Origin of the sequence: Nitrososphaera sp. (assembly GCF_037447015.1) — an archaeon.
Lineage (GTDB): Archaea > Thermoproteota > Nitrososphaeria > Nitrososphaerales > Nitrososphaeraceae > Nitrososphaera.
In genome coordinates this window covers 1-40502 of the sequence record NZ_JBBIHK010000017.1, presented here as the reverse complement: position 1 = coordinate 40502, position 40502 = coordinate 1, and the positions used below count along the sequence as shown (strand labels likewise).

Sequence of the window (40502 nt, the reverse complement as noted above, 5' to 3'; positions counted from 1 at the left end):
TTTGACCGCTAGCGCGCGTTTCCAGTGGAAAACGGCGAAAATAATTAATTAATTATTGTTCTTTTATGCAACCTCCAGCCGCGGCTGGAAGCGGTGCTGCGGGAAAAGAGCTTGCGCCACTTTTGCTGCTGCAAAGCCAACTCTGCTCTCTCTCTCGCTCTCTGCCATCGTCAGGGAAACGACCGTCGCGCTCTTGCGTGCCCCGCCAAAGAAAAAAGCTCCCTCTTTTTGCAAGGCAATTCTTATATCCGCCGGAAGCCCCTTTGCCGTATGCCCATCTTTCTAGATGTCCACAAAGTGCCGTTTGGCGAGGCGCACCTCAAAGAGCTGTGCGAGTCGCCCGTAGACGAGTTTGGGGTCAGCCACGTCAACCTGTTCTACAACAAGGAGGCTGGGGTCTGCTTCTGCCTCCTCGAGGGCCCGGACGTGGCTGCAATCGAAAAGCACCACGCCAAGGTGAACATCAAGTGCGAGTGGATAACCGAAGTCAGCCTGGCCCGGCCGTTTATGCCTCCTCCCGGCTTTGCGTCCGCTTCGCCCTCCTCCGGCCAGCAGCAGCCGATGCGTTAGCAGCAATTGCATATGCAGCCCGCTGCGCTCCCGCGGCAGCAGCGGCGGCGGCAGCCAGGGCGCTAGAGCCTGCGGCAGTGCGACTTTATATCCTGTTTTGCTGTCTATAACTGCTAGTTGGTCAGCGAAGGAGCGCCGAGCAGTGGCAGTAGCAGCATTAGCCAGCGTGATGGCAATTATTACGCCGGCGACGACGGCGACGACGGCGGCACCATCGCCATCCGGGAAGCCGGCCCGGCTGCCACCAGCCTTGCCGAGCTTGCTGCCAGGGCCGGCCGCAGCGTGGACTGCTTTGTGGACGCCGGGCACCTGCAGGCGGTGGCAGCGGCCATGGCGTCGGACAAGAGGCTGATCGCCCTGAAGGGCAGGGGCGCAAAGCTGCGGTGCATCACCGAGATAACCAGAGACAACATGCACCACTGCAAGGAGGTGACGAGGGCGTTTGACCTTTACCACCTCGATTCGCTGCAGGGGAACTTTGTGGTAATCGACGGCGCCGAGTACGCCGGCCTGGTCGAAGTACATGTTGGTGATGATGATGATGATGATGATGGTGACAACGGCAGCGGCGCCGCTGGCGCAAAAAAAGAAAAGAAAAGCCTGCTGCTGCGCGCCACGGCACCGTCGTTTGTGCGGGGGCAGCAGTTCCTCTTTAACAGCGCAATGGGCAGGGCGGTCCCTGCGCAGCAGCGGCTGCACGAAATAGCAAGGGGCGCCGCGGCTAGCGAGTTCATGGAGGCCATCCGCGACCCGCGCAGGATCCGGGAAGTGATATTCGAGGCGATAGGCTTGGCAAATTTCGAGATACGCATCCTCTTTTCCACCCGCAACTCGTTCTTTATGGCCGAGCGCGAAGGCATGCTCGACGCGCTTGCGGCCATGTCCGGGAAGGGGGTCGCGATAAAGGTACTGGTGATGAAGGACGACGCAGTCAGGGAAATGTCGGAGGCCAAGCTAAAGAAGGGACCCCAGTACGGGGACATCCAGATCAACTATTTGCAGCAGTTCCTGCCCACCCGGATAACGACCTTCATAATCGACCAGGCCCGGAGCCTAGTGGTGGAGGTGAACGACGACACAAAGGAGTCTTTCACCGATGCCGTCGGGCTTGCCACCTACTCCAACAGCGAGTCGACGGTCTTTTCCAACACGTCCATGTTCGAGTCGCTCTGGATCCAGTCCGAGCTTGACAAGCAGAGCCAGGTCAAGCAGGCGTACTTCAAGATGTTCAAGGGTTTCAAGCTGAAAGACGAGGTGTACAGCCGGCGCTGGTCGTTTGCGCGGGGCGAGGAGGACGGCAACAGCAGCGGCTCCGGCGGCAAGGCGGCCAGCGAGGACAAAGAAGAAGGCGGGCCAAAACAGTAGCGATCCGTCAGCCTTTAGTATCTGCCGTCTTCTATATCAGCCCGATATACTGAATATGTCCTTCCCTCTCCCGCAGCCCTCGCAGCCGCCGGCGCACCGGCAGGAGGTGTGCGCCATGTGCGGCAAGGCCGCCGGGAGCAGCCCCATCGTGGAAAAGCTCGACGGGGAGGACTATGCGTTCGACTCGGAAAGCTGCGCCCTCCTGTTCAAGAGGTTCCGCAGCGTCTACGGCAAGGGCTTTTTCCCCTAGCGCTGCTGCTCAACGGCGGCCAGCCTCGAAGGCGTGGCGGGGTTGCCATAGTCGCTTGCAAACGCCGAGTAGACCTTGATGGACTGGCCGTGCTTGATCCTGAAATCCGCACTCACCAGCTTTATCGCCGCCCTGTACTCGTCCTTCAGGTTGATGAGCGCCTCGGCCAGCCCGCCGGCGATGAGTATGTGCCTGTCGTCGCCGATGTCCATCACCCTGCGGGCCAGTATTATGCCCGGCCCCCAGACGTTCTGGTTGTTGTTCACGTCGCTCACCACAAAGACGGGGCCGGAGCTCAGCCCGATCCTCACGCCTATGGCCTCGTCCCTGCTGCCTGCGTTGCGGTTGAACGCGGCCAGCTTGCGGTGCAGCTGGATGCTCAGCTGCAGCGGCAGCTCGGGGTTGAGCAGAAAGCCTATCGCCATCCCGTCGCCGGTGGGCAGGACGATCCTCTTGTCCCTAGGCGTGCCGGCCATGGCCTCGGTTGCCATGATGAGCGAGTTGAGGACCTCTATCTTTTTGATCTGCTTCTCCACCGACATGGCGGGGTCGGAGAGCCCCACTATGTCTATGAAAAAGAAATTCGCGTTTATCACGCCGGCAGGCACCACCGCATAGATGACGCTTGCGCCATAGATGTCGCTCAGCTTCCTGTACGTCTCCAGGCAGTGGGGGTGAAAGGCCGACGAGTCGCTGTCGTACGCCGCCTTGCCTGCCGCGATGGGCTTGTCGCACAGCTTGCACTTTTTCACCTCCGCCTCGGGCGGGTCAAATCCAAACGCCAGCCTGCCGTCTTCCAGTATCCGAAACTGCGCCCAGACCGGCGAGTGGTAAGCGCCCTTTAGCGACAAGAGCCGGATGCTCCTCACAAGCTCGTTGCCCTGGTCTTCAAACTTTAGCTGGATCACACCGTCAAAGATGGAAGCAACGGCGTCGGAAAATTCGCCGGCCGGCACGATGGTGGTTATGGAGGTGGCGCCCGGCACGGACCTGAGCGCGTCGTAGAGGCCGGCGGCAAACTTTAGCGTTTCGTGCTGGCCCATGCGGGGGAGCAGGTAGGTGAGCGAGTCCACCGCGATCCGCGTGCCGGGGCTCGCTGCGCGGATCCTTTCAAAAAGCTCGCCTGCGCCTGCCGGCGACGGGTCTTTCAGGACGACAAGCTCTGCTGTCATTGTGCTGCCATCATTGCCGCCGAGCAGCAGCTGCTGCTGCTGCCCGCCGAGCCTTTCCCTGCCGTGCGAGGGGTCGAGGCTCACGAACATGCCTCGTCGGCAGCTGCCGCCGCTGCCACCGTCTGCCATGCCTTCCCGGAGGAACTGGGCGCAATAGGGCGTCTTGCCAGAGCCCGTGGGGCCGGTCAGCAGGTACGCGGCACCAGCGGGGAACGAGCCTTTGCTGCGAATGTGGCGCAGGCCCGGCAGCGCGTCGTGCCTGCTGGCAATATTACCACTGCTACTGCTGCTATTACTGCTACTATTGCTATCGTTGTTGCCGCCGCTACTGCTCAATCAGGAGATATGGTGGCCGGCAAAAACTCTTAAACTTTGAGGCGCATGGCCTCGATCAGGTTTTCAATCTGCCTTGCAAACGGGTGCCCGGGCTGCACCAGCGCCGTCAGGAACTCTTTGCTGCTGAACTGTATGTCGCAGTAGCAGGGGATCGACGTTATGACCTGCATGCCCGTCTTGCCCGAGATGAGCCCGGCCGGGTCATAGCCGGCTCCTCCTCTTCCGGCCGCATCATCGTTGTGATGTTGGTGATGATGATGATGAGCGTTGTCGTTGCTGTCGTGCTGTTGCTGTTTGCCGCCGGCGAACGCGGCATCAGGGACGCAATAGCCGGCGACCCTGTTGAGGAGCAGGAACGACTTGGCGCCGTACTTGGTGAGCGAGCTGTAAATCTCTGACGCCAGCCTGTTGGTGCCGTCGATGTCTATCTCGCCCACCTTTAGCGTGAGCAAGAGCGCGTCTGCCACTGCCAGCGCGTTTATCGACCAGTACCTGATGCCGGGGCTCGTGTCTATCATGATATAGTCTGGGCTGTAATTCGAGATGAGCTGCTCCCTCAGCAGTATGAACCGGCGCAGCTGCGAACGCGAGCCTTCAAGCGAGTTGCTCTCCATCTTGTAGACCTCCTCCTTTTTCATGCTGCACATGCCTATCCACAGCCTGCCATCGCCTCCGGCCATGTCGCCTTTTGCGTACTCTCTGACCGTGTCGGTGGCGTCCACCATCACGTCCTCCACGTCGGCGTCGCCCTGCAAATAGTCGTTGAGCCACTTTCTGGGCTCTTTGCCAAAATAGGCGTACAGGCTCGGCGCGTACACGTCGAGGTCGAGCAGCGCCACCTTGTAGCCCCTCTTTGTCAGGACTGCTGCGCAGTTGGACGCTATGGTGGTCTTGCCCGTCCCGCCCTTGTACGAGTGGAATGCTATGCACTTGGCCATGGTATTATCACCGTCATCTTACAGCGCAACCGCCGGTCTAATAGTGTATGGTGGTTGGATATAGCGATTTGCTACCTATCTCCCGTCTTCCGTCGTCTGTCTTCCGTCTGGCTGGCTGTTCAAGTTTAAATCTCTTATCCTGGTACGCCATGGCATGGCCGCCGCCGACCCGGACGCCAAGCGCCTGCTGTGGTTCCTCTTTGCGGGCTCCCGGGGCGGCGAGAACAGGATACGGATAATCGACCTTCTGAAGGGCCAGCCGTACAACACCAACCAGCTGGCCGAGGCCATGGGCCTCGACTACAAGGCCATACAGCACCACATGGGAGTGCTGGAGAAAAACAACATGGTCACACGGCAGGGCGAAAAGTACGGCGTGCTCTATTTCATTTCAAACTACCTTGAGCACAACATCGCCGCCTTTGAGGAGGTCAGGGCGGCCATCGAGAAAAAAGCTGCTACTGCAGCTGGAAACAAGAAGGACAGGAAAGGAAAGGGAATGTGAATGGATCTGGAAAAAAGTATTAAAGCCAAAACAGGGAGGTTGCAGCTGTAGCCCGATGGCAATGCTGATGGACGTTAGCGCAATCGTGAGCCTGATAAACATCGGCGTGCTGGCCGTGCTGCTGGCCGTGTACGGCCGGATCTACAAGAACACCCGGGCCAGCTTTACACTCGGGCTGATGTTCTTTGCGGCGATGCTCGGGCTGCACAACGCGATCGCAGTCTATGCCTATTTTGCGATGGCGCCGCTGTACGCTGACGCGCTGCTGCCGTATTTCCTGGGCGTGCACGTTGCCGAGCTTGCCGGCATAAGCGCGCTGCTGAAGGTGACTGTCCGGCCGTTCTAGTTCCTTTTCTCTTCTGCCTGCATATGTGTGCGAGCATTTTTTATCCCGGCGATCTGGTTCTAATCTGGAAAAAAGTATAAGTGCAAAAACGGCCAAGTGCGCCCTGATCGGCAGTGGCAGCGGCAGAGACGAGCGTGCTGGTGTCCGCCCTTGCGGGGGCAGGGTCGTTCTTTTCACCGTGCATACTGCCAATAGTGCCGGCCTTTGTCTCCTACCTGTCGGGCACCGCCCTTGGCGAGGTCCGGAACCAGGGAGGCGACAGCGGCGGCGCGCAGGTCTCTGTCAAGCGCATGACCCGGCTCAACATCTTCCTCAACACGGTCTATTTCGTGCTCGGCTTTTCGCTCGTCTTTGCGGTGCTGGGCGTCATATTCAACAGCGTGCTTGCCAACATCGGCACGGGCTTTCAGGGCACGCTCCAGTCGGTAGGCGGCGCGGCGATAATCGCGTTTGGCGCCTACCTTATCCTGTCGATAAAATTCCGCCGGCTCAACTTTGAGCGCCGGATGACTAGGAACATGCCGAGGTTCAAGACCAGCTACCTCACCTCGTTTGTGTTCGGCGCGGCGTTTGCGTCGGGCTGGACGCCGTGCGTCGGCCCTATACTTGGAAGCACGCTCACACTTGCCGCCACGTCGCCGGGCGCCGCCTACAACTCTCTGCTGGCCTACGCGCTTGGCCTCGGCGTCCCGTTCCTGGTCGCGGGCGCCTTTTTCTCGCAGGCGACAGGCGTGATCCGCAGGATGGCCCGTCACCTGAAATATTTCAACCCCGCGATGGGCGGGATACTGGTGGTGCTGGGAATCCTGGTCTTTACCAACCAGCTTTCAGTCGTGGGCAGTTTCCCGCTCGCCGGCCAGATAATCAACCTTGAGAGGGGGCTATAGCAAATGAACACGGACAACCTCAGCGCCCTTGCAGTGGGGATTGCAGTCGTGGCCCTCATAGCCGGCTTTGGCGTCTATTTCAACAGCCCGGGGCTGAACAGGGCCTCTGCCGGCGACGGAATAGTAGGGGGAGAAGGGGAAACAGGAGGGTTCGTGCCGGCAGTCGTCGCCGGAGGCAGTGACGGCAGCAGCAATAATGCCACCGCTGCTGCAACAGTAACGCTAAAAGAGATAGACAAGTCGCAGTTCCGCCGGGCGCCCGAGCTTGCCGGCATAAGCAACTACATCAACTCTGAAAAAGGCCCGTTCAGGCTGGCCGACCTGAAGGGCAAGGTGGTGCTGGTCGATTTCTGGACCTACTCGTGCATAAACTGCATACGCACCATCCCATACCTGAACGCCTGGCATGAGAAATACGCCGGCGACGGGCTGGTCATAGTCGGCGTCCACACGCCCGAGTTTGACTTTGAGAAAGACCCGGGCAACGTCAGGGCCGCAGTAGACAAGTTTGGGATAAAATATCCGGTGGTGCAGGACAACGACCGGCAGACGTGGGACAGCTACCAGAACCGCTACTGGCCGCGCAAGTACCTGATAGACGACGAGGGGTACATCCGGTACGACCACATCGGCGAGGGCGGGTACGCCGCCACCGAGAAAGTGATCAAGTCGCTCCTGCAAGAGCGCGCCGCGCGCCTCGGGCAGAGCGTCAGCATCGACCCGTCAACGGTAAAGCCGGACGCCCAGAGCGTCGACTTTGGGCGGATAAACACGCCCGAGCTGTACTTTGGCTACCAGTACGCCCGCCAGCCGCTCGGCAACCCGGAGGGGTTCAGGCCCGGCCAGGTGGTGGAATACAGCATATCTGACAAGGCGTCGGTGGCGCCAAACACCATCTACCTGTCGGGCAAATGGCTCAACAACGCAGACAGCATGGAGCTAAAGAGCGGGACAGGCAGGATAGTGCTGGAATACTCGGCCAGGTCGGTCAACATCGTGGCCGGCGGGAGCGGGGAGCTGCGCGTCTCTGTAGACGGCAAGCCGCTCGGCTCAGTGGCAAGGGGCGCCGATGTCGGCGGCGAGGAGGGCGTGGCAAGGGTGGACGGCCAGCGCCTGTACAATTTGGTGTCGCACAAGAGCTATGGCGACCACCGGCTGGTTATAGACATCCTGGGAGGCGAGGGTAAAGGGTTCCAGGTCTACACCTTTACCTTCGGTTAAGCTTTTCCCGCCCGCCTCTATTTCTGAAAAATCTTCTATCTCTCTTTTGTTACCATTAAACGGCAACCATTGCCATTATCAGGCAGATAGAGCCAAAGAGGAGCGCGTTCCTTATTTGCAATCCAGCTTGATAGAGGCGCAAAGGGGAGAGAATGGTAGCTTCCCGAGCATCCCGTTCTCCCTCCGCGGCGTCGAGTTGTGTTGCCGACGCCGCGACTCTCCCCTTTGAAAAATTAATCCTCTTTTGTATTGCGCCGGCGACCTTTTGCTCAACTAAATGGCGGCGCCATCCCGGCGTCGTCTTTCTTATGCTGCGCTATTTCTGCTTGTTAAACCCAAAGTAGCACGAGTGGCAATAGTCCTTGCCGTAAATGACGCCAGTGGTGCCGCACTTTATGCAGGTCTTGTCGTGGTCGATGGTCGAGTCCAGAGACTTGGCCTTTTGCAGGCAGGAAGGGCAGATCGGGGCCTCTAGGTTGTAGCTGGACAGAAAGCCTGCGCCGCACTGGCTGCATTTCTGGCTGTACATCTTGCCCTTTGGCTTCCAGCGGTTGAAAAGTCCCACGATTCAGTATCTGCATTACGGAATAATCAATCTTGCTGCCCAATGTTACGTAGTGTTCGCAATCACCGCTGCTGCCTATTATTTTGGCGGCATGGCTGCCGGCGTTTGCCGCCGCCTCCCACAGGGCAAACACGCGAGCTGGTCAATCCCGTAGTAAAGGATCCTAGCTGCTGGATCAAGCAAGTAAATCGACTACAGAATTGTTTTATTCTTAAACAACCCTCTTTAGGATACGAACAGGCTAAAAGCCAATGCCATAGCATCTTTAGCTTTTTCACTTTTAGCTATAGATGTGACTCTGGCAACGTACGTATTTCAACAAGCAGACCGCGAACAATATTTTCGTAATAATTGCTGGGATCCTCGTTCCTTTTGTAGAGCGCATTCCTTCTGGTTAATGGATAAAGAAATAGTAATTTTCGCGGTTACCAGTGCTGCCTTTGCAGGAATAGGAATTGTTTCGTTGATATTAAATAAGGGCAGGGCTAAAAAAACAGGGCTGCCAATGGTAGGAGCGACTATAGCCGCAGTTGTATCTATTGTGGTGTACTACTTTGTTTTTTCGCAATTACAATTCATGGTCCCACCATTATGGTTTCTTTGGATTTCCTAGTTCTTTTTACATGATATTTCACCTCGCGACTTGAGCAGAAATTCCCTTGAAGCACTTGTTTGAAGCGACAGCCCTTACTGAATTATGCCGCCCTACTTTGGGTACGGAAGAAGACAGCAAATCTGGCAGGCAGATCGCCCTCCTTTCGACAAAATCGCCCACTCATCGACAATCTGCAAAAATGGGAGGGGCCGCCCTTGATCTCGACAGCGCTCTGTATCGATATGCTGATATATCATCTCGGCCACAGCTTGACCATGTCCGAGGCAAGCCAGCTGCTTGTGCGCAGGATAAAGGACGGCACCGTCATAGACCACATAGAGGCCGGCAAGGCGCTCCTTGTGCTGCGGGCACTTGCGATAACCGGCAAGGAGGGCAACGTCATCACGGTCGCGCTCAACGTCCCTTCCAGCAAGCACGGCAAAAAGGACATCATCAAGGTGGAGAACAGGTTCCTCGAGACCAACGAGACGAACAAGCTTGCGCTCATTGCGCCCCGGGCCACGATAAACATCATCAAGGATTACAAGCTGGTGGAAAAGCGCAAGATCCAGCTGCCTGATTCCATCACGGGGATATTCCGCTGCCCCAACCTGAAATGCATAACAAACGGCGGCGAGGACATACGCTCGGTGATAGACGTGATAGACAAAGAGAAAATGACTCTGAAATGCCGCTACTGCGCCCGCGTCATTTCAGTCGACGAGCTGGTGTTCTGATAGCCGCATCCCGGTCCGCCCGGAGCAGCAGCCCGCCAACGACCTGATCTTTACTACTATTGTCCTTCCGTTATTTTCTTTCTCCTTCTTCTCCTTCTCATCCTTCTTCCAGCCACCGCCGTCCCTGCCCGGCTTGATCCTGTCGATGGCAAAGTGGAACCCTATGAGCGGGCCAAACGCCGCCACCGTTACTGCGGCAAGCGTATAGTTCTGCATCGAGAGCAGGTACAGCGTGATGCCTGCGCCGGTCATTATCTCTATCCACGTGCAGGTGCACAGCTGCATCGCGACGTGTTTCAGGCTGATGGCCATTTGCAAAAGTCACTTTGCAGTCCTGCTATTTGACGATTTTTCCAGATCCGTGCCGGATCGCTCTTTTGCCCTACGAGGATGAAGATGAGCTGGGCGCCCTGGCAAACCTTTTCGCAAGGCGTATGCCAAAGCCCATCGCGATAAACAGCGTTATCAGCGAGGCGGCAAGCGTGACTACGATCTCCTGCCTGAAAACAAAGTGCGTCAGGACGGCGACTGCGACTGCCGGCACGGCTATGATGACTGCCAGGAGCGTGCTCACCGCATAAACGCGGCCGATGATGTTTGCAGGGTTCTTGCTATCGTCGTCGTCGTTATTGTCTTTGCTGCTGCGGCCGCCGGCGGACACATGGACACCACGGCGTGAATTAATTTAAGCCTTGCCACGGCCCGGCAGCAGAGCCATGCAGCCTTGTGGTGGCGCGCCTAGCCCTGGCTCTTCTGGCCCTCTTCCATCTTCCTGGCAAGCCTGAACATTTTGAAAATCGCGTAAAAGAAAAATGCAATGAGCGTCCATGCGCCCGTGCTTATCAGGACCAGCATTGCCGACTGGACTATGGGCGATGCAATGCCAGACATTGCGCTGCTGTTCATAAGAAGCAGTATGACAATTGTTGGATAATTAAAGATCAGGGCGGCGTTTGCAATGTTGTTGCTACTGCTGCCTCCGCCAGACGAGCTTGAAGAAGCAACAACAAATACAATGCCTGCTGCAAGTCCGTATACCGCGGCGAAAAACAGAATCCGCTCATCGCCAAAAATTAGCCTCCGTATGACCGGATGCAGCCTTTTCAAACTTTTGCCATTCTCGTTGTTAACTGGAGGAGCCATTGCAGATGCTGGTGTGTCCTATTATTGGGATCGCCGTCTGCCTCTTTAACGTTATTCAGGCAGATTCTGCTGCTGACTAACCCGATCTCTTAGCATCCTGACGATGCCATACGCCGCAAAACCGATGAGTAGCCACAAGATGGCATAGAGGGGCATCAACGCAACTGGAAAAGAGGCCAGGAAGCCGAGAGGATCACCAAATGATACTTCGATAAACGCCAGTATCAGCATCACAGGCAGGTTCATATAAAAATAAAGAGGAGAAAACGACTCTGCTGAGGATAGCTTCCAAACATAGGCCACACTCCCGGCAGCCAAACCATATACTGCAAACAATATCAGAATCACCTTGTCATTAGAAAATACCCTGCGGCTCAAGAGATACGCGGTCATCCTTTATTCCGTATGCCTTCCATCCAATTTAAAGATAAAACAAAAAACACATGCACACACAAGGCACGAGGAAAGAGAGAGACGCATGCACAAGTAAAGTATTCTTGCGCTTTGGCCGGCGCCATAATTACGCTACTGCCTCTACGCTTTCACTCCATCGCAAGTCTAATGCTGCATTTTAGGCCGTGCAAAAAAGAACAAGCAAGCCACGCGATTCCAAGCATAGAGGAGGATTCCCTTTTTATTGTCGTTCTATACCCAAAAGGCGTATGGAGCTGTCCGGCGTAGAGCTGCGCTACCTCGTGAACGAGATATCGGCCAGGGTGACCTCCGGCTATTACGTCTCTGGCGTCAACGCCGTGACAGCCGGCTCCCTTTTGATAAAGCTCCACCACCCGACGCAGGAGGACATCATGCTCATGCTCTCAGTCAGGGGCATCTGGATAACGAAACTGAAATTCAAGCCCGTTGAAGAAAACAGGCTGGAGCGCTTTGCGCAGGCAGAGCTGGAGCGGGCCAAGATCGAGTCCGTCGAGCAGGCGGGCAGCGAGCGCATAGCCATCGTCAAGTTCAGAAAGCTGGACGGGCAGGCCCGGGTGGCCGTATGCGAGTTCTTTGGCGACGGCAACATCGCCATCTGCGACGAGAGCATGCAGATACTTGCCATACTCAACCCCATAGAGGTGAGGCACAGGACGCTCAAAGTAGGATTACGCTACGCGTTCCCGCCTGCAAGGGGCGTGGACGTGTTTGGCCTGACGCTCCCCCAGCTTTTAGCATTACGCAACGAAGCCCGGAACCTGGACGTGCTGCGCTGGATAGGGCGCAGCGTGTCGATGCCCAGAAAATTCGTCGAGGAGGTTGCCAAGAGGGCCGGCATCGCCCCTGCCCGCCAGGCAGGCTCGCTTTCAGACGACGAGGTAAAGAAAATCTTTGACGCCGTGACAGGTCTCGTGCAGGACATCAGCCTCGGCAGGAACCACGAGCCGGTGATGGTAATGCGGGAAGACGGCCGGCCTGTAGACGCACTACCCATCGTGACAGACGAGGCAAGGAAACTGGAGATAAAACGCGTGCCGACGTTCATGGAAGCGCTGGATGAAGTGTTGAGCGCCGAGATGCTGGACGCAGGCAAGAGCTCCCGGACAGTCGAGATAGACAGGCAGATAGCCGTCCTGGAACACGACCTGGAGGAGCAGAACAAGGCCAAGGAGGCCGTGCTGCAAAAAGCGGCTGCAATCCGACAGCTGGCAGGCGCGCTCATGGCCGCGGCGCCGTACGGCAGCGAGTCTGCCCTCCAAGAGGCCCTTGCGGCAAACTCGGCCCAGATCGTGTCTGACAAGGGCGCAAAATACGTCGTGGTGGCAGGCGAGCGGGTCGAGATGCAGCAAAACCCTGCCAAACTGAGCTCGATGCTCTTTGCTCGCGCAAAAGAGATGGAGCGGGGCAACGCCTCGATAGAGGAGGCCCGGGCCAGGCTGCTGGCGCAGATTGAAAAATTGCGGGGCCAGACCGCTGCAATACACAAGAAAATAGTCGTGCAAAAGCAGTCGGCAAGGGAATGGTACGAGCGCTACAGGTGGTTCGTCACCACGGACGGCCTGCTTGCGATAGGGGGCCGCGACGCGTCTTCCAACTCGGCGCTTGTGCGCAAGCACCTGACCGAGGACGACATCGTCTTCCACGCCGAGGTGCACGGCTCGCCGTTTTTCATCGTGAAAAACGCCGCCGCCCCGGCGCAGGCCGGCGCCATAGAGCCGAGCCTGCAGCAGGTGGCGCAGGCCACGGTGGGATTCAGCAGGGCGTGGAAGGACGGGCTGTCAAGCGCCGACGCCTACTGGGTCATGCCGGACCAGATAAAGAAGGGGGCGCCCACCGGCCAGTTCCTGCCCAAGGGCTCTTTCGTTATAGAGGGCAGGCGCAACTACATCAAGGGCGTCGTGGTGAGGCTCGCCATCGGGGTGACGGACATTGACGGCCGCTGGTCGCTAGTCTGCGGGCCGGAGGAGGCCATAAAAAAGAGGTCGCTTGTCTACGCGGTGTTGCAGCAGGGTGGGATGGACCCGATGACTGCGGCGAAAAAGGCCAAGTCGTCGCTGGTGGCAGCCGCCGCCGGCGGCGACGCAGAGATACTGGCCGAGTCGATAAAGGGCATGAGCCTCGACGACTTTGTGCGCGCGCTCCCCACGGGCCAGTCGCGCATCGCCTTTGCGGCAAGGGGCCAGCAAGCCGCTGCCAGCAACAACAATAGCAATAATAATAGTGGTGGAAGCAGCAACGGCGGCGATGATGATGCTGCTGGTGGCAGTGGTGATGGTGATGGTGATGGCGGCGGCAATAGTAGGTAGTAGTAAAGGTAATTAAAAGCCAGCCCGAATGAGGCGTGTGGTAAAAAAGCCAGCAAGGGAGCACGCCGACGCAAGCATGACTGCACGCGTTATAGTGCGCGACATTATGAACAGCCCTGCGATAACGGCGTCCCCTTCCGACAGCGTCTCAGACGTTGCTAAAAAGATGAAGGAAGAAGGCGTCGGCAGCATACTGATAATGGACAAGGACAGGCCGCTTGGCCTTGTCACGGACTATGACATCGTTACAGGAGCCGTGGCCCGCGACGCGCAGGCAAGCAAGGTGAAGGCAAAGGACGTGATGCAAGAGCTCCACACAATAGAGAGCGAGGAGAGCATCACCGAGGCCGCAAGGCTGCTGCGCAAGCACAAGATCAAGCGCCTCGGCGTCGTGTACAAGAACCGCCTCGTCGGGGTGATATCGGCGTCCGACGTCATCGCAGTCATGCCGGCGCTGGTGGACGTCGTCTCTGAAAAGGCCGCAATAGTGAGGGGCGAGCTTGGCCGCCCTGCCAGCAAGTCGTCTGGCTACTGCGACGAGTGCGGCGAATATTCGGACATGCTACAATATGTCGAGTCGGAAGAGCAGTTCATCTGCGAAGTCTGCCGGGGCGAAGTCAGGGAAGAGCCGCCGTCTGACTAGCAGCAGCGGCGACAGCATCGGCAGCGGCAGGAAAAAGCTCCTTGCAGACGCGATGCTCGGGAGCGTCGCGCGCAAGCTGCGCATATTCGGCTTTGACACCGCCTACGTCGCTCACACGGACGACGATTACGTGCTAAAGATGGCGACGGAGCAGGGCAGGATAATCCTGACTGCCGACAAAGAGTTCTTCAAGCGCCTGGTAAGCAGGGGGGCTGACGGCATACTCGTCGAGGGTGCAAGCGAGCTTGCCGACCTGGAGCACATCCTTGCAAGGCTGGGGGTAAAGCACGTGGATGTCGACCTCGGGTCGAGGTGCGCCGCGTGCAACGGCCTTCTTGAACAAAGGGCGCCGGCGCAGGTGTCCGTCCCGGAGGCGGTGGCAGGCAGCAAGGAGGAGTTTTACCAGTGCGCCGACTGTGGCAAGGTGTACTGGGACGGGGGCCACGTGAAGAGGCTGCGCGCCCTGGCGGCGACGCTTGAGAGGCGCCTGGCCGCCCGTCCAGCGGCATCAAAAGGTTAAAATCACGACGGGCGGGCACTGACTGGCAGCATATGAGTTCGAATTCTGCTCTGGAGCGAACCATAAACAAGGTTTTATCACAAAAAGAGGCGGATTTGATTTCGCAAATTGATTCTGCTTACCAGGAGTCGCTCAAAAACCTGGAATCCTCAAAGAGCAAGCTGGAGGCCGAGCGCGCAAGGATAATCGAGTCTGCCAAGAAACAGGCCGAGAACCTGAAGCGCCAGATAGTTGGCTCAAGCAGGCTTGCAGCCCGCAACAAAGAGCTTGTCATGATAGAGACGGACGTCAACGAGGCTTTTGAAAAGGCCCGCGCCAGGCTCGCAGGGGCCGGCAAGGACGAGGCATACCGCTCCCTCATGGCCAGGATGGTGGAGGAGAGCCTCCCGTCGGTGGGCTCTGACGAAGTGATTGTAGAGTGCAACAAGAACGACGCTGAATTGGTAAAGAAAATAGTGGCAGACCTTGCCAAAAAGAACACGAAAATAAAGGCCCGGGTGTCCGACCAGCCGATAAACGCGCTCGGCGGCATACGCGTCAAGTCGGCAGACGGCGCCATGACGTTTGACAACACGCTTGATTCTCGAATCGAGCGACTCAAACCTTTAATAAGGAAAAATATTGCAAAAATGCTGAGAGGAGAGGCAGGCGATCAATAGACATGGTAGCTAAAGGACGCATTGTGTGGGTTAGCGGCCCTGCGGTCAAGGCCGACGGCATGGCTGCGGCAAAGATGTATGAAACAGTGGAGGTGGGCGACTCAAAGCTCATCGGAGAGGTGATCAGGCTGACAGGCGACGTCGCGTTCATCCAGGTATACGAGTCGACGTCCGGCCTAAAGCCGGGCGAGCCGGTGGTCGGGACAGGCCAGCCGCTGTCCGTGCTGCTGGGCCCGGGCGTAATCGGAAAGATTTACGACGGAATCCAGAGGCCGCTTGACGAGATTGCCGAAAAGTCGGGCGCCTTCATCGGCAGGGGCATCCAGACGACGCCGGTGGACATGAAGAAAAAGTATCATTTCAAGCCGGCGATGAAAAAGGGCGACGAGGTCGGCCCCGGCAGCGTGCTTGGCACCGTCGAGGAGACGCAACTTTTGACGCACAGCATCCTCGTCCCGCCGAACCACGCGACGGGCGCCAAGCTGGTGGACATTGCGCCGGAGGGCGACTATGACATCGAGCACGTGGTCGCCACGACGGAAAAGGGCGGCAACAAAGTTCAGCTGAAAATGTATCACAGGTGGCCGGTGCGCAAGCCACGCCCCTACGCAGAGCGCTACGACCCGACGGTCCCGCTCGTGACGGGCCAGCGCGTCATCGACACCTACTTCCCGATTGCCAAGGGCGGGACGGGCGCTATCCCGGGCGGCTTTGGCACAGGCAAGACCGTCACGCTGCACCAGATTGCCAAGTGGGCCGACTCGAAGGTGGTCGTCTATATCGGCTGCGGCGAGCGCGGAAACGAGATGACCGAGGTGCTCGTCGAGTTCCCGCACCTGATAGACCCGAGGTCGGGAAGGCCGCTGATGGAAAGGACCGTCCTGGTGGCAAACACAAGCAACATGCCGGTCGCAGCGAGGGAGGCTTCCATTTACACTGGCGTGACCATGGCAGAATATTACAGGGACATGGGCTTTGACGTGGTGCTCGTGGCAGACTCGACCTCCAGGTGGGCCGAGGCGCTGCGCGAAATGTCCGGCCGTCTCGAAGAGATGCCGGCAGAAGAGGGCTACCCGTCGTACCTGGCGTCGAGGCTGGCCGAGTTCTACGAGAGGGCCGGCCGCGTGCGCGCGCTGGGCTCTCCAGACCGCACCGGCTCTGTGACGCTTGTGGGCGCAGTGTCGCCGTCCGGCGCGGACTTTACCGAGCCGGTCACAACACATACGATCAGGTTCATCAAGACCTTCTGGGCGCTGGACGCACGCCTTGCATATTCGAGGCACTACCCGTCCATCAACTGGATGCAGTCGTACTCTGGCTACCTGGAGGACGTTGCCAAGTGGTGGAAGGAGAACGTGTCAAGCGAGTGGTACGATCTCCGCGGCGAGTCCTACCACATCCTGCAGAGGGAGGACACGCTGAAAGAGATCGTGAGGCTGCTAGGCCCCGAGGCCCTTCCGGACGAGGAAAAGCTCGTGCTCGAAGTGGCAAGGATGATCAAGATAGGCATCCTGCAGCAGAACTCGTTTGACAAGATAGACACCTACTGCAGCCCTGTAAAGCAGGTCAAGCTGGTCAAGATGATGGTCAAGTTCTTCAAGGAGGCGCAAAAGGCGCTCAAGGCAGAAGTCCAGCTTGCAGACATTCGCGCCATGTCCATCATACCGCAGCTCTTGAAGGCCAAGTTCGACATACCCGAGGACCAGCTGGCGCGGCTTGACGACCTGGACAGGCAGCTTGACGATGAATTCCGTAAACTTACTAGCGGCGGTAGCGGCAGCAGCAAAGCTACAACAACAGAGGAGGTAAAGGTAGTTGCCTGAAACAGCCTCCGGGATTGAATACACAAAGGTGGCAGAGATCAAGGGCCCGCTGATGGTCATCGACGGCATAACCAAGGCGTCGTTTGACGAGCTGGTCGAGATAGAGACGGCTGACGGCGAGCGCAGGCTCGGCAAGGTGCTCGAGGTGGGCTTTGGCAAGGCCATCGTCCAGGTCTTTGAAGGCACCACGGGCCTGACCATAACGGGGACAAAGGCCAAGTTCCTGGGCAAGACGATGGAGATGCCAGTCTCGCAGGAGCTGCTCGGCAGGGTGTTTGACGGCCTCGGCAGGCCAAACGACGGCCTCCCAGACCCTATCGCTGACAAGTTCCTCGACGTGAACGGCGAGCCCATGAACCCTGAGCGCAGGGAATACCCGACATCGTTCATCCAGACAGGCGTGTCAGTCATCGACGGCATGCTCACCCTGGTGAGGGGCCAGAAACTCCCGATATTTTCCGGCTCTGGCATGCCACACAACATACTGGCGGCGCAGATCGCGCGCCAGGCGTCAGTAGTGGGGACAAAGGAGGACTTTGCCGTCGTCTTTGCTGCAATAGGCGTGCAGTATTCAGAGGCGCAGTACTTCAAGCGGTCGCTTGAAGAGTCGGGCGCGCTCAGGCGCTCCGTGCTGTTCCTGAACCTTGCAGACGACCCTGCAATCGAGCGCATCATCACTCCGCGTGTGGCCCTCACAGTAGCGGAATACCTCGCCTTCGACCTCGGGATGCACGTGCTTGCTATTCTGACAGACATGACCAATTACGCAGAGGCGCTCCGCGAAATCTCTGCGGCGAGGGAAGAGGTGCCCGGCAGGAAGGGGTATCCCGGCTATTTGTACACGGACCTGGCAAACAACTACGAGCGGGCGGGCAGGATCAAGGGCAAGAACGGCTCTGTCACGCAGGTGCCCATCCTCTCGATGCCGGCCGACGACATCACCCACCCCATACCCGACCTTACGGGCTACATCACAGAGGGGCAGATCGTGCTCGGGCGCGACCTGTTCAGGAAGGGCATCTACCCGCCTGTCAACGTGCTGATGTCGCTGTCGAGGCTGATGAAGGACGGAGTCGGCGAGGGCAAGACGCGCTCTGACCACCCGGAGGTGGGGAACCAGATGTACGACCTCTACTCTAGGGCGCAGGAAGTGCGCGCACTCGCAGAGATCGTGGGCAGGGCCGGCCTCACCGGCACGGACCTGAAGTACCTGGACGCAGGCGACCTGTTTGAGAACTATTTCTTAAAGCAGGCCCCCGACGAGAACAGGAACCTCGACGAGACGCTTGCCCGCGCGTGGGAGGTGCTCTCGACGCTGCCTGAAAGCGAGCTGACCAAGATAAAGGAAAAGCACATCAAGGCGTACTACAACAAGCAGGGTAGCAAGTAGCGACATGTCTTCCCGCCGGGTAACTGCCACCAAGATCGAGCTTATCAAGATCCGGCGCTCGATGCAGGTGGCCAAGATGGTCCACAAGATCCTCGACGACAAGCGCGAGGTGCTCCTGAAAAAGATAGACGAGATGATAGAGGAGGCCAACAAGGCCCGCGAGGACATTTGGTCGCCGCTTGGCGAGATCTACTCTGCCGTCTACACCGCCTACATGACGCTTGGCACCACCACGCTCGAGTCCATTTCAGATTCGACGCCGAGCGTGATGGAGACGGACGTCAACGTGCGCAGAATAGTGGACGTCAAGATACCGACCCTCACCGTCAAGACGAGGGAGGGCGGCCAGCACCTTTCCTACGGCTTTATCGAGACAAACGCGTCGGTGGACAAGGCGTCCAAGCTCATCAAGAACATGCTCCCCGCAGTGTGCAAGGCGGCCGAGTACGAGAACGCGATATTCAGCCTCGCAAAAGAGCTTGAGCGCACCCAGAAGCTGATCAACGCGCTGGAGTTCATAATCATCCCGCAGTACCAGGAAGCCATAGCTTTCATCAAGTCGACGCTTGAAGAGCGCGAGCGCGAGGAGTTTGTCAGGATCAAGAAGGTTAAAGTAGTCCTTGACAAGAAAAAGCTGGCAGAAGCGGAGGCAATGTCGAAATAACAATGAGCAACGATATATCCAGCCACTTTGAAAAGGCCAAGGCCGAGATCAAGGCCGAGCGCGACTCGATGGTCCAGCAGGTGAAGGAAGAGATGGCCCAGAGCAAGCGCAGGGCCCTTGCAAAGGCCTGACTGTCGCCCCGCCACCGTCGCCGCCACCGCCGTCACGCCACCGACAGCCACACAGCAGCAGCCGCCGCATTTTTTCTAACTCTTTTTCCAATATTTCCAGTCAATAGCCTGCTTTAGTTATAATTAAATAGGGCTGTTCATTTCGTTGCCATAATGAAGATGCAACTTAGGCAGAGAGGAGCACTTTCAATTTTGACACTTCTCGCAGCAGCCGTGTTCGCGGGCATCGCCTTTGCGACGCCGGCTGCCTATGCACAGGAAGGAGGCGCAACGGAAACTGCAGCACCCAGTTCAAGCGCGTTCAAGTTCTTGGCTGCGGGTATCGCGTTCGGTCTGGCAGCTCTTGGCGCAGGTTTCGGTCTCGGCTTTGTGGGCGCAGCAGGTCTTGCGGCCATCAGCGAGAACCCCAAGATGCAGTCCAGCGTGTTCATTATCGTGGGTATGGTCGAGTCGATCGCCATCTACGGTATAGTCATGATGTTCATCATCCTCGGCCAGAGCTAAGCTAAGGAAAAAGGACATCATATCCATACACGCACGTTCCCCCTTTTCCTCTTTTTCATTTCTCCTTCCTCCTTCTTCTGTATTCGCCTTCCCTCCCTCGCACGAAGGAAAGGATTTTAAAGAGATTGCCGTTTCAACTACTCAACAACATGGGGCTAGCCAAACTAAAGAAGGCAACCTTGATCCTGCCAAGGATGGAAACGCAGGCGGCCGTCAGCAAGCTTGCAGAGCTTGAATGGTTCCACCCCATACAGAACGCTTCGACTTCTGAACACGTCAACCCGTATTACGACGACCTGCTGCTCAAGGCGCAAAAGCTGTACCAGGACATCGACGAGGTTGTCAAGGCGCTGGGCATCCCTGCAGAGACCGGCGTGCTCGTCACTATGTTCAAGGGGGCGCCCAAGGGCAAGACCGACTACCGCATCGACGACATACAGGGCTTTATCGCCGACCTGGAAGACAGGGCCGCAAAGGAGCTGGCCGAGCCGCGCAGGGTGATAGAGGAGCGCGCCAGGCTGCAAAAGCAGCTTGAGGAGTACTCGAACCTCGCAGCGATCACAGAAAACGCCGGCAGCCTCAGCATGGACCTCACCACGCTTGGCAGGCTGTCCAAGTTCTACGCCGGCATTTACGTTATCGACGCGTCAGACGAGGCCGAGATACGAAAGAGCCTCGGCGACAATACCGCCGTTTACTCCACCAGCCTGGGCGAGAAGAAGGTGGCGCTGACAGTCATAGGCGCTGCGGAAGACGCAGAGCGCATAGGCAAGGTGATGCGCAGCTTTGGCGTCAACCCGCTTCAGATACCGCCAAACATGCCCCAGAACCCGAGCGTCGCATTTTCGCAGGCGACTGCCAGGGTGAAGGAGCTTGAGGCCAAGCTGGAGCAGGTGGACAAGGAAGTCCTGAAGCTAAAGCAGTCCCTCATAACAAAAGTGCTGTCCCTGCGGGAGGCCGCGGGGCTGGCCAAGGACGTGCTCGAAACGACCCGAAAGCCAGGCGGCACGCGCAACTTTGCCGTGATAGAGGGCTACATCCCGGCAGAGATGGAGGGCAAGTTCAAGAAACTGGCAGGCGACTATGTTTCAGTCGTCGAGGACACGGGCGTCACAATCGACCTGCAGGACGCCGGCAAGCCCACAATGCCCACGCTTCTCACTAACAAGGGATATTCCAAGAACTTTGAAGTCGTGACCGAGACGCAGGGCCTCCCGCGCTACGGGGAGACCGACCCGACCCGCATCATCTCGTTCGTCTGGCCAGTGTTCTACGGCCTGATGTTTGGAGACTTTGGCCACGGCATACTGCTCGTGGGCCTGGGCGCTTTGTTCCGGATCCGGGGCAACGGTCGACTGAAAATGTGGGGAACCTTGATTATGGCAAGCGGTGTAGGCGCCGCCATTGCAGGCCTCGGCACGGGAGAGATGTTCGGGTTCCATTTCGCCGAGCTCGTCGTGCTCAAAGACCTCGCCAGTGCACTGCCGTTCGTGGGCCTGCTGTCGGTGGCAGAGCTGACGTTTGAACAGGTCGTCAAGATACTGGCCATCTCAGTCGCAGTCGGCATAGTGCACCTGCTGCTGGCGTTCTTCCTCCGCCTCAGGGCGGACTGGCGCCTGGGCAACAAGCTGATGGTGTTCACGCACGACATACCTGCCATCATACAGTACCTCGCAGTCGTGGCGCTCATACTGGCAGCAATCGGGGCCAAGTACGACATCATCGGCATGTTCCTGTCTGACAAGACGTACGGCCCGGTCCCCTGGCTGACCTATGCGTTTGGCGACTGGGTCACGGTGAACCTGGTGGCCAAGGCCGGCCCGCCAATAATCATCGCCTGCATCGCCGTGTCCATAATCGGCGGCATGAAGGAGGAGAAGCACCTGAAGGCGCACGGCAAAGAGTCGCCGCACGGCGGCATGGTGGGCATCATAGTCGAGACCGTGATGGTCAGGACGATAGAGATGCTGGCAAACACCATCTCGTACTCGCGGCTTGGCATCATGCTCCTGGTGCACTCGGCGCTGCTCGTGACTGTCAACAACTCGTTTGAGCACGGCGGCGGGCTTGCTATCCTGATAGGCGGCAACATCGGCATCATGATGATCGAGGGCCTGATAGTGTACATCCAGACCATCAGGCTCCACCTGTACGAGTGGTTCCCCAAGTGGTACAAGTCGGACGGCATCCACTTCAAAAAGCTGGTGCCGCCGATGCTCTACACCAACCTGGTGTGGAAAGAGCAGCAACAAGGCGGCGACAAGGGCAAAAAGTAGACCCGGACTGCCGGCGGCATGACCCGTAGTAGCAGCGGCATGTCCATACCTCCCCCCCCCACCGTGGCGGCCGGGCTTGCCGCCGGGGTTGCGCCCGTCACCCTCTTTTCAATATTTTTTAGCCTGCCGCACAGCGAGCTCTTGAAAATAGCCCGGTCGCTTGCCTGATCTGATGAATCTCTATTGCTGGTCCGGCTTGACAAGCGACGCCATTATCTTGTCGACCGGTATCTTTTGCTCGACTCCTGCCGCAATCGCAGACAGGTTGCGTATTTCAAACGACATCAGCTTGAGCGAGGCCAGCATGTTGCCAAGCGTGAACACCGTGCGGTAGGAGGCCATTATCCTGCGAAGCGACTGGCGCTCAAACCCTGCCTCCAGCTGCATGATGGCGTCGATGTCATTTGCCGCGTTCTTGGGTATCAGGTCGCGGTAGGCGGTGTTGGCAAGCTCGCCTATCGCCTCCTGGATCTTTTCGACGTTGATCATCTTTTGCAGCGTGTCCTTTGTTATCTTGGTCGTTGTAGTCACGATAAGGTCGTTGGTCTCTGCCGCAGACAGGCCCCAGTATTTTGCGCGCAGGACGGCAAGCACGTTGTAGGTGTCGATGTCTACCGTGACCAGCTTTTGCACGTCCTGCAGCTTGGACTCGGAAAACATGGACTTGTCCAATGATTTGTAGAAGGCGTGGTCGAGGTAAGTGTCAAAGACCCTCACGTCGCCTTTTTCCTTGAACGCGGCTGCCGCTTTCCTTGCGTCCTCGCCAAACTCGCTCCCCTGCAGCGAGGCCACCGCCTCGTCAAAGTCTTTTGCAACAAGGGCCTTGACAACGAGGTCGCGCCTGCCGACAAGCTCCTCTGCGCGCAAATTTACTTTCGGCAGCAGCTCGTCGTAGGTCCTGCCAAGCGCCTTGCCCTTGAGCACAATCTTCAGGTTCCACGTAATGTATTTTACGAAATAGGCGTTGAGCACCCCTGCACCCGATGCGAGCGTGACCATCTTGGCGTGCGTGTTCACAAGGTGCTCGCGCAGAGCGCCTTCCACCTTTTCCGCGGTAAAAGGCTTGGTCAGCTTGGCCAGCGCGTCCAGGTAGATGGTGTTCTTCATCCTCGTGACCAGCTCCTCGATGTCCCTCGACTCGGCAAGCGTCTGGAGCTCGCTCCTTGAGAGCATCTTGCCCCTCATGCTGTGAGCGAGGACGGTCCCAAAGATCTTGTTTGGAATGCTGACCTTGTTGCTCATGTGAGTTAGGTCTCGTTCCCTTTGCGCTTTATAAAAATCATTAGGTCGGGGCTGAACACCGGCAAAGCTTGCCGGGCATGATGGCTATTGTAGAAAACGGTTCTAGGATCTTTCTTTAGAGACATTTACGCTCATTATGAACGCTGTTAAATTCGCGGCTGGTCGCTAGCGATTTTACGAAGGAGAAAATGTGAAATCAGCCGCCAACTTAACAGCGTCCGCGGTTTCAAAATTTAAATGCATCTACATGCATTGTACCATTTAGAGGCATGGCAACTACTACGATCACCATAACAGACGAGGCGTACAAGGCACTGAAGGCCGAAAAGAAGGAAGGTGAATCCTTCTCCGACGTTATACTGCGCAAGTTCCAAAAGGGCAGCCCAGCTGCAATTAAGGCAGTACTCAAAGAACGCGGTGCCAATCCAGACCTTGCAGACGCCATTGAAAAGGCCAGCCACGATCTCAGGCGGAACTTTAGGACAAGAAAGGTAGAGCTCTGAGAAAGAGAGAAACAAAAAAAGAGATCGAGAGAGGTAAAAAGAGAAAGATGGTTTGTCTCGACACCGACTTTATTGCCGACCTAGACAGGGGCAAGGCAGACGCCATAGCAAAACTCGACGAGCTGGAAAGCAGAAACGAAACCGTCTATACCACAGCCATAAATGTGGCAGAGCTTTTCCACGGGGCGAACAATGCGCGAGACAGCGAGCGCGCTGTTGCAGACGTTACTGCAATACTGGATAAATTCCACATCCTAAGCTTGGATTATGATTCTGCCAAGACCTGGGGCGCGCTTGCAGAGAAATTAAAATCAAATCCTGTTGGAGAACTCGACCTCTTTATCGCAAGCATTGCCCTTGCAAACAAGCAGGTCCTGATTACTAGAAACAAGAAGCACTTTGAGCGCATACCCGGACTGAAGGTCGAATGCTGGTAAAAAATGAGAGACCTTGGAATCAGCAACGGCGCCTGTCAAGGGCCTGCGCATGCCCCGCCGCGTCCTGCTAAAGAGCAGAAACAGGATATGCGGACGGCGAGCAACAGAAGAAGAAATCACAAACGAGATTGCCAAGATGGCAGCTGCAGGACTCCCTGTGCTAGAGATTGTAGAGCAGACAGGCATATTGTATGCGTTTGCCCGGTGGAGCGACAGCCAGACTGCAAGGACGGCCGGCCCATCAGAGAGTGGGAGAAAATGCTGTCCAGCCTCAAGATTATTTGTGACACGCTAGAGCTGTCGCCTTCTGCCATAATCGCAGGGACATACAACCACGGCCGCATGCAATCATGCAAGCGTGCACTGCAAGAGTTTGCTTCGGCCGTACAAAGAAGTGACGTAAAATACGCCCGTGCCAAGAACAAAAAGAAAAAGACCATGTCAGAAGCCGGCCTGTGAAGATATCGCATGGTTGTGCGCAACTCTGCCATGTCAAACGGTGTGTCGTTTCCAAGGGGGATGTCCGGCCTTTTGAGCGGTAAAAAGATAAACTATGGCAGGTACGCGCACGTAAAACTGCCTTTTGAAAAGATAGACAGCCTTGTACAATACTTGGGCAGGAAGTACGGACATGCAAGCAAAGAGCAAGCTGCCTTTGTCTTTTATTACCTGACGTGCGCAAGAAACCAGTCAGGGGCCAGCGCCCGACTTGCGGCCAGGTTTGAATCGGACTATGATAGGATTGAAGCAGGAAGGTCTGATTTTGTAGGTATCATCTTATGTTTCAATTGGGCGATTGCAGGATTAAAAGACGAGAAGCCTATGTAAAGTGATCAAAGAAACTTTCGACTTCAAGGATTAACTATAGTACTGAAGAGACAACTTTCCATTGCCTGATTCTGTTTAAGCCAGACTTCTAAACGGTGGTTTTGATTTGCTTTTCTTTTCTGAATGTTTCGCAGGTTTGATATGGGTGGCCATTATGAAACATTTGAATCGTCTCTAGGAACGCTTTTCTACTTCCAGACGCCACTGCCCCTTTGTTGAACCCAGAAGACGTGGTGGTGCTGGTGCTCGTCAGGTCGGGCGTGGACAGCGACCTGCTGTTTGCGCAGGCCAACGTCAACTCTGGCGAGCTCGAGCCCGTCGTGGGCAGGCTGGTGCAGTCCGGCCTGCTAAAAGCAAGCGGCCCTGCCGGCGCAAGGCAGTACAGCGTCACGGCGCCGGGCGGCGGGCAGCAGGAGCTCGAGCGCGCAGCCGGGATGCTTGCGCAGAAATGGGACGAGATAGTGGGCGCAATGGAAAAGGGCGAGAAGGACAGGTTTGCCGCCTTGGTGCAGGAGAACGAGAAGTGGATAGGCGTGATGGCCTTTACAGGAATGATAAGCGAAGACGACGCCCGGGCGGTCTTTGACGCGGCAAACCGGATTCTGAGGGGCGACAACGATGATAATAACAAAAAAGACGACGACGGGGCGGGTGATTTATTCTCTGACATGCTGCAGACGCACCTGGGCTCGTACGTGAAATACGACTGATTATGGCCCGGCAAAAAGAGGGGTTATATCCCTGCCTGGCGCAAACAATATGCCGTGCCAGTGCAGCTTGACGACACCGACATTGCAATAATAAAGTCGCTGATGGAGGACGGGCGCAAGTCCTTCCGCGCCGTCTCGCGCGAGATAAAGGTGAGCACGCCCACCGTCAAGGCGCGCTATGAGCGCCTGGTGAACATCGGGCTGATAAAGTCGGTCAGGCCCGAGATCGACGTGTCCAAGATAGACGCGTCGCGGCGGGAGCAGATACAGCTCCCTGACAAGGGCAGGCACCGGGGCCACCACGTCCACCTAAAAGTCGTGGACGGCCTGAAGGTAAAGATGGTGTGCGAGTTCTGCGGCGGGCCCGTCCACGGCAAGCCCAAGGTGCTGAGGTTTGCAAATCTGGAGCGGTTCTTTTGCTGCATAGCCTGCAGGAACAACTATCGCGAGAAATATGCAGGCAGGATAGAGTCGCTGATAGAGCAGCATAGAGAAGAGAAAAAGAAAAACAAATCGTCATCATCGGTCAGCCGTTAGCGGCAGCAGGCCCTGCCGCCGTCGTGCTAACAGCAGCCGCTGATGATGCTGCCTGCTCCTGCTGCTGTTGCTGCTGCTTTTTCTTTTTCGCCTCGCCCGTCTTTTTCCCCATGCCCTCAACCGTGCCAAACGCAAAGACGTACCTTATCCCCTGCGCCTTCATCTCTGGTGACAGGAGGCTGTTCATCTTGTCCACGTCGGCCCTGACGTAGCTTTCTGGGTGCTTGTTGGTGCGCGCTACTACGTACTGGAACTCGTCGCCCACGTACCTGTGGATCTCTAGAACTCTTGTCGTTGTAGTCGTCAAATCTGCCTGCATCCCCCACCATGCTTGCATAGTAAATGAGAGGTGATGTCAAAAATTCTAGGCCGATTGATAATTAATTAATCGAACAGCCTAGAAAGGGCTGCCGATATCTTTTTCGAAAAGGCCAGGGTCGCAAAGTGCAGGCCAAAGCCGACGCCTGCTGCGATGCCGATGTTTACGCCCGCAATGTCGTACAGGCCGATGAAAAGCGCAAGCGGGGGGAGGGCAAATACCAGCGCAAGGGCGGTGCTGACCCACATAGACTTGGCGAGCATCTCTGGCGTGAGGTTCTCCATCTTTTGCCTCTGCAGCCTCAATACCTTTTTGTTGATATTACCTTTGCCGCCCTCGGTAGCCGTCTCCACGGTTTTAAAAAAAATTGCACGGAATATTAGTATTGACACGGAAAATCTGCCCGTGCATACTAGCATGAAATGAAAAATCCATATCACGGTAGCTTGAGGCGCCTGCGTATTTTGCAGCAAAGCGAGGAAAAGTTTGCAAATTGCGGCGTGTTTTGCGCCTGCATCTTGACAGCTATTTTGCAGTATTATCATATAAAGTAGTTGCACATTGAAAAAAATATACTTGTGCTGAAAAAGACAGAAAAGCTGATGCAAATTCACCGGGTTAAACAAATAAACTTAATTAGCAACTTGCGCGGTAACAAGGGGCATATGGAAATCTCGCCATCGCTCACGGTGGAGGAGGAAAAGGCCCGCCTGGACGAGAAATACGAGAAGCTGATAGACCAGTTCGAGGACGAGACGGCGGCGTACGACCGCCTGTCGCGCGTTTCGGCGATAGCCACGTTTGGCGGCGTCCTTGCCTCGGTGCTGGGCCCGCTGCTCTATTACAGCTCCATCGGGGTCAGCAACCCCTATCATGCGTTTGCGGCCGGGCCGGCGCTCTATGTCACGATAGGCGGCATAGTGGCAAGCAAGCTATTGCCAAAGATGGGCATCCTCTACGCCAACCACAAAAAGCACCAAGTCTCAAGGGTAAAGTACAGGCCGGTCACGGGCGTGTGCATGTGCGACCTCTACCAGTTCAGGACGCACCTGCGCAAGATGGACAAGGCCGGCACGACGGCAGAGCGCATGAGGCACGCCAAGCTGGCAAACTATTATAAGCACAAGATGGGCTGGGCGTAATCGCCGGCAGCCGCCGCAAGGCATTTTACCAGCTGCAAAACAAGAAGAGCGGGACGGCGACGTGGCAGCAAGCCCTGACAAGATATACTACATGAGGATCGCCCTCGGCGTGATAGGCGGGATAATCGCCGGCCTGGTCATAGCGCCCGAGTTCGACCAGGGCACCTCTGTCGGCATCGCGTTTGCCATAGCGGCCGTGCTGTTTGGGATCTCGGTGGCAGTCGCAAAAAAGATGGCAAGGGGCCTCCCACGGGAAGTGCAGAAAAAGGCCGGCTATGACGGCATCGTGCCTTTCATCTTTATGAACATCGTCTTCATGGTGATCGTGTACACGGCCCTCCACCAGGGCACTGTTTTAAAATAAATACCAGCCGTCTCTGTATTAAAGAGCTGTGTGGGACTATTCCACCCCGGGCATCCCCGACGAGCTCTTTGAAAGAAGCGAAGACGTCCCAATCACAAAGGAAGACGTCAGGGCGCTTGCGATAAGCAAGCTCCGGCTGAAGGAGGGCTTTTCCGCAATAGACGTGGGCTGCGGCAGCGGCAGCATCACGGTAGAGATGTGCTTGCAGGTGAAGGGGACAGGCAATGTATATGCAATAGACCTTGACAGCAGCGCAGTCGAGCTGACCAAAAAGAACCTCCAGAAATTTGGCGTCCAGGCGCAGGTCGTGCAGGGCAAGGCGCAGGACGTGCTGCCCGCCCTGCCGCAGGTGGACGCCGTGCTGGTGGGAGGCACGTGGGGCGACGCAAGGCAGGTAATGCAGCTTGCGGCAGGCAGGCTGAGAAAAGGGGGGAGGATCGTCGTCGACACCATCCTCATCGAGACCACGTACCAGGCCCTTGCCGCCATAAACGAGATGGGCGACAACCTGAAAGAAATAGACGTGACGCAGGTGACTATAGCCAAAGCGCGCAGGGTGACCACGGGCACGATGATGCTTGCCCGCAACCCCGTGATGATCATCTCGGCTACGAAAGCCTAGCTACCGCCGTATCGATGTAGCCCCTGTCTATCTCAAAGCCTGCAAAGTGCACGCCCAGCTTTTTTGCCGCCACAGCAGTAGAGCCGATGCCGCAGAACGGGTCTGCCACCAGTTTTGTGTTTCCAAGGCCGTGCAGCCTGATGCACATCTCCGGCAGCCTGGACGGGAACGTGGCAGGGTGCGGCCTGTCCTTCCTGCTCTGGATGGTCTCGTACGGTATGAACCACGTGTTCCCCCTGTCGCGTCTATCCTGTTTTGCGCGCTTCCACCGGCCGATGTTGGACTTGTCCTGGTAGGGCACGCCTATTGCAAGCTTGTCCAGCCTGACGTCACCTGACTTTGTGAAATGAAATATGTATTCGTGGCAGTCGTTGAGGAACCGGTCGCTTGCCACCGGCTTGAAGTGGCCGACTGCCATGTCGCCTGCGACGGCGGGGTAGTCGCCGGCGTCTGCCTTTGCTATGGCTATCGACTTGACCCACGTTATCACGTTCTGGAGCACAAAATGCTTCCTTAGCGCCTGCGCCACGTCCCATGCCACCCACTGGTCCTTCGGCCTGTTGCCGACGTTGAGAAAGAAAGAGCCGCCGTCTGCCAGCGCGCCCCTGACTGCCGACCCGACCCGCCCCATCCAGGCCAGGTATTCCTCCCGGGGCAGGCTGTCCCTGTACGAGTTGTAGCCGACGCCGATGTTGTAGGGGGGCGACGTAACCACAACGTCTATCTTTTTTTCAAAGTGCGCAAGCCCTGCGATGCAGTCGCAGTCGTAGAACGACGCTGCAGCTGCCGGCCTGTTGTTGCTGCCGCCATAATAGCGCACCACCCTGTAGGGCTTTAGCGTCGACATCCTACTGCCGCCGCCATCGTCTGCCGTCACCGCCTCTACCACAGCAGTGCCATGGCCGGAGAGAGCATTTATCTTTATTTCATTTCGGTGCTGTCGAATTGGTGTCAGTTAAGGGCCGAAAAAGATGGATACTCCAATTCTGATAGGGTATCAGATATTCCACAATTACTCCGAGCATAAGGCTTTGGAAGGGAGACACTTACCGAACAAGCAGGGATAAAGGCCGAGGGTCAGATAGGTAGTTGACGATAATACAGAACGCCAAGTGTGTTGTCTGATAACTAGCTCAAACCGTTCAGACAAAGTTTCCGCGAGGTAGTGGGACGACAATCACTTCCAATTCTGTATCTTTTAGCATCTCTTTGACCTTCCTTCTAATTTTGTCATTATCAACTATAATGCACTCAAATGTATCAGGAACTTTGAGAGGAAAATTTCTATCATATAGTATGTCAAGTTCGCAGTTCGTTTCTAGTTGGCCATTTTGTTTTTCATGAATATTACTTACTAACCCTCTTGCAAAGTCTGTTTCATTTTTGTAATGAATTTCTTTCCGAGATGGTCTTATGGCAATATCGTTGAACAGGCGTATCTTCTTCATTTTTGCAAGATGTTGAATTACACTATCTTTTAGCATCAGAATTATCACCTTTTCATATTCTCTGGCTGAACATTTTCGACGGATAACGTTGTTTAGGCTACCAAAGAAAGCATGGTTTTGGAATCTCCATTGATAGTCATTATTCCAAAAAAAGGTGCGAAGTTCGTCACCGGGGAACCAGCAATGAAAACCTACGTAGCATGGCACATGTCCTAGTAATCCTTCTTGGTCTCTTTTATCTTCACAAGAATCTATTGCAATATCTATAAAAGTAGTTAATGATCCCCTAGGCAAAAGTCCTCTCTTGAGAATGCCGGGCAGGTTGTCTAGCGAAGTGTAGTGAAAAATGGGGAATTTCTTATCTTCCAAGTCATTTTACTAGTAAAAAGTTCTATATTATAATTTTGTTGGGAAAATATTCAAAGCCCATATCATATATCATTTGAACTTTCTCAATTGTAAACTCTGGGAAGTCCAAGAGTTCTGTAAGGCTCTGGATATTCTTTATATAACGTTGAAGATCTGTAACCAGCTCTTTATCATAGTTGAGTACATCCATTAGCATACCCTCGGGGGCATCTGCGATTAGACTTTTTACATTCGAAGTAAATCGGTCACATTTGGAGTGATTAAGATATACCTCCACGTTAATTGGCAGATCTGCAAGCATTTCTCTCATGACTTCATAGACATCTCGGTAGTCTAGCTTTCCGTTACGCGCGCCCAACAAGGGAAAAGCTATCGAATTAATTTTGTCTGCATCATAATTACGTCTAAAATATTCTAAGCCTTGTATAATGTACTCTAGTTTTGAGGGATGAGAATAATGGTTTTTCGTTGGAAAATTCAAAATCTTCTTGCCCATCCTATTTGGCCGATCATATATCCAGTATTTTCCTATCTGCAATTCTTTGTTGAAGCATTTTTCTCGGTATTCATCATACATTTCTGGAACGCGGAGTCTAAACTCTAATGCCAATCCCTTTCCCATTGCACCGTGTAAATTGATTGTATTTACAATATGCTCACAGTCGGTGTCGAATATGCTGCCACTTTTAGGTGTGATAGGCAATTAGTAAGCCTTCATATGTACTTCGATAAGAGGTTATTTAAGAATTTTCAGGAAGGATTTCAATCGACGACTTGTTACAGCCCTATGGGAAGGAGTCACTCGACGCCAATGCGACCGAGCCTTCATTTCAAAAGCCCAAGCTCGGCCCTTGCCGCCAGCCTCTGGCCGGCAATGGCGCCTGCGATGCCCATGGCCGCGCCCGGCGCCGCCACGAGCGGGAACACCGTGCCGGCCAGCTCGAAATAGATGATGCCCGTCAGGCTCGGCCACACAGACTTGTTCTCGACGACCTCGTTGTACGTGTGCGTTATCAGCGGGTAGTAGAGCATGAAAAACGACAGGCCGATTATGGCCCCTGCAAATACTATGGCCCTGCGGGACATCCATTTCGACATTATGGCGTCTGCCGCGACGAGCGGCACGAGGACGCCTGCGTAGAGCGGGGCCGTGGGCACCAGAGCCTCGTTGGGGATTATCGAGGCAAGCGTACCTACCGCCACAAACGACGCGGCAAGGACAGAGATGGCGCCAAACCTGCGCCCTGCGATGCCCCACGTGGCAAGCAGCACCGCGCCCGTCACGAACGGAAAGCCAAGCGTCGCCGCCAGCGCGCCTGCGCGGGGCTCGGGGTTGAAATTGAAAAAGTCGGTGTCAGAGAACGGCAGGGACGCCATGTGCACGCCTGCCGAGGCAGAAATCCAGACAGGCAGCATGGCAAATGCTGCGAGTGCAAGCGGGATCCTGCCGCCATAGGTCCTGACCAGGCCGGCTGCGGCCCCGACGCTGCTTATTACCATGCCGGAGAGCAGGACAGAGTGGGGCGGGCTCAAAAGCCCGTCAAGGCCAAAAGCCGAATGCCAGATAAAGTCGCCCGGGCCTGCTGCTATCAGCATTGCGACGCCGGCTATTGCCAGCCCGGCCGGCCAGGCAAAGCCCTCTCCAATTATTCTTTTATTTTTCCCGGCGCTGATGTAATGGTGGTAGTAGTGGTAGTGGTGGTAGGCCAGCGCCACTGCGCCGGCGAGCGCGGTCGTGACGCCTGAATACAGGACGGCGTGGGGAGGCGAAAAGAACGTCTCCGGCCTGTTGAGCAGGTGGTACGTTACATCCCACGTGGCGCCCGATATCGCAAGGAGTATGCCTGTGCTGACCAGCACGTACCCTGCTATGAGCACCCTGCTGCCAGGCTCGGCCATCCACGCTGCCGGGGCGCCGCGCTGGAAATAATTCACGTTTTAGTCTGCGCCCCGCACTTTTTTAAGCCTTTGTGGCGTTTGCGGCAGCAGCCGTGATTACCCTCACCTCGTAGACCGAAACGTATTCCTCCTGCTGGTCGAGCGGGCCCTCCTGCGGCCAGTGCGACCGGTCCCCGCTGTGGGGCAGGCCGACTGCCTTGACAAAGACTACAAACCTCCCCTCGCGCTCTGGCGTCACCTGCAATTCCATGCTTGCAGACTCGCCGGGGCCCCACGGCCTGCTCTGGCCCTCTATCGCCGGGTACTGCGGCTTTACCTGCTTTTGCGGCCCGATGTAGCCGGCGCCAATATTTTTGTCGCCGCCAGGCTCTATGAAGACGGGCGACTGCTTGAACGTGTAGCCTGTCACGTTTGCGACGCGCGTGCTCGTCGCATTGGGGAACGCGACCGACACCAGCTGCAGGTCTGCCTGCTCGCCCCTGTTTGTCGCAGTGACGCGGATCGAAAACGGCTCGCCAAGCGCCACCTCCCTGCTTGAAAGCGACACGCTCGTGACCTGCGGCTCGGGCGCCGGCGCCGCAAGCGTCCCGAGGTACAGCTCGGGCGCCATGTAGCCGGCGATCAGGAAATACGCGGCAGCGGCAGTTACCGCCAGGATTATGATCGGCTTGGTGCTGGTGATGCTCCTTTAGGAGGCATGAACCGCTTAAATCTCTTGTTGGCCGCCTTCGCCCTACCTTGCTCTATCTAGAAGTCAGAGTTGGAAGATGTGAAAATTCCGGCCCGAATCGCATTTGAGTAAAAGAAGGTATATGGCGCTTGGCGATTCTGCGTCACGACCCCTTACAGCCCATGCCGTTAAAGTCGCGGCGTTACACCTTTTGACGCAGCTTTGCTTTTTTTCGTTCGTTTCCCGCCAAGCGCCAACGTCAAGCATCGGTTGGCGGTATCTTCATCACGCCTATTATACAGTTTTTAATATTAAAACATTGTGTTCTTGAATTAAATGCACGAATAATTTGCCAGATAACAGTTAATGCCTAAATATGTTCAAAATTATGAATATTCTGTAAGTAGCGATGCGGAAAATGTGGCCGTCTATCGTCGATTGTGCGCAAGCTAGTCATCAAATTCCTAAACATTGGAAGCGCCGGCAGCGGCCTGCAAGCACGTACCGCATAGTTTACCCCGGCGGGTTTGTTAATAATTGCCGCCGCCGTCCCCGGCCGGCTCGACTACAAAAGCCACCAGCTCGCCCCTGCCGGACGAAAACAGCCCTGCAATCCTTGCCTTTATACCGTACTTTTTTTTCCTCTGCGCAAGGGCGCGCTCCTGCTCTTCCGGGGTCGCCCGCCTCACCTTTGCAGCGACCCACTCGCCCTTTGGCTCCCCCCTCATCCCGCAGGGCATTATCCTGGCGTTCTGGTTGTTGCGCAGGCGCTTGACCTTGCCCGTCTCGCTCTTTGTCACGACGAATATCCTTTTCCCGCTGCCGCCGTCGCCATCACCACCGCCGTCGTCTATCGTGAACCACACGGGCGTCCTTACGGGCTCGCCGCTCTTCCTGTAGGTTTCCAGGTTGATGCATTCGTGGCCGAAAAACTGGGCCAGCGGAGGGGAGCCCGATGACATGTCTAGTGCACGCAGCTGTTATTGGGCGCGCACAGGGATTAATAATTTGCCCATCGCGACCGTCTTTTCTTTCTTTCAGAACAAGGTTCCGGAACCAAGACATTGCACTCTTTTATTGCATGCGGCTGATCTAACTGCGTGCCGCCTGCCCCCCGTGCCGCTCCTGTCCAGCCTCCTCATATTACTACTACTGCTACTGCTGCTGCGGCAGCCACTGTCACCGCTGCTGCCACCCGCCGCAGGCGCTTTGGCGAGCACACGGACGGCAACTGCGTCGCCATCACAGTCGACGGCCGGGACACTTTTGAGCAGGTCTATTACCACATGCTGCGCGCCGAGCAGTCGATACTTGTCGCAAACTATGACCTTGACCCGCACCTGCGCTTTGCAAGGGACTATGTCTCGCCCGAGCGCCGTCGCCAGCACAGCCATCCCCACCATCACCATCACCACAGCATCACCCGGTCGCCTTGCCGGCGCCCACTGGCAAGGGACACGATAAGCGACGAGTCGCGCAGATACACCCTGCAGGAGCTTCTAGTAGAAAAGGCGCGCAGGGGAGTGGAGGTCAAGGTGATGGTGTGGCAGCCCCGGCTTGCCCTGCGCATCCTGCCCGGGGCAGACGAGCGGGGCATCGACGGCAGGGCAGACGAGGTGGAGGTGATAAACGCGGTTGCAAAGAGCCTGGGGATCCAGGACAGGCTGGAGGTGAGGGTGGACAGCACCGCGCCCACCCTCACGTCGGCGCACCACGAAAAACTGATCGTGGTGGACGGCAGGGTCGGCTTTTGCGGCGGGCTCGACCTGTCCCGGGGCAAGTGGGACGTGAGCACGCACGACTATGAGAGCCCGCTGCGCGACGCCGGCGCCGAGCCCTGGCACGACGTGAACGCGATGGTGAGGGGGCCGGTGGTGTGGGACATGCTCCTCCATTTCCGCCAGCGGTGGTTGTTTGCAGAGCACCGCGACAGGCGCAGGGCAAGGGCGGCGGCCCCGCCGCCTCCTGTGCAGGAGGAACCCGGCAGCGTCCCTGCCGTCGCGCTGCGCACCTGGAAGGAGATGGACCGGAGCGGCGGCATCAGGGCGTGGTACGCCGAGATGTTCCGGCGGGCCGAGAGGGGCATCTACATAGAGAACCAGTTCCCCTTCCAGTCAAAGACGATGACAGACCTTCTGGTGCGGCGCCTCAAGGAAAAGCCGGAGCTGCGGGTGGTAATCGTGGGCCCGATGGAGCCAAACCTGCCCGGCTTTGTGGGGAGCATGATAGCCAAGATGAGCGTGAACGACGTGAACAGGAACCTTGCCCGGCTGCGCAAGGCCGGCGGCCCCGGCAGGGTCGGGACGTACGCGCTTGTCTCGCAGCACAAGACGGTCCCGACGATGCGCCGGCAGATATACGTGCATTCCAAGGTGATGATAGTAGACGACTCGCTCCTGACCGTGGGCTCGGCCAACCTGGACAAGAATGGCCTGCGCGACTCGTCCGAATTCAACCTCGGCATGACCTCTGAGCAGCTGGCCCTCGACCTGCGGGTGAGGCTGTGGCACGAGCACACCGGCATTCCCAAGTCCAGGCTGCTGGACTTTGCAGAAGGCTTTGAGGGCTGGGCGCGCCTGGCAAGGGCAAACGGCGCAAGGGTGGCCCGGAACAGGCCGCTTGTCGGGAGCGTGTACCTCTACGATTTTGAAGAAGAGGGCCTGCCGGCGCCGTACGACGGCGCGCCTGGCGGCAGCAAGTTCGCCTTCCTATAGCACCTGGTACAGCCTGTAGACAGAGCCGGTCGAGTCGTCGACATAGTTCCACCTCTCGATGTCTACCTTCAGCGGCGACAACAGCAACGACTCTTGTTCTGGCGCAAGCAGGTCGTGCACGGCCTGGCCGGCTATGACGCTGTCCGGCCTTGCAAGCGACTTCATCTTGGCCGCTAAACTGATGCAGGGGCCCAGTATGTCGACGTACGACGCCTTTTTGTCGCTGCCGTACAGGACGACTGCGCACTGGCCGGCGTCCACCCCCACCCTCACCGCAAGCTCGGGGTAATAGTACTCGTTGAGTATCGGGTTTATCACCTGCTGGATGGCCGTCACTATCTCCTTGCCGCAGGCAACCGCTTCTGCCGCGACCGCCCGGTCCTCGGCCCTGGACGCCTCGGAGCCTATGAGCGGGAAAAAGGCGAGCACCGAGTCGCCGGCGTATTTGAGCACGTAGCCGCCGTGCTCGGTTATCGCTATCGACGTTTCCTGGAAAAACACCTGGATAATCGCAGAAAGCGTGTCCACCGGCACCGTGAGGCTCATGTTGGTCGAGCCGACAATGTCTGCGTAGAGCATCACCATCGGCACCTTGTGGTAGAGGTGGGCGCGCAGGAACGAGTCTGCCGGGCCCGTCGCCGCTTCAAACGTCATGCCGTACCTGAGCGAGCGAAAGACGCGGGACTGCTTTTCCACTATCATGCTGCCGGCGTCCACCGCTTTCTTTTCGGCAAGCGCAAACAGCTCTGCCGGGATGAACTGGTTGGTCATGCTGTCGTAAAAGCCCTTTTTCCCGGAGACCGTCTTTTGCACGTACCTCGGCACCTGGCGGCGCTCGACAGACTCGGGGTTCAGGGTCATGGCTAGCGATCCGCTCTCTGGTGGTTTCTGATAATAATGCCGGAGGGAACGCCAAGCTGACAACAAGCTAAATTATTCTTGGCAGTTGTTGTTGTGTGTGCGCGCACGGGGACAGCAACAGCAGCAACAACAGCAGCCCCGGGCCCCAGCGCAGGCTCTACGTCCTGAACCAGTCAGACCTGCTCTCTACGGGGTTAAAGTTGTCGCCGTATACCTGGACATGCAACCTCGTGTATTTGCCCCTTGGCGGCGACAGGGTTATCTCCCACTGGTAGGTCCCGTCAGCTTCCAGGTCGACGGGGTCTGTCGTTATCTGCTCCCACACCCTGCCTTCCTCCTCTGCTGCGTCAAACGCCGTCCACGCCCGCAGGTTTTCTGCAGCCGCCGAGCCCCCGTTCTTGATGGTGACAAGGATCCTGTACGTGGCGTAATAGTCGTCATAGTCTTTAAGCTCTGACCTCCATTCAAAAGTTATCAGGGGCCTGGCGACGAGCGGAAACATATTTGCTTCTGCCTGCCGGTATTCGTCGGGGACCCTGCCTATCTCCCATCCCTCGCCGGTCGTTTCCAGGTAGAAATAGTTCCTGTCGCCGTACTGGTAGTAGGTGCCCTCGCAATCGCTGCAGGACACCCCCACCGCCATGTGCCCCGGCGGGTTTATCAGGATCGCGCGGTACCCGAGCTTGGTGATAAGCTCTGCTGTGAGGATAGAGGTGTCTTCGCAGTCGCCCCCGTTGTCCACCAGGGTCTCGATGGGGTACCGGGGGTACTCGTCAAAGGGGGTCGTTACGTTGTCCGACGTGTAGGGCAGGCTCTGTACAAAGCTTATCATAAAGTTGATCGTCTGCCAGTCGTCCCACTTTCTCTCTGCCGCCACCTCCTTTATCTTGTCCACAAGGCCCGAGATCAGCTTGTCGTCGTAGGGGTCCGTGACGTACACGGAATAGTCTTCAGTCGGCGGCCTCTGCCTGTTCCTGTAATAGTCGTAGAGGGATTTTGAAAACGTAGGGTTCCAAGTCCACTCTTCACCTTCAAAGATCCACTTGAAGTTCCTCTGTATGTCTTTGGAAGGCCAGCTGATGTTGGTGCTCTTGGTCCCTGAATCAAAGTAACTACTGCTGCTGTTATTATCTTTGTTACCCTTGCCAAGGACGCTCCACTTGAACGCATAGATCGGGGAAGGTGAGCCGATCTCAAACGTGGCTGCCGCGCCGCTGCGCAGGGGCGCCTTTGCCGAAAACGAGACTTCGTCCTTCTGGCTTTTCTCCGCCGCCGTCGTCGCTGCCGCTGTTGCCATCCACCCCTTGGGGGCCTTGTGCTTGCTTATCTCCTGCCCCGCAAGCGAAAGGCTCACAGACTGGATAGAGTAGCCGCTGTCCTTGGGGTTTGTGACCTTGACTTTGATCGTGTAGTACGGGCTGCCTGCCGTCGAGCCGCCTTTGCTGACCGTGATCTTGACCGGGATGTTTTGAGCGTAGGCAGCGTGGGAATTTGGCAGCACTGCAGACAAGATCATGGAAGCCGCAAGAGCAAGCGCCACGACGCGGACAAGCAGAAGAGCAGTAGCACCCGGGCCAGACGCCGACTCCCGCACAGTTGCAGTCCGGTCGCGCATTATATAATATTATTACATTAGATTTTCTAGGATGCATCCCGCGCGTGTTATCGCAGACGCAGCTGCCATCGTTATATCGTTTTACTTCATATAGGCAGGCCGGCCTCTAACCTGCTGCCGTTGGTCTTGCTGAACCCTCTCCACGTCTTCCTGTGGACCTTCCGGCGGGCGGGGAGGGATGTCGTCAACCTTTACAATTCGCTCTCGCCTGTCATGCAGCTTGCCACAGGGGGCGACATGCTGAATTTCGGCTACTGGAAGGACGCCTGCGAGCCGGTGGCCGCGCAAGAGGCGCTCTGCTCTCTTGTGGGCTCGGAGGCCGAGCTCGGCTCTGCAATGGCGCTGCTCGATGTCGGGAGCGGGCTTGGGGCGCCGGCGAGGCACTGGAAGTCGGCGTACGGCGTCAACGCCACCTGCGTCAACATAAACTACCGCCAGCTTGCCGCAAGCAGGCCCGCCGCTGGCGCACAATCGTCGCCACCACCACCGTCGCCGCCGCTGCTGCTGGTGAACGCGACTTCGACCCTGCTCCCGTTCCGCGACTCGTCCATGGACAGGGTGATCGCACTCGAGTCCGCCCAGCACTTTAAGCCGATTGAGGGGTTTGCAAGGGAATGCAGCCGGGTGCTAAAGCCGGGCGGCCTGCTCGTGATGGCCATACCTGTGGTCACTGTTGCTACTGCTGACTCTGCCGACACCCCGGCCAGCAGCCGGCGGTCCACGTTTCTAAAGCTGGGCATACTGTCGTTCACCTGGTCGTCGGAGCACTACTCGCTGGGGCGCGTCAAGTCTGCCATCAGGGGCAGCGGCCTTGACATCGTGCATTCCATCGAGATAGGGAGCCAGGTCTACGAGCCGCTGGCCGACTATTACTCCCTCAACCGCCCTGCTCTGCGGAAAAAGATTTTGCAGGGGTACCCGCCGTTCCTGGAAAGCGTCCTTTACCGGTCGATGCGCAAGATGAAGCAGGCGTCGGAGGAGAAGGTCATCGGCTATGCCGTCATAAAGGCGCAAAAGAAAAAGAAGAAAGAAGAAGAAGAAGCTGGATAGAGAGAAATCCATTATAATTTTCGTGTCGGTTTTGTTGCGTGAGCGGCGGCAGCGGCAGCAGTAGCGATGACGGCGGCGCCAAAGAGTCTGCAAAAGCCAAGTCCACGGGCAGCCAGGACAGGGACGACATGCTGCCGCCGGACGCGGCGCTGTACCGCGTTATCGAGACCGGGGTCCAGGTGCCCAAGGCCGAGGCAGGATACCGGCTGCTGTTTCCAGAAGAAAAAGGAGGGGGGGGGGAGAGGGAAAGGCGGCAGCGGGCTCGTGCGTCAAGTGCAAGTTCAACCTCGGCGACGAGCGCAGATGCCACGTCGTGGAAGGCGAGATAGACAACGAGCGGGGCATATCCAGGTTCTTTTCGCCGCAGGGCGCCGGCATGCTCCCCGGCGACATCGTATGGGAGTACGTGAAAAAGGCCGGCGCCAAGCTGCCGTACGACAGGGGGCACGTCATCGAGGAGGGCGCGGCCGGGTTCCAGTGCAGGGACTGCAAGTACTACCTGTATTCGCGCCGCTGCCTGATAGTGGAAGGCGAGTTCCGGCCGGAGATGAGCTGCGGCTTTATCGTCAAGGTGGGGAGCGGGACAGAGATATGAATGAAAGAAGAAGGAAAGAAAGAGAATTGTTATGGCACACCAGCCGATAATCCATTAATATTTTACAAAGGTCACGTATGCATGGAAGAAAAGGAACAGCAGCAACAACAGCAACAGCTGCAGCAAAAACAACAGCTGGAGAAAAAGATAGGCGAATGCATGGGGCTAGAGCGCGCCGCCCAGAAAGCCATACAGGAGCTCGAGTCCCGGGGACTGCTCGACGACCCCCCGTCGCTGAAGAAAAAGGTGGACGAGATAAGGGAGGAGGCCGGCAACCACGAGCAAAAGCTGCGCCAGCTCGTCGAAAAGTCGGGCGAGCAGCTCGACTCGCAGAGCATAGAGCAGAGCGCAAGCGAGGCTGAGAAGAAGGCGACCGAGATGATGAAGGCGTACCTGGGCGAAAACCCGGACACACTTGAGGCGCTCGAATTCCTGGGGATAGCCGAGGGCGGCGAGGTCGTGCACTATGAGCTGTTGAGCAAGATGGCGGCCCAAGTGAAGGACAAGAGGTTTGCCACCGGCGTCAGGTCGATACTGAAAGAAGAAAAGATGCACCTTCAGGAATCTATCAAGCTGGCAAAGAAGCAGAGCGCCGC

At 56.9% G+C, this 40502-nt stretch carries 51 protein-coding genes; 33 read left to right on the top strand and 18 right to left on the bottom strand.

Going from position 1 to position 40502, the window contains the following annotated elements; translation table 11 throughout:
• The first annotated feature begins 270 nt into the window (after window positions 1-270).
• The 3 genes from WKI84_RS07810 to WKI84_RS07800 all read left to right on the top strand — a co-directional run bounded on the left by WKI84_RS07810 (window position 271) and on the right by WKI84_RS07800 (window position 2185).
• The gene (locus WKI84_RS07810) at window positions 271-570 is read left to right on the top strand and encodes a nickel-binding protein (RefSeq protein ID WP_337862979.1); all 300 of its coding nucleotides are present in this window, start codon (window positions 271-273) and stop codon (window positions 568-570) included.
• A gap of 117 nt (window positions 571-687) precedes the next feature.
• Window positions 688-1935 (top strand): hypothetical protein, encoded by a 1248-nt coding sequence (locus WKI84_RS07805; RefSeq protein WP_337862978.1) that lies wholly within the window; start codon window positions 688-690, stop codon window positions 1933-1935.
• Window positions 1936-1990: 55 nt separating this feature from the next.
• Window positions 1991-2185 carry a hypothetical protein gene (locus tag WKI84_RS07800; RefSeq protein ID WP_337862977.1) on the top strand — a complete coding sequence of 65 codons (195 nt, stop codon included), beginning with the start codon at window positions 1991-1993 and terminating at the stop codon, window positions 2183-2185.
• Here WKI84_RS07800 and WKI84_RS07795 read toward each other — a convergent pair.
• Both WKI84_RS07795 and WKI84_RS07790 read right to left on the bottom strand, forming a co-directional pair.
• On the bottom strand, window positions 2182-3693 hold the full coding sequence (locus WKI84_RS07795; protein ID WP_337862976.1) for an ATPase domain-containing protein: 1512 nt from the start codon (window positions 3691-3693) through the stop codon (window positions 2182-2184). The two genes, WKI84_RS07800 and WKI84_RS07795, sit on opposite strands and share 4 nt — an antisense overlap.
• A gap of 29 nt (window positions 3694-3722) precedes the next feature.
• A complete protein-coding gene (locus WKI84_RS07790) occupies window positions 3723-4631 on the bottom strand; it encodes an AAA family ATPase (RefSeq protein WP_337862975.1) in 909 nt (302 codons plus the stop codon).
• A gap of 154 nt (window positions 4632-4785) precedes the next feature.
• On the opposite strand from WKI84_RS07790, the gene WKI84_RS07785 reads away from it, so the two are divergent.
• The 4 genes from WKI84_RS07785 to WKI84_RS07770 all read left to right on the top strand — a co-directional run bounded on the left by WKI84_RS07785 (window position 4786) and on the right by WKI84_RS07770 (window position 7590).
• A complete protein-coding gene (locus WKI84_RS07785) occupies window positions 4786-5136 on the top strand; it encodes a winged helix-turn-helix domain-containing protein (RefSeq protein ID WP_337862974.1) in 351 nt (116 codons plus the stop codon).
• A gap of 55 nt (window positions 5137-5191) precedes the next feature.
• Entirely contained in the window at window positions 5192-5482 is a 291-nt protein-coding gene (locus WKI84_RS07780) for a hypothetical protein (RefSeq protein WP_337862973.1), read from the top strand.
• Between the two features lie 113 nt (window positions 5483-5595).
• Window positions 5596-6369, top strand: a complete 774-nt coding sequence (locus WKI84_RS07775; RefSeq protein ID WP_337862972.1) for a cytochrome c biogenesis protein CcdA — start codon at window positions 5596-5598, stop codon at window positions 6367-6369.
• A 3-nt stretch (window positions 6370-6372) separates the two neighbouring features.
• On the top strand, window positions 6373-7590 hold the full coding sequence (locus tag WKI84_RS07770; protein ID WP_337862971.1) for a thioredoxin family protein: 1218 nt from the start codon (window positions 6373-6375) through the stop codon (window positions 7588-7590).
• Between the two features lie 316 nt (window positions 7591-7906).
• Here the strand turns inward: WKI84_RS07770 and WKI84_RS07765 are convergent, their stop codons facing one another.
• Entirely contained in the window at window positions 7907-8155 is a 249-nt protein-coding gene (locus WKI84_RS07765; protein WP_337862970.1) for a hypothetical protein, read from the bottom strand.
• An 870-nt stretch (window positions 8156-9025) separates the two neighbouring features.
• On the opposite strand from WKI84_RS07765, the gene pyrI reads away from it, so the two are divergent.
• Entirely contained in the window at window positions 9026-9487 is a 462-nt protein-coding gene (gene pyrI / locus WKI84_RS07760) for an aspartate carbamoyltransferase regulatory subunit (RefSeq protein WP_337862969.1), read from the top strand.
• Here pyrI and WKI84_RS07755 read toward each other — a convergent pair.
• From WKI84_RS07755 to WKI84_RS07740, 4 genes are all read right to left on the bottom strand, one after another.
• Window positions 9464-9799 (bottom strand): hypothetical protein, encoded by a 336-nt coding sequence (locus tag WKI84_RS07755; RefSeq protein WP_337862968.1) that lies wholly within the window; start codon window positions 9797-9799, stop codon window positions 9464-9466. The genes pyrI and WKI84_RS07755 overlap by 24 nt on opposite strands.
• Window positions 9800-9869: 70 nt before the next feature.
• Window positions 9870-10148, bottom strand: coding sequence for a hypothetical protein (locus WKI84_RS07750; RefSeq protein WP_337862967.1), 279 nt, complete (start codon window positions 10146-10148; stop codon window positions 9870-9872).
• 77 nt (window positions 10149-10225) lie between these two features.
• On the bottom strand, window positions 10226-10630 hold the full coding sequence (locus WKI84_RS07745; protein WP_337862966.1) for a hypothetical protein: 405 nt from the start codon (window positions 10628-10630) through the stop codon (window positions 10226-10228).
• A gap of 51 nt (window positions 10631-10681) precedes the next feature.
• On the bottom strand, window positions 10682-11023 hold the full coding sequence (locus tag WKI84_RS07740) for a hypothetical protein (protein WP_337862965.1): 342 nt from the start codon (window positions 11021-11023) through the stop codon (window positions 10682-10684).
• 269 nt (window positions 11024-11292) lie between these two features.
• Between WKI84_RS07740 and rqcH the strand changes: the two genes are divergently transcribed.
• From rqcH to WKI84_RS07685, 11 genes are all read left to right on the top strand, one after another.
• Window positions 11293-13371 carry a ribosome rescue protein RqcH gene (gene rqcH, locus WKI84_RS07735; RefSeq protein ID WP_337862964.1) on the top strand — a complete coding sequence of 693 codons (2079 nt, stop codon included), beginning with the start codon at window positions 11293-11295 and terminating at the stop codon, window positions 13369-13371.
• A 37-nt stretch (window positions 13372-13408) separates the two neighbouring features.
• Entirely contained in the window at window positions 13409-14014 is a 606-nt protein-coding gene (locus tag WKI84_RS07730) for a CBS domain-containing protein (protein WP_337862963.1), read from the top strand.
• Window positions 13941-14534, top strand: a complete 594-nt coding sequence (locus WKI84_RS07725) for a DUF5615 family PIN-like protein (protein WP_337862962.1) — start codon at window positions 13941-13943, stop codon at window positions 14532-14534. Before WKI84_RS07730 ends, WKI84_RS07725 begins: the two co-directional genes overlap by 74 nt.
• A gap of 95 nt (window positions 14535-14629) precedes the next feature.
• Window positions 14630-15193: a V-type ATP synthase subunit E family protein gene (locus WKI84_RS07720; RefSeq protein ID WP_337862961.1), complete on the top strand. Its 564-nt coding sequence runs from the start codon at window positions 14630-14632 to the stop codon at window positions 15191-15193.
• Between the two features lie 2 nt (window positions 15194-15195).
• A complete protein-coding gene (locus tag WKI84_RS07715) occupies window positions 15196-17016 on the top strand; it encodes a V-type ATP synthase subunit A (RefSeq protein ID WP_337862960.1) in 1821 nt (606 codons plus the stop codon).
• Window positions 17009-18406 carry a V-type ATP synthase subunit B gene (locus WKI84_RS07710; RefSeq protein WP_337862959.1) on the top strand — a complete coding sequence of 466 codons (1398 nt, stop codon included), beginning with the start codon at window positions 17009-17011 and terminating at the stop codon, window positions 18404-18406. The genes WKI84_RS07715 and WKI84_RS07710 overlap by 8 nt, the downstream gene beginning before the upstream one ends.
• A gap of 4 nt (window positions 18407-18410) precedes the next feature.
• Window positions 18411-19070: a V-type ATP synthase subunit D gene (locus WKI84_RS07705; RefSeq protein ID WP_337862958.1), complete on the top strand. Its 660-nt coding sequence runs from the start codon at window positions 18411-18413 to the stop codon at window positions 19068-19070.
• Window positions 19071-19072: 2 nt separating this feature from the next.
• Window positions 19073-19201, top strand: coding sequence for a hypothetical protein (locus tag WKI84_RS07700; RefSeq protein ID WP_337862957.1), 129 nt, complete (start codon window positions 19073-19075; stop codon window positions 19199-19201).
• 153 nt (window positions 19202-19354) lie between these two features.
• The gene (locus WKI84_RS07695) at window positions 19355-19705 is read left to right on the top strand and encodes an ATP synthase subunit C (protein WP_337862956.1); all 351 of its coding nucleotides are present in this window, start codon (window positions 19355-19357) and stop codon (window positions 19703-19705) included.
• Window positions 19706-19854: 149 nt separating this feature from the next.
• On the top strand, window positions 19855-21981 hold the full coding sequence (locus WKI84_RS07690) for a V-type ATPase 116kDa subunit family protein (RefSeq protein WP_337862955.1): 2127 nt from the start codon (window positions 19855-19857) through the stop codon (window positions 21979-21981).
• Window positions 21982-21999: 18 nt separating this feature from the next.
• Entirely contained in the window at window positions 22000-22149 is a 150-nt protein-coding gene (locus WKI84_RS07685) for a hypothetical protein (RefSeq protein ID WP_337862954.1), read from the top strand.
• 12 nt (window positions 22150-22161) lie between these two features.
• Here WKI84_RS07685 and WKI84_RS07680 read toward each other — a convergent pair whose 3' ends face one another.
• Window positions 22162-23223, bottom strand: coding sequence for a V-type ATPase subunit (locus tag WKI84_RS07680; RefSeq protein ID WP_337862953.1), 1062 nt, complete (start codon window positions 23221-23223; stop codon window positions 22162-22164).
• 269 nt (window positions 23224-23492) lie between these two features.
• Between WKI84_RS07680 and WKI84_RS07675 the strand changes: the two genes are divergently transcribed.
• From WKI84_RS07675 to WKI84_RS07650, 6 genes are all read left to right on the top strand, one after another.
• Window positions 23493-23726 (top strand): antitoxin VapB family protein, encoded by a 234-nt coding sequence (locus tag WKI84_RS07675; RefSeq protein ID WP_337862952.1) that lies wholly within the window; start codon window positions 23493-23495, stop codon window positions 23724-23726.
• Between the two features lie 47 nt (window positions 23727-23773).
• Window positions 23774-24163, top strand: coding sequence for a type II toxin-antitoxin system VapC family toxin (locus WKI84_RS07670; RefSeq protein WP_337862951.1), 390 nt, complete (start codon window positions 23774-23776; stop codon window positions 24161-24163).
• A 204-nt stretch (window positions 24164-24367) separates the two neighbouring features.
• Window positions 24368-24622, top strand: a complete 255-nt coding sequence (locus WKI84_RS07665; protein WP_337862950.1) for a hypothetical protein — start codon at window positions 24368-24370, stop codon at window positions 24620-24622.
• Window positions 24623-24631: 9 nt separating this feature from the next.
• Complete coding sequence (locus WKI84_RS07660; protein WP_337862949.1) at window positions 24632-24991, top strand: hypothetical protein; 360 nt, start codon at window positions 24632-24634, stop codon at window positions 24989-24991.
• 212 nt (window positions 24992-25203) lie between these two features.
• Window positions 25204-25701, top strand: a complete 498-nt coding sequence (locus WKI84_RS07655; RefSeq protein ID WP_337862948.1) for a hypothetical protein — start codon at window positions 25204-25206, stop codon at window positions 25699-25701.
• A 54-nt stretch (window positions 25702-25755) separates the two neighbouring features.
• Entirely contained in the window at window positions 25756-26238 is a 483-nt protein-coding gene (locus WKI84_RS07650) for an AsnC family transcriptional regulator (protein WP_337862947.1), read from the top strand.
• On the opposite strand, the gene WKI84_RS07645 is transcribed toward WKI84_RS07650, so the two are convergent.
• Together WKI84_RS07645 and WKI84_RS07640 are read right to left on the bottom strand one after the other, a co-directional pair.
• Entirely contained in the window at window positions 26228-26557 is a 330-nt protein-coding gene (locus WKI84_RS07645) for a hypothetical protein (RefSeq protein ID WP_337862946.1), read from the bottom strand. The genes WKI84_RS07650 and WKI84_RS07645 overlap by 11 nt on opposite strands.
• Window positions 26558-26622: 65 nt before the next feature.
• On the bottom strand, window positions 26623-26910 hold the full coding sequence (locus tag WKI84_RS07640) for a hypothetical protein (protein ID WP_337862945.1): 288 nt from the start codon (window positions 26908-26910) through the stop codon (window positions 26623-26625).
• A gap of 312 nt (window positions 26911-27222) precedes the next feature.
• Here WKI84_RS07640 and WKI84_RS07635 point away from each other — a divergent pair, with 312 nt between their 5' ends.
• The 3 genes from WKI84_RS07635 to cbiT all read left to right on the top strand — a co-directional run bounded on the left by WKI84_RS07635 (window position 27223) and on the right by cbiT (window position 28685).
• On the top strand, window positions 27223-27699 hold the full coding sequence (locus WKI84_RS07635; RefSeq protein ID WP_337862944.1) for a hypothetical protein: 477 nt from the start codon (window positions 27223-27225) through the stop codon (window positions 27697-27699).
• Between the two features lie 61 nt (window positions 27700-27760).
• Complete coding sequence (locus WKI84_RS07630; RefSeq protein WP_337862943.1) at window positions 27761-28063, top strand: hypothetical protein; 303 nt, start codon at window positions 27761-27763, stop codon at window positions 28061-28063.
• A 28-nt stretch (window positions 28064-28091) separates the two neighbouring features.
• On the top strand, window positions 28092-28685 hold the full coding sequence (cbiT, locus tag WKI84_RS07625) for a precorrin-6Y C5,15-methyltransferase (decarboxylating) subunit CbiT (RefSeq protein ID WP_337862942.1): 594 nt from the start codon (window positions 28092-28094) through the stop codon (window positions 28683-28685).
• Here the strand turns inward: cbiT and WKI84_RS07620 are convergent.
• The 6 genes from WKI84_RS07620 to WKI84_RS07595 all read right to left on the bottom strand — a co-directional run bounded on the left by WKI84_RS07620 (window position 28672) and on the right by WKI84_RS07595 (window position 34033).
• Window positions 28672-29574 carry a site-specific DNA-methyltransferase gene (locus WKI84_RS07620; protein ID WP_337862941.1) on the bottom strand — a complete coding sequence of 301 codons (903 nt, stop codon included), beginning with the start codon at window positions 29572-29574 and terminating at the stop codon, window positions 28672-28674. The two genes, cbiT and WKI84_RS07620, sit on opposite strands and share 14 nt — an antisense overlap.
• Window positions 29575-29827: 253 nt before the next feature.
• Entirely contained in the window at window positions 29828-30502 is a 675-nt protein-coding gene (locus tag WKI84_RS07615; protein WP_337862940.1) for a hypothetical protein, read from the bottom strand.
• A 22-nt stretch (window positions 30503-30524) separates the two neighbouring features.
• Window positions 30525-31205, bottom strand: a complete 681-nt coding sequence (locus WKI84_RS07610) for a macro domain-containing protein (protein WP_337862939.1) — start codon at window positions 31203-31205, stop codon at window positions 30525-30527.
• Between the two features lie 122 nt (window positions 31206-31327).
• Window positions 31328-32437, bottom strand: coding sequence for a hypothetical protein (locus WKI84_RS07605; protein WP_337862938.1), 1110 nt, complete (start codon window positions 32435-32437; stop codon window positions 31328-31330).
• Between the two features lie 25 nt (window positions 32438-32462).
• Entirely contained in the window at window positions 32463-33011 is a 549-nt protein-coding gene (locus tag WKI84_RS07600) for a hypothetical protein (RefSeq protein ID WP_337862937.1), read from the bottom strand.
• A gap of 590 nt (window positions 33012-33601) precedes the next feature.
• On the bottom strand, window positions 33602-34033 hold the full coding sequence (locus WKI84_RS07595; RefSeq protein WP_337862936.1) for a PPOX class F420-dependent oxidoreductase: 432 nt from the start codon (window positions 34031-34033) through the stop codon (window positions 33602-33604).
• Window positions 34034-34171: 138 nt separating this feature from the next.
• Here WKI84_RS07595 and WKI84_RS07590 point away from each other — a divergent pair, with 138 nt between their 5' ends.
• Complete coding sequence (locus WKI84_RS07590; RefSeq protein WP_337862935.1) at window positions 34172-35785, top strand: phospholipase D-like domain-containing protein; 1614 nt, start codon at window positions 34172-34174, stop codon at window positions 35783-35785.
• Here the strand turns inward: WKI84_RS07590 and WKI84_RS07585 are convergent.
• Both WKI84_RS07585 and WKI84_RS07580 read right to left on the bottom strand, forming a co-directional pair.
• Window positions 35780-36646, bottom strand: a complete 867-nt coding sequence (locus tag WKI84_RS07585) for an adenylate/guanylate cyclase domain-containing protein (RefSeq protein WP_337862934.1) — start codon at window positions 36644-36646, stop codon at window positions 35780-35782. The genes WKI84_RS07590 and WKI84_RS07585 overlap by 6 nt on opposite strands.
• A gap of 157 nt (window positions 36647-36803) precedes the next feature.
• A complete protein-coding gene (locus tag WKI84_RS07580) occupies window positions 36804-38240 on the bottom strand; it encodes a hypothetical protein (protein ID WP_337862933.1) in 1437 nt (478 codons plus the stop codon).
• A 141-nt stretch (window positions 38241-38381) separates the two neighbouring features.
• Here WKI84_RS07580 and WKI84_RS07575 point away from each other — a divergent pair, with 141 nt between their 5' ends.
• The 4 genes from WKI84_RS07575 to WKI84_RS07560 all read left to right on the top strand — a co-directional run.
• On the top strand, window positions 38382-39311 hold the full coding sequence (locus WKI84_RS07575) for a class I SAM-dependent methyltransferase (protein ID WP_337862932.1): 930 nt from the start codon (window positions 38382-38384) through the stop codon (window positions 39309-39311).
• A 38-nt stretch (window positions 39312-39349) separates the two neighbouring features.
• The gene (locus WKI84_RS07570) at window positions 39350-39640 is read left to right on the top strand and encodes a hypothetical protein (RefSeq protein WP_337862931.1); all 291 of its coding nucleotides are present in this window, start codon (window positions 39350-39352) and stop codon (window positions 39638-39640) included.
• Window positions 39625-39906 (top strand): hypothetical protein, encoded by a 282-nt coding sequence (locus WKI84_RS07565; protein WP_337862930.1) that lies wholly within the window; start codon window positions 39625-39627, stop codon window positions 39904-39906. Before WKI84_RS07570 ends, WKI84_RS07565 begins: the two co-directional genes overlap by 16 nt.
• Window positions 39907-39987: 81 nt before the next feature.
• Window positions 39988-40502 (top strand): hypothetical protein (locus WKI84_RS07560; protein WP_337862929.1); only part of this gene is annotated, 515 nt, incomplete at its 3' end.

Bases quoted from the DNA above. Each gene is read 5' to 3' on its own strand.
- WKI84_RS07600 (WP_337862937.1), bottom strand. From the start codon at position 33,011: ATGGCGCCCGAGCTGTACCTCGGGACGCTTGCGGCGCCGGCGCCCGAG.
- WKI84_RS07585 (WP_337862934.1), bottom strand. From the start codon at position 36,646: ATGACCCTGAACCCCGAGTCTGTCGAGCGCCGCCAGGTGCCGAGGTAC.
- rqcH (WP_337862964.1), top strand. From the start codon at position 11,293: ATGGAGCTGTCCGGCGTAGAGCTGCGCTACCTCGTGAACGAGATATCG.
- WKI84_RS07700 (WP_337862957.1), top strand. From the start codon at position 19,073: ATGAGCAACGATATATCCAGCCACTTTGAAAAGGCCAAGGCCGAGATC.
- WKI84_RS07645 (WP_337862946.1), bottom strand. From the start codon at position 26,557: ATGCAGGCAGATTTGACGACTACAACGACAAGAGTTCTAGAGATCCAC.
- WKI84_RS07635 (WP_337862944.1), top strand. From the start codon at position 27,223: ATGGAAATCTCGCCATCGCTCACGGTGGAGGAGGAAAAGGCCCGCCTG.
- WKI84_RS07725 (WP_337862962.1), top strand. From the start codon at position 13,941: ATGTCGAGTCGGAAGAGCAGTTCATCTGCGAAGTCTGCCGGGGCGAAG.
- WKI84_RS07800 (WP_337862977.1), top strand. From the start codon at position 1,991: ATGTCCTTCCCTCTCCCGCAGCCCTCGCAGCCGCCGGCGCACCGGCAG.
- WKI84_RS07595 (WP_337862936.1), bottom strand. From the start codon at position 34,033: ATGTCATCGGGCTCCCCTCCGCTGGCCCAGTTTTTCGGCCACGAATGC.
- WKI84_RS07675 (WP_337862952.1), top strand. From the start codon at position 23,493: ATGGCAACTACTACGATCACCATAACAGACGAGGCGTACAAGGCACTG.
- WKI84_RS07770 (WP_337862971.1), top strand. From the start codon at position 6,373: ATGAACACGGACAACCTCAGCGCCCTTGCAGTGGGGATTGCAGTCGTG.
- WKI84_RS07715 (WP_337862960.1), top strand. From the start codon at position 15,196: ATGGTAGCTAAAGGACGCATTGTGTGGGTTAGCGGCCCTGCGGTCAAG.
- WKI84_RS07745 (WP_337862966.1), bottom strand. From the start codon at position 10,630: ATGGCTCCTCCAGTTAACAACGAGAATGGCAAAAGTTTGAAAAGGCTG.
- WKI84_RS07810 (WP_337862979.1), top strand. From the start codon at position 271: ATGCCCATCTTTCTAGATGTCCACAAAGTGCCGTTTGGCGAGGCGCAC.
- WKI84_RS07660 (WP_337862949.1), top strand. From the start codon at position 24,632: ATGGTTGTGCGCAACTCTGCCATGTCAAACGGTGTGTCGTTTCCAAGG.
- WKI84_RS07680 (WP_337862953.1), bottom strand. From the start codon at position 23,223: ATGAGCAACAAGGTCAGCATTCCAAACAAGATCTTTGGGACCGTCCTC.
- WKI84_RS07790 (WP_337862975.1), bottom strand. From the start codon at position 4,631: ATGGCCAAGTGCATAGCATTCCACTCGTACAAGGGCGGGACGGGCAAG.
- WKI84_RS07670 (WP_337862951.1), top strand. From the start codon at position 23,774: ATGGTTTGTCTCGACACCGACTTTATTGCCGACCTAGACAGGGGCAAG.
- WKI84_RS07785 (WP_337862974.1), top strand. From the start codon at position 4,786: ATGGCCGCCGCCGACCCGGACGCCAAGCGCCTGCTGTGGTTCCTCTTT.
- WKI84_RS07780 (WP_337862973.1), top strand. From the start codon at position 5,192: ATGGCAATGCTGATGGACGTTAGCGCAATCGTGAGCCTGATAAACATC.
- WKI84_RS07740 (WP_337862965.1), bottom strand. From the start codon at position 11,023: ATGACCGCGTATCTCTTGAGCCGCAGGGTATTTTCTAATGACAAGGTG.
- WKI84_RS07695 (WP_337862956.1), top strand. From the start codon at position 19,355: ATGAAGATGCAACTTAGGCAGAGAGGAGCACTTTCAATTTTGACACTT.
- WKI84_RS07685 (WP_337862954.1), top strand. From the start codon at position 22,000: ATGACCCGTAGTAGCAGCGGCATGTCCATACCTCCCCCCCCCACCGTG.
- pyrI (WP_337862969.1), top strand. From the start codon at position 9,026: ATGTCCGAGGCAAGCCAGCTGCTTGTGCGCAGGATAAAGGACGGCACC.
- WKI84_RS07755 (WP_337862968.1), bottom strand. From the start codon at position 9,799: ATGGCCATCAGCCTGAAACACGTCGCGATGCAGCTGTGCACCTGCACG.
- WKI84_RS07705 (WP_337862958.1), top strand. From the start codon at position 18,411: ATGTCTTCCCGCCGGGTAACTGCCACCAAGATCGAGCTTATCAAGATC.
- WKI84_RS07690 (WP_337862955.1), top strand. From the start codon at position 19,855: ATGGGGCTAGCCAAACTAAAGAAGGCAACCTTGATCCTGCCAAGGATG.